General features: G+C 44.8%; 46 protein-coding genes and 1 tRNA gene (2 of these 47 cut by a window edge). 24 read left to right on the top strand and 23 right to left on the bottom strand.

The window, feature by feature from the left end; all coding sequences use genetic code 11:
- The 4 genes in view from AC1EK4_RS06340 to metK are tightly spaced (at most 22 nt apart) and all read right to left on the bottom strand, a layout consistent with a single transcriptional unit that may run on beyond the window.
- Positions 1–112: the beginning of a ribonuclease P protein component gene (locus AC1EK4_RS06340; RefSeq protein ID WP_036897700.1), read on the bottom strand. The gene continues 296 nt to the left of window position 1, outside the view; only the first 112 of its 408 coding nucleotides appear in the window; its start codon is at positions 110–112; the stop codon falls past the left edge of the window.
- A gap of 22 nt (positions 113–134) precedes the next feature.
- The gene (locus AC1EK4_RS06335) at positions 135–878 is read right to left on the bottom strand and encodes a uroporphyrinogen-III synthase (RefSeq protein ID WP_036897702.1); all 744 of its coding nucleotides are present in this window, start codon (positions 876–878) and stop codon (positions 135–137) included.
- 11 nt (positions 879–889) lie between these two features.
- A complete protein-coding gene (locus AC1EK4_RS06330) occupies positions 890–1,912 on the bottom strand; it encodes a DUF4271 domain-containing protein (RefSeq protein ID WP_036897705.1) in 1,023 nt (340 codons plus the stop codon).
- A gap of 12 nt (positions 1,913–1,924) precedes the next feature.
- On the bottom strand, positions 1,925–3,199 hold the full coding sequence (metK, locus tag AC1EK4_RS06325; protein WP_480357449.1) for a methionine adenosyltransferase: 1,275 nt from the start codon (positions 3,197–3,199) through the stop codon (positions 1,925–1,927).
- 356 nt (positions 3,200–3,555) lie between these two features.
- On the opposite strand from metK, the gene AC1EK4_RS06320 reads away from it, so the two are divergent.
- From AC1EK4_RS06320 to AC1EK4_RS06305, 4 genes are read left to right on the top strand one after another with little or no spacing between them, the layout of a single operon-like run.
- Positions 3,556–6,828, top strand: a complete 3,273-nt coding sequence (locus AC1EK4_RS06320) for a SusC/RagA family TonB-linked outer membrane protein (protein WP_480357447.1) — start codon at positions 3,556–3,558, stop codon at positions 6,826–6,828.
- Positions 6,829–6,843: 15 nt separating this feature from the next.
- On the top strand, positions 6,844–8,274 hold the full coding sequence (locus AC1EK4_RS06315; RefSeq protein WP_480357446.1) for a RagB/SusD family nutrient uptake outer membrane protein: 1,431 nt from the start codon (positions 6,844–6,846) through the stop codon (positions 8,272–8,274).
- 14 nt (positions 8,275–8,288) lie between these two features.
- Positions 8,289–9,209: a hypothetical protein gene (locus AC1EK4_RS06310; RefSeq protein WP_480357444.1), complete on the top strand. Its 921-nt coding sequence runs from the start codon at positions 8,289–8,291 to the stop codon at positions 9,207–9,209.
- 10 nt (positions 9,210–9,219) lie between these two features.
- Positions 9,220–11,712, top strand: coding sequence for a zinc-dependent metalloprotease (locus AC1EK4_RS06305; RefSeq protein WP_036897718.1), 2,493 nt, complete (start codon positions 9,220–9,222; stop codon positions 11,710–11,712).
- 95 nt (positions 11,713–11,807) lie between these two features.
- Here AC1EK4_RS06305 and cysS read toward each other — a convergent pair whose 3' ends face one another.
- Together cysS and AC1EK4_RS06295 are read right to left on the bottom strand one after the other, a co-directional pair.
- Positions 11,808–13,292: a cysteine--tRNA ligase gene (cysS, locus tag AC1EK4_RS06300; protein WP_036897721.1), complete on the bottom strand. Its 1,485-nt coding sequence runs from the start codon at positions 13,290–13,292 to the stop codon at positions 11,808–11,810.
- Between the two features lie 135 nt (positions 13,293–13,427).
- Positions 13,428–14,075, bottom strand: a complete 648-nt coding sequence (locus tag AC1EK4_RS06295) for a DUF4294 domain-containing protein (RefSeq protein WP_036897723.1) — start codon at positions 14,073–14,075, stop codon at positions 13,428–13,430.
- Positions 14,076–14,264: 189 nt separating this feature from the next.
- On the opposite strand from AC1EK4_RS06295, the gene AC1EK4_RS06290 reads away from it, so the two are divergent.
- The 3 genes from AC1EK4_RS06290 to AC1EK4_RS06280 all read left to right on the top strand — a co-directional run bounded on the left by AC1EK4_RS06290 (position 14,265) and on the right by AC1EK4_RS06280 (position 17,306).
- Positions 14,265–14,549: a hypothetical protein gene (locus AC1EK4_RS06290; protein ID WP_480357443.1), complete on the top strand. Its 285-nt coding sequence runs from the start codon at positions 14,265–14,267 to the stop codon at positions 14,547–14,549.
- On the top strand, positions 14,546–14,989 hold the full coding sequence (locus tag AC1EK4_RS06285) for an outer membrane beta-barrel protein (protein WP_480357441.1): 444 nt from the start codon (positions 14,546–14,548) through the stop codon (positions 14,987–14,989). Before AC1EK4_RS06290 ends, AC1EK4_RS06285 begins: the two co-directional genes overlap by 4 nt.
- A 376-nt stretch (positions 14,990–15,365) precedes the next feature.
- Entirely contained in the window at positions 15,366–17,306 is a 1,941-nt protein-coding gene (locus AC1EK4_RS06280) for an LTA synthase family protein (RefSeq protein WP_036897729.1), read from the top strand.
- Positions 17,307–17,378: 72 nt separating this feature from the next.
- On the opposite strand, the gene AC1EK4_RS06275 is transcribed toward AC1EK4_RS06280, so the two are convergent.
- The 3 genes from AC1EK4_RS06275 to AC1EK4_RS06265 all read right to left on the bottom strand — a co-directional run bounded on the left by AC1EK4_RS06275 (position 17,379) and on the right by AC1EK4_RS06265 (position 19,666).
- Positions 17,379–17,921 (bottom strand): RNA methyltransferase, encoded by a 543-nt coding sequence (locus tag AC1EK4_RS06275; protein ID WP_480357440.1) that lies wholly within the window; start codon positions 17,919–17,921, stop codon positions 17,379–17,381.
- Position 17,922: 1 nt separating this feature from the next.
- The gene (locus tag AC1EK4_RS06270; protein WP_062435230.1) at positions 17,923–18,351 is read right to left on the bottom strand and encodes a SufE family protein; all 429 of its coding nucleotides are present in this window, start codon (positions 18,349–18,351) and stop codon (positions 17,923–17,925) included.
- A 70-nt stretch (positions 18,352–18,421) separates the two neighbouring features.
- On the bottom strand, positions 18,422–19,666 hold the full coding sequence (locus AC1EK4_RS06265; RefSeq protein ID WP_480357439.1) for a peptidase U32 family protein: 1,245 nt from the start codon (positions 19,664–19,666) through the stop codon (positions 18,422–18,424).
- 214 nt (positions 19,667–19,880) lie between these two features.
- Between AC1EK4_RS06265 and AC1EK4_RS06260 the strand changes: the two genes are divergently transcribed.
- A complete protein-coding gene (locus tag AC1EK4_RS06260) occupies positions 19,881–20,195 on the top strand; it encodes a helix-turn-helix domain-containing protein (RefSeq protein WP_036897740.1) in 315 nt (104 codons plus the stop codon).
- Entirely contained in the window at positions 20,182–21,303 is a 1,122-nt protein-coding gene (locus tag AC1EK4_RS06255) for a type II toxin-antitoxin system HipA family toxin (RefSeq protein WP_480357437.1), read from the top strand. The genes AC1EK4_RS06260 and AC1EK4_RS06255 overlap by 14 nt, the downstream gene beginning before the upstream one ends.
- A 35-nt stretch (positions 21,304–21,338) precedes the next feature.
- Here the strand turns inward: AC1EK4_RS06255 and AC1EK4_RS06250 are convergent, their stop codons facing one another.
- Together AC1EK4_RS06250 and AC1EK4_RS06245 are read right to left on the bottom strand one after the other, a co-directional pair.
- Positions 21,339–22,775 carry a sensor histidine kinase gene (locus AC1EK4_RS06250; RefSeq protein ID WP_052052861.1) on the bottom strand — a complete coding sequence of 479 codons (1,437 nt, stop codon included), beginning with the start codon at positions 22,773–22,775 and terminating at the stop codon, positions 21,339–21,341.
- Between the two features lie 3 nt (positions 22,776–22,778).
- Entirely contained in the window at positions 22,779–23,462 is a 684-nt protein-coding gene (locus tag AC1EK4_RS06245; RefSeq protein WP_036897792.1) for a response regulator transcription factor, read from the bottom strand.
- A gap of 429 nt (positions 23,463–23,891) precedes the next feature.
- Here AC1EK4_RS06245 and AC1EK4_RS06240 point away from each other — a divergent pair, with 429 nt between their 5' ends.
- Positions 23,892–26,171, top strand: a complete 2,280-nt coding sequence (locus AC1EK4_RS06240) for an inorganic phosphate transporter (protein ID WP_480357435.1) — start codon at positions 23,892–23,894, stop codon at positions 26,169–26,171.
- Here AC1EK4_RS06240 and AC1EK4_RS06235 read toward each other — a convergent pair.
- A complete protein-coding gene (locus tag AC1EK4_RS06235) occupies positions 26,168–28,162 on the bottom strand; it encodes a helix-hairpin-helix domain-containing protein (protein WP_480357433.1) in 1,995 nt (664 codons plus the stop codon). The two genes, AC1EK4_RS06240 and AC1EK4_RS06235, sit on opposite strands and share 4 nt — an antisense overlap.
- 108 nt (positions 28,163–28,270) lie before the next feature.
- Positions 28,271–30,466, bottom strand: coding sequence for a ribonuclease R (rnr, locus tag AC1EK4_RS06230; protein ID WP_036897747.1), 2,196 nt, complete (start codon positions 30,464–30,466; stop codon positions 28,271–28,273).
- A gap of 613 nt (positions 30,467–31,079) precedes the next feature.
- Between rnr and xerA the strand changes: the two genes are divergently transcribed.
- Positions 31,080–32,003: a site-specific tyrosine recombinase/integron integrase gene (gene xerA, locus AC1EK4_RS06225; RefSeq protein ID WP_036897750.1), complete on the top strand. Its 924-nt coding sequence runs from the start codon at positions 31,080–31,082 to the stop codon at positions 32,001–32,003.
- A gap of 77 nt (positions 32,004–32,080) precedes the next feature.
- Here the strand turns inward: xerA and AC1EK4_RS06220 are convergent, their stop codons facing one another.
- Together AC1EK4_RS06220 and upp are read right to left on the bottom strand one after the other, a co-directional pair.
- The gene (locus AC1EK4_RS06220) at positions 32,081–32,356 is read right to left on the bottom strand and encodes an HU family DNA-binding protein (protein WP_036897752.1); all 276 of its coding nucleotides are present in this window, start codon (positions 32,354–32,356) and stop codon (positions 32,081–32,083) included.
- A gap of 206 nt (positions 32,357–32,562) precedes the next feature.
- Positions 32,563–33,222 (bottom strand): uracil phosphoribosyltransferase, encoded by a 660-nt coding sequence (gene upp / locus AC1EK4_RS06215; RefSeq protein ID WP_036897755.1) that lies wholly within the window; start codon positions 33,220–33,222, stop codon positions 32,563–32,565.
- A gap of 246 nt (positions 33,223–33,468) precedes the next feature.
- Here upp and pckA point away from each other — a divergent pair, with 246 nt between their 5' ends.
- The 10 genes from pckA to murI all read left to right on the top strand — a co-directional run bounded on the left by pckA (position 33,469) and on the right by murI (position 45,062).
- Complete coding sequence (pckA, locus tag AC1EK4_RS06210) at positions 33,469–35,082, top strand: phosphoenolpyruvate carboxykinase (ATP) (RefSeq protein WP_036897757.1); 1,614 nt, start codon at positions 33,469–33,471, stop codon at positions 35,080–35,082.
- Positions 35,083–35,146: 64 nt separating this feature from the next.
- On the top strand, positions 35,147–36,262 hold the full coding sequence (gene dinB, locus AC1EK4_RS06205) for a DNA polymerase IV (RefSeq protein WP_036897759.1): 1,116 nt from the start codon (positions 35,147–35,149) through the stop codon (positions 36,260–36,262).
- A 449-nt stretch (positions 36,263–36,711) separates the two neighbouring features.
- A complete protein-coding gene (locus AC1EK4_RS06200) occupies positions 36,712–38,145 on the top strand; it encodes a DUF6242 domain-containing protein (protein ID WP_480357430.1) in 1,434 nt (477 codons plus the stop codon).
- 59 nt (positions 38,146–38,204) lie between these two features.
- On the top strand, positions 38,205–38,882 hold the full coding sequence (porG, locus tag AC1EK4_RS06195) for a type IX secretion system protein PorG (protein ID WP_480357512.1): 678 nt from the start codon (positions 38,205–38,207) through the stop codon (positions 38,880–38,882).
- Positions 38,883–38,886: 4 nt separating this feature from the next.
- A complete protein-coding gene (locus AC1EK4_RS06190) occupies positions 38,887–39,621 on the top strand; it encodes an isoprenyl transferase (protein ID WP_480357429.1) in 735 nt (244 codons plus the stop codon).
- Positions 39,622–39,670: 49 nt separating this feature from the next.
- Entirely contained in the window at positions 39,671–42,283 is a 2,613-nt protein-coding gene (locus AC1EK4_RS06185) for a BamA/OMP85 family outer membrane protein (protein WP_480357511.1), read from the top strand.
- 17 nt (positions 42,284–42,300) lie between these two features.
- Positions 42,301–42,810, top strand: coding sequence for an OmpH/Skp family outer membrane protein (locus AC1EK4_RS06180; protein WP_480357427.1), 510 nt, complete (start codon positions 42,301–42,303; stop codon positions 42,808–42,810).
- 122 nt (positions 42,811–42,932) lie between these two features.
- A complete protein-coding gene (locus AC1EK4_RS06175; RefSeq protein ID WP_480357426.1) occupies positions 42,933–43,433 on the top strand; it encodes an OmpH/Skp family outer membrane protein in 501 nt (166 codons plus the stop codon).
- Positions 43,434–43,526: 93 nt separating this feature from the next.
- On the top strand, positions 43,527–44,033 hold the full coding sequence (locus AC1EK4_RS06170; RefSeq protein WP_036897772.1) for an OmpH/Skp family outer membrane protein: 507 nt from the start codon (positions 43,527–43,529) through the stop codon (positions 44,031–44,033).
- A gap of 177 nt (positions 44,034–44,210) precedes the next feature.
- The gene (gene murI, locus AC1EK4_RS06165) at positions 44,211–45,062 is read left to right on the top strand and encodes a glutamate racemase (RefSeq protein WP_062435202.1); all 852 of its coding nucleotides are present in this window, start codon (positions 44,211–44,213) and stop codon (positions 45,060–45,062) included.
- A gap of 17 nt (positions 45,063–45,079) precedes the next feature.
- On the opposite strand, the gene AC1EK4_RS06160 is transcribed toward murI, so the two are convergent.
- Complete coding sequence (locus tag AC1EK4_RS06160) at positions 45,080–46,066, bottom strand: phosphatase PAP2 family protein (RefSeq protein WP_198025883.1); 987 nt, start codon at positions 46,064–46,066, stop codon at positions 45,080–45,082.
- Entirely contained in the window at positions 46,067–47,062 is a 996-nt protein-coding gene (locus AC1EK4_RS06155; protein WP_036897778.1) for an NAD-dependent epimerase/dehydratase family protein, read from the bottom strand. It abuts the gene before it with no gap.
- Between the two features lie 207 nt (positions 47,063–47,269).
- On the opposite strand from AC1EK4_RS06155, the gene AC1EK4_RS06150 reads away from it, so the two are divergent.
- A complete protein-coding gene (locus tag AC1EK4_RS06150) occupies positions 47,270–47,815 on the top strand; it encodes an NAD(P)H-dependent oxidoreductase (RefSeq protein ID WP_036897780.1) in 546 nt (181 codons plus the stop codon).
- Positions 47,816–47,990: 175 nt separating this feature from the next.
- Positions 47,991–48,062: transfer RNA gene (locus AC1EK4_RS06145), tRNA-Arg, on the top strand.
- 73 nt (positions 48,063–48,135) lie between these two features.
- Here AC1EK4_RS06145 and secDF read toward each other — a convergent pair.
- The 6 genes from secDF to AC1EK4_RS06115 all read right to left on the bottom strand — a co-directional run bounded on the left by secDF (position 48,136) and on the right by AC1EK4_RS06115 (position 57,086).
- Complete coding sequence (secDF, locus tag AC1EK4_RS06140) at positions 48,136–51,099, bottom strand: protein translocase subunit SecDF (protein ID WP_480357423.1); 2,964 nt, start codon at positions 51,097–51,099, stop codon at positions 48,136–48,138.
- Positions 51,100–51,703: 604 nt separating this feature from the next.
- Complete coding sequence (locus AC1EK4_RS06135) at positions 51,704–52,657, bottom strand: hypothetical protein (RefSeq protein ID WP_156431101.1); 954 nt, start codon at positions 52,655–52,657, stop codon at positions 51,704–51,706.
- Positions 52,630–53,643: a metallophosphoesterase family protein gene (locus AC1EK4_RS06130; RefSeq protein WP_480357422.1), complete on the bottom strand. Its 1,014-nt coding sequence runs from the start codon at positions 53,641–53,643 to the stop codon at positions 52,630–52,632. Before AC1EK4_RS06130 ends, AC1EK4_RS06135 begins: the two co-directional genes overlap by 28 nt.
- 316 nt (positions 53,644–53,959) lie before the next feature.
- Positions 53,960–54,589, bottom strand: a complete 630-nt coding sequence (locus AC1EK4_RS06125; RefSeq protein WP_156431100.1) for an O-methyltransferase — start codon at positions 54,587–54,589, stop codon at positions 53,960–53,962.
- A gap of 2 nt (positions 54,590–54,591) precedes the next feature.
- Positions 54,592–55,020 carry a type II 3-dehydroquinate dehydratase gene (gene aroQ / locus AC1EK4_RS06120; RefSeq protein WP_036898167.1) on the bottom strand — a complete coding sequence of 143 codons (429 nt, stop codon included), beginning with the start codon at positions 55,018–55,020 and terminating at the stop codon, positions 54,592–54,594.
- A gap of 404 nt (positions 55,021–55,424) precedes the next feature.
- Positions 55,425–57,086 carry a nucleoside kinase gene (locus AC1EK4_RS06115; RefSeq protein ID WP_036898171.1) on the bottom strand — a complete coding sequence of 554 codons (1,662 nt, stop codon included), beginning with the start codon at positions 57,084–57,086 and terminating at the stop codon, positions 55,425–55,427.
- 87 nt (positions 57,087–57,173) lie between these two features.
- On the opposite strand from AC1EK4_RS06115, the gene AC1EK4_RS06110 reads away from it, so the two are divergent.
- A protein-coding gene (locus tag AC1EK4_RS06110) for a Na/Pi cotransporter family protein (protein ID WP_036898174.1) crosses the window boundary here: on the top strand, positions 57,174–57,671 show its beginning. The gene runs 1,218 nt beyond the window's last position; the window shows 498 of its 1,716 coding nt (coding positions 1–498); the start codon lies at positions 57,174–57,176; the stop codon falls past the right edge of the window.

Raw genomic sequence — 57,671 nt, 5'->3', positions numbered from 1 at the left:
GTGGGTAGGCCGACATAGAGCGGCTCTGCCCACCCAAAAAGAGCTTGTCTATCTGTTTTTTACTGGATAGTCGCTCTGCCTTCGTCAACGTCTGAGGACGGCATTCGGCCATAAGGGTAGGAATTTAATCCGGTTTATTTATTCTTTTTCAGGAATGCCTGAAGTGCACTAGTCATGGAAGGATACTCTTTTGACGGAGCCATGAAGTCAAGATTGTAGCCCTCTTCCTTCACTGCTGCAGCGGTAGCAGGACCGAACGCACCTACATGGATACCACGATTTTTGAAGTCGGGCATGCTAGTAGCGAGTGATTTCACGCCGGTAGGACTCACAAAGATGACCATACTGTAGTCGAAGTTCTTTACTTCTTCTTCGGTCAAGTCGTCGCTTACGGTGCGATACATTACACATTCAGTATGCTTGAGATTCTTTGCATCGAGCAATTTCTGTATCGTGTCGGTGTGTACATCGCTCATCGGAACGAGGTATTTCTCGTTTTTATGCTTCACCATCGTAGGGATGAGGTCGTCAATTTTGCCCGTAGAGCCGAAGAATATCTTGCGTTTGCGATACTGGGTGTACTTCTGTATGTAGAGTGCAATGGTCTCTGTGACGCAGAAATACTTCATTTCTTCGGGGATGGTAACACGGAGTTCTTTGGCCAATTGGAAATAATTGTCTATGGCATGACGTGATGTGAACACCACAGCAGTATAATCTAAGATGCTAATCTTTTGTTGACGGAACTCACGGCTGGATATTCCCTCGACCCTGACAAATGGACGGAACACGAGTTCTACGCCATATTCTTTCGCAATATCATAATAAGGAGACTTCTCGCTGGAAGGCTTGGGCTGAGAGATTAATATCTTCTTCATCGTTCTGTGTCCTAAAAATTAATTTTCAAATATCCATTCATTGTCACCAATGCTCCCCAGATGGCAAGCAGTGGTAGGATTTCAAGGGCACAAAAGTACAAAAAAAAATGCACAAAAACGGCTCTTTCTCTAAAAAAGATAATGTAGGACTTATAGAATAGTAACAATTTCAATAAAGCCAACACGACTATTATATAAATTGAAATTGTAGATACCGACAAGTTGAAGAATGCCAAGAGCATGATGGCAGGGAATAATAAGACTCCTTCCATGGCTCCGATGAAGAGGTAGGAATGTATCCATTGTATGTTTCGTCGGCGGTCGAAGAACACCCAATTGATAAATGAATAGAGGATGACTTTGAGCAGAAAGTATCCCGCTATAGAACCTGTGTAAATGCCTATGACTTGGTATTGCTCAATGACGAACGTGTCGTTGAGTTGCGCTTTGGAATAGAAGAAGTAGAGTAAGGATATGAGCAAGCAGGTCTGGAGGATGAGAAAGATTTGGAATCGCATCTCTCCACCGGTCTCGGTGAGAGCTGTCGGCCGGTCGCTATGCTGCACATAGAAGAAATTTCTGGTTTGTCTGAAGATGAAACGGCGCGATTGTGAGAACGCTAACATCGTCAAGATAAAACATCCAAGAAGGATGCTGGTAATGAGATTGTCGCCGGCTATGGTGTAAGGAACGGGGTCGCCAGCTACTCCGGGGCGCCCTCCTTGCAGTTCGGGATGGAACAATGAGTCTTTTGAAAAGAACGACTCCTTGTAATATTTTGGCAGACTTACATCGCGAAAACTTCGTCCAACAGGATGCCCCGGTAGATGTAAGGTGTCGGGTTCATTGCTCCAATGAATCTCAGAGGGTTTGATATGGGCTTGAATGGCAGAGTCTTGCTGTTCGGGTGTGGCGTTTTTTGGCAACCAACTCAACACCTGAGCCGGTGTGAGTTGTTTGTGCTGTCGCGCAGTGGTGGGTACCGACTGCGCTTCTTGTTCCACTAATGCGGTAGAATCTGCCTGTTGCCACATGACGAGATAGACTTAGAGATTGAACACGCGTTTGATGTCGGCCACGCGGTCGAGTTTCTCCCATGTGAAAAGTTCCACGTCGATGGTGCGTGTTTCGTGATAACGACTGCTGAAAGTCTTCTTTACCACCTCATTCTTGCGACCCATGTGGCCGTAAGCAGCGGTCTCCAAATACATGGGTTGGCGCAGTTTGAGATTGCGTTCAATGGCTTTCGGACGCAGGTCGAACAATTCCTCTATCTTCTTGGCAATCTCTCCGTCGCTCATGTTTACATGACTGCGACCGTAGGTGTTGACGTAGATGTTCACCGGCTTAGCCACACCGATGGCGTAACTTACCTGTACCAACATCTCATCGGCAACGCCTGCTGCCACCATGTTCTTCGCGATGTGGCGTACGGCATAGGCTGCCGAGCGGTCCACCTTGCTGGAATCCTTGCCAGAGAAAGCTCCACCGCCGTGTGCACCCTTGCCTCCGTAAGTGTCAACGATAATCTTTCGGCCGGTCAAGCCGGTGTCTCCGTGGGGACCACCGATAACGAATTTACCCGTAGGATTGACGAAATACTTGATGTTGTCATTGAATAATGCCAGTACTTTCTCGCCACAACGAGCCTTTACACGGGGTATAAGGATGTTCTTTACATCCTCTCGTATCTTGGCCAACATGGCTTCATCGTCGTCTGTTCCGTCGGCTTTCTTGATAAAATCGTCGTGTTGTGTGCTCACCACAATCGTGTCTATGCGCTGTGGGATGTTGTCGTCGCTGTACTCGATGGTCACTTGGCTCTTTGAGTCGGGGCGCAGATAGGTCATCAGCTTGCCTTCCTTGCGAATCTCGGCAAGCTCAATCATCAGCAAGTGAGCCAAGTCGAGCGATACAGGCATGTAGTTTTCGGTCTCGTTGACAGCATATCCGAACATCATACCTTGGTCGCCGGCACCCTGTTCTTCCTCGTTTTGGCGGTCGACACCACGGTTGATGTCGTCGCTCTGTTCGTGGATGGCCGAGAGAATACCGCAAGAATTGTAGTCGAACTGGTATTCGGCTTTGCTATAACCAATCTTCTCGATGGTTCGGCGTGTGATGGTTGGCAGATCGACATAAGCCTCTGAACGTACCTCGCCCATGATAACTACCTGACCAGTGGTGCAGAACGACTCGATGGCACAGCGTGCTTGAGGGTCGTAAGCCAAGAATTGGTCGAGCAGAGCATCGGATATTTGGTCGGACACCTTGTCAGGATGTCCCTCTGAAACTGATTCTGAAGAGAATAAATAAGACATGTTATAACTTCCTTTCTAAATATGCATACACCTGAAGTATGCGTTACATAACTTTGAATGTGCAAAGTTACGACAATTCGTTGACACGGACAAAGAATTTAAAAGAATCGTTGATGGGGAGGGAGGTCTCTTGTTGTTAATTCATAGCAAGTTTTATCGCTCTATAATTGTTAAATCTGTCAAAAAGAGACAGAATCGTATATATATGCATCGAAAAGTTTAAAATATCTTGTAAATGCTAGGAATAATGTTTATTTTTGCAAAATTGAATAAAGTAATCAAGGAGCCATCAGTGATTGATGACATGGTGTTTATCTATCACTCCGTGGACATATTTCTAAGATTGTATATATAATATGGTAAAAAGGAGACTTTTATTTAGTATGTTACTCATGTGCTTGATGTTGATTCAGGTGCATGCGGCCGACGTATTCGTCATTAAAGGTACGGTAGTTGATACAAGCAACGAGCCGTTACCGGGCGTTACGGTGAGTGTAGTGAATGGAACCAAGAAGGCATTGACCAATGTCGATGGTGAATTCTCGCTGCAAGTAAGTAAGAAACCTACCCAACTTCGCTTCACATATGTAGGTATGGAAGATTTGATAACGAAGTGGAGTGGGGAGAAGAATTTCAAGGTGACATTGAAGGAATCAGCATATTCTTTGGAGAATGTGGTGGTAACCGGTTATCAACAGATAGACAAGCGCAAGTTGTCGAGTGCCATCACCAGCATGAATATGAAAGAATTGGCAACTCCATCGACCAACTCTATCGACCAAATGTTGCAAGGACGCGTGGCCGGAGTATCGGTTATGAACAGTTCGGCAACCGTAGGTGTAGCACCTAAGATTCGTATTCGTGGTTCATCGTCTATTACCGGTAACCGTGAACCGGTATGGGTGGTTGACGGTATCGTGCTTGATGAGCCTGTCAACGTGACGACCGAAGAGTTGAACAATATTGATAATGTAAACTTCATCGGTAATGCTATTTCGGGATTGAACCCTGATGACATTGAGCGTATTGACATTTTGAAAGACGTAAGTGCTACGGCTATCTATGGTGTGAAAGCTGCTAACGGTGTCATCGTGGTGACTACGAAGCGCGGTAGAGGCGAACGTCCTACCATATCATATAAGACCAACTTCGGACTGACGCTGGCTCCGAGCTACAGTATCCTCAATCTGATGAATTCGAAAGAGCGCGTGGAGATGTCGGAAGAAATGGTGGCACGTGGCTTGGAGTTCTCTACTTTCCGTCCAACCAACATTGGTTACGAAGGCGAATTGCAGAAGCTTTGGAACAAGGAAATTGACTATGATACCTTCCGTAACAATGTGAAGGCGCTGAAAGAGTTGAATACCGATTGGATGGACATGCTTTTCCGCAACGCATTTTCGCAGCAGCACTCTATTTCTGTGTCGGGTTCGGGTAAGAAGATGGACTACTATGTGTCGTTGAGTTATCTGAATCAGCAAGGTACGAATAGTTATGAAAAGATGAATCGTCTCACAGGATTGGCCAAGTTCAACATCCAGTTGACTCATAATTTGGATGCTACGGTGAATTTCAATGCAAGTTCCAGCAATTCAGACTATCCACATAACAGTGTCTCACTGCTCGACTACGCCTACCGTACATCAAGAGCCATACCGGCATACAATGCCAATGGCGACTATCTGTACTATAACCAAGAGAAGACAAACTATGCCTCATTGCCCTTTAATATCTTCAATGAGTTGGAGACTACGGGACAGAACATCAAGAAGCATACCACCTCGCTGACTGCACAATTGGTATATCGTCCTTGGGAATGGTTGAAGTTGAGTTCTTTGGCAGGTATTAGTCACAACTCAAGCGACCAAGAGAATTGGGCTGACGAACATAGCTTCTATATCTCAAGATTCCGTTTAGTGCCATTTGGAACTATCATTAGGGGCAATGAAACCTATTATGATGATGCGATTATCCCATTAGGAGGAGAGTTGAAGTATACCAATACATCCTCTACTCGCTACACATTCCGTAACGAAGCCGCTTTTAATAAGACTTTTAATAAAGTTCATCAACTCTATGCTTTGGTTGGTAACGAAATCATTTCGGTGAAAAATAATAGTCATTCTGGACGTTATTTGGGTTACATGCCATTCCGTGGAAAGACTTTTGCTGATATAGATGTAACTACATATAAAGGATATGCTAAGGCTTTGCAAAACAATCCGATGACTATTATTGACAACACGAATAATGTGGTGTCTATGTATGGTGTGGCTACTTATACCTACGACAATCGTTATATCGCCAATTTCAATATACGTGCCGATGGCTCCAATCGTTTCGGACAGGACAAGAGCGTACGCTTCTTGCCAGTGTGGTCGGCTTCGGCTCGTTGGAATATGCACAACGAAAAGTTCTTAAAGAATCAGAATTTGTTGAATGAATTTGCCGTACGTGCTTCGTATGGTGTTCAAGGAAACGTGCATCCGAGTCAGACTCCCTACTTGATTGTAAGACAAGAAAACTACAATGGTACCCTCGGTGAATATGTGTCTACACTGAAACAGTTGCCTAACGACCATCTACATTGGGAGAAGACGGTTTCTTATAACCTTGGTCTCGATTTCTCATTCTTCGACTATCGCGTATCTGGTACGTTGGATATATACCGCAAGAAAGGTTACGACCAAATTGTGTTGCGCAATATTGCTCCCTCTAATGGAGCCAGTGCTGTGGCCATGAACGAGGGCGATATAGAGAACAAAGGATGGGAATTAGCTTTGAATGTGATTCCTGTTCGCACCAAAAATGTCACATGGAGTTTGTCGTTCAATACGGGTAAGAACTATAATAAGATTACGAATGAGGGCGACGTAGAACCAACTTGGCAAGATTATATCAATGGAACGTTGGTTAAGAATGGCTATGCCGTAAACAGTTTGTTCTCATATCGCTTCAAAGGATTGGATCCAAAAACAGGCTTACCCACCTTCTATGGTGAGTCGGAAGTTGATACAGATGGTAAACGAACCATCAATAGTCTACAGGAAGCATACGATGCTGCTTTCGTATATTCGGGTAAACGTGAGGCCGACTTGACCGGTGGATTCTCTTCTTCCATCCGTTATAAGAGCTTTACACTGAATGCTTTGTTCTCATTTGGATTCGGTAATAAGATTCGTCTCAACGATTTGTATGCTTCTAATGGTCAGGGTTTACCCTTCCCGCAGCAGAATATGTCGAAAGAATTCGTAGATCGCTGGCAGCAGGCGGGTGATGAAGCCAAGACGAATATACCTGTTTTGTCTGATAATCCAATGCGTTTTGCTCCTTACGAGCGTAAGTATTCTATAGCGGATAACCGTTGGGATATGTACAACAAGAGCGACATTCGTGTGGCTTCGGGTAGTTTCTTGCGCTGTCGTTCTATTAGCTTACGCTATGAGATTCCTACTAATATCCTCTCGCGCATCCATGTGAGGAGTGGAAACATTACATTCGAGACCAGCAACCTGTTCGTTATCAAGGATAGCAAGTTGAAAGGTCGTGACCCCGAACAGTTATCATTGACTTCAGGAACCATCCCTCCACGTACGGGATATTCTTGCCAGTTGAGTCTTACATTCTAATAAAAAGTACATACAATGAATATCAAACATATCATATATAGCACGGCTCTCCTCGTTTATGGAGCACTGATGTTGACCTCTTGTGATAAGTTGCTCGATGAAAAATCACAAGATTTATATATCCCTAAGACTGTTGGTGACTACCGTGAGTTTATTGCCGGTGAGGCATTGAACCAAGGTAAGAGCAATGGCGTGATGCTTGGGGAGTATTTGGATATGATGACCGACGACATAGGTGAGAAAGTTAATGTACGTCGCAAGGACACACAGGATACGCGTGAGCAGACTTGGGGCTACTATACATGGCAAGAAGATCCTGAGATAGACTTCAATAATACAATCAGAGATGATAATATGTGGAGTGTATGTTACCATCGTATCTTGATTACGAATATCGTGTTGGATCGCTTGAATGAGATGTCAGGCACGCAAAACGAAAAAGATGATTTGGAAGCTGAGGCTCGTTTTATCCGTGCGTGGTCGTATTATATGTTAGCAAACACCTATGCTAAGCCGTATGAAAGTGCTGAACAAGCAAGTAAGACTGCTGGTGTGCCAATCAATACTGCTATCAGTGTAGAGAATAAGAAACTGCAACGTGCCACTCTACAGGAGGTTTATGTCCTCATGAAAAGTGACTTGACTGAAGCCGTCAAGCTATTTAAGTCGTCGGGTATGTCTAAAACAATCTTCCGCCCCAACCTTAGTGCTGTCCAATTGCTGCTCTCTCGTGTATTATTATATGGTAAAGAATTTCAAGAAGTGGTTAATGTGACAAGTGACTTGATAGGAAAGAATGAGATAGAATTGCACGACCTAAGCACACTTACGGACAGGACTAAACGATTCTACGATGGTTCTAATAAAGAGATTTTCTTTTCATACGGTTCTCAGGCAGCTTATAAATTAGCCAATTATATTTCTGCCACTAATGGTACTCGTGGGACCTTCAAGGTTAACATGGAACTTCTTAACATGTATGATAAGAAGGATAAGCGTCGTATGAGTTTCTTTAGTAGCCCTACATCCAAAGATGTAAAGCCGTTCAAATACTATAATCTTGGTTCAAAGAATATTAATCCGGGCAACTTCCATCTCTCTGAAGTTTACTTGAATCGTGCTGAAGCTTATGCCGAATTGGGACAAGGAGCCAAAGCTATGGATGATGTGAATGCCGTACGAGCTAAGCGTATTGAAGGATATACGGCCGAAACCATAACCGAAAAAGACAAGGTAGTAGAGGCAGTTCGTACTGAACGTCGGAAAGAATTGTGCTTCGAGGGCTTGCGTTGGTTCGACCTTCGCCGTTGGGGATGCCCTGAATTGAAACATACATACTCTTCTAGCACCGTCTCAGGACAAAAAACAGAGTACGTATTAAAGCAAGGTGACGCACGCTACACATTGCCTGTACCACGTGCCGAACGCGAACTCAATAACATCTAAAACAATAGTAACGTATGAATACAAAATATATCTTATCGGCTCTTTGCGTCGCTTTGACTCTGGGAACGGTCTCTTGTTCTAACGACGACAATGTGACGGCCGAAATAGAAGAGCCTATCTACAATGTAGAAGATAACACTTCTGATCCTATTCAACACCGTAAGTTCGAGATGTATCGCGATTATAAGACGTATCTGATTACCAATCCTATTACTCGCGACTACAAATATAACTTCCAAAAGAAGAATAATCTGCTCATCACGGCTCCTGAACAAAGCCCCGAACTCATCAAGAAGGGTATCAAGATGCTTGATGATATGTTCTTGAATCACTATTCCGAGGAATTCAAGAAGAAGTATATGCCATTCTCGATCTTGCTGGCCGACAGCATATTCTTCCTTGGTCAAGAGACCGGCAGACCTTATTATCACTCCTATGTTGCCAATCGTTTCCTCGCATTAGGAGGTGTTCGCAAAGAAATGGGCAGCTATACAGAGGCTCAAAAGCGCGACATCGAGGGTGATATTAACTCTCGCTATTGGATGGATTACTTGTGGGAAGTGAAATCTGCATTCTCTATTCCGGAGGCATTCTCGGATGTAAACCGAGAATATTTTAAGAAAGAAGCAGGTGAATCAAAAGCCTTTGGTAAGGTTACAGAAGAGACACAGCCCGATGACTTGGACTATCATACATTGGGATTTATCAGCTATAACCATCGTACAACATTCTATGATAAAGAGTGGTCGTCGTGGTGGATAGAGCTTCCTGATGAAGATACCGATCGCAGACAGTGGGTAGCATTCATCTTCAGTACGCCCAAGGCAGAGCGAGATGCACTCATTGCCAAGTATTCCAAGATGAAAGAGAAGTATGACATCTTGAAAGAGGCATTCTTGAAATGCGATGGTTACGACATTGAAAAATTACCCTAAATAGAATAAAATGAATATTTTATGGAGAGGAGCAGGCATAGCATTGTGTGCAATGTTATGCGTGGCTCCTGCAAACAGTAAGAAGAAAACTAATAAGAAAGACGCTTCCGAGAAGCAAGAGATGACTTCTGTCAGCGGTTATAGCAAGGCTGTAGCCGGCTATAAAGCGCATCCCGGACTCATTACCGCCTATGAGAAAGAGGGTGAATATCTATTTGCCATTCCCAAATCGTTGTTGGGGAAAGACTTGTTGCTCACTTCGCGTGTATCGACGACAAGCAATAACTCTAGCACGGTGGCCGGAGAGATGCCTCATTCGCCTGTCCTCATTACGCTTTCTACCCAAGGCAAAAGACTCTATATCCATAAGAAGTCGTCTAAAAACATCTGCGATCCCAACTCATCTTTGCAAGCTTCGTTTGATAGGAACTTCATTGCGCCCATCTGGAAGTCGTATAAAATCAAGGAAACCAATGATTCTACTCTTCTAGTAGATATGGAATCGCTCTTTACTTCAAGCATAGAAGAACTCAATCCTTTTAAGACCGGAGTTCCTCAAGCCACACAGATGGGCAGTCCGATTAGCGACCTTTGCGTGATTATTGGGGCTAAATCGTTCCCCAAGAATTTGCAGGTGAAGTCGCAAATGGGCTACACTTCGCGCAACGAACCGTTCACTGTGACCATGACGCGCAACATTATTCTCTTACCAGAGAAGCCTATGCGCCCACGTTTGGCAGACCCTCGAATCGGTTATTTCGATGAGAAAAAGGAGTATTTCAGCGACCGTAACGATGGTGTTGTGCCTGTTTCGTATATCAAACGTTGGAACTTGGAACCTGTAGATAGTGCTGCTTTTGCTCAAGGAAAGCTCACCGAAGTCAAGAACCCCATCGTGTTTTACATCGATACAGCCATCCCTCGCAAGTGGGCACCCTATATTAAAGAAGGTGTATTGGAATGGAATAAGGCTTTCGAAAAGATTGGATACAAGAACGTGATGCAAGTACGTGACTATCCAAAAGACGATCCTAACTTCGATCCCGATGATATTCGATACAATTGTTATCGTATGATTACGACCAATGTTGAGAACTCTGTGGGGCCATGCGCATCCGATCCACGTTCCGGAGAGATTATTCAAGGAGACGTACTCTTTTACTTCAATAGTGTAAAACTGCTGCATAACTGGCGCTTTGTACAAACTGCTGCGGTCGATCCTAAGGTGAGAAAGCGTGTTCTCGACGACGAGTTGACAGGTAGTTCTCTACGGTATGTGGCTACTCATGAAGTGGGTCACACCCTTGGACTCTTGCACAATTTCCGAGCTTCTGCCACCATTCCGGTCGACTCTTTGCGCTCTGCTACATTCACACAGAAGTATGGTACCACCCCGTCTATCATGGATTATGCCCGCTATAATTATGTGGCGCAGCCCGGAGATAAGGGAGTCAACCTGCTGCCTCCGCCATTAGGAGTATACGATTCATATGCCATTGCATGGGGATATAAGCCTATTCCCGGTGCAGTGACGCCTGAAGACGAATTGCCAACACTGAATAAATGGATTAGAGAGAAGGAAAACAATCCGATGTATCTCTATGGTCAACAGTATTTCTTCAACTCTGTAGACCCCAGTTGTCAGTCAGAAGACTTGGGCGATGACGCTGTCAAGGCTGGTGAATATGGCATTAAGAATCTCAAGTATATCGTGAAACATCTTGCAGAATGGTGTGTAGAGGATGGCAAAGATTACAAGCGTTTGCAGGAAGCACACAACGAAGTGGCCGAACAACTACAACGCGAGATCTATCATGCAGTGATGTATGTGGGCAGTATCTATATGGATGAGCCTGTCGCAGGAGATGGTAAGCCCAACTTCCGTTTTACCGATCGCAACACACAGAAGCGTGCATTGCAATTTGTTTTGCGCAACATAGCCGACCTACCTAACTGGTATAACGACAAGAGTATTGTTGAAAAGACCGGTCGCATACAGTCGGTCAGCAACATGCAAGCCCGTTTCTTGAAGAGTTTGTTTGCCGGTCCGGTGGCCACAGCGCTCTCGCTGTTTGAGCAGATGGAGCCAACCAAGGCCTATACCTATCAAGAAATGATGGACGAAGTGTATCGTTTCGTGTGGGCTAAGAGCTTACGCAATGCTGTACCTAATCTCTACGAGCGTCAGTTGCAAATCGTTTATGTCAATAGTTTGCTGCGTGCACTCTCTGCCAAGCAAGAAAAGAAGTCGCTATCAGGTTCTGCTTTCTTTGCTTCTCAGCCCCATGTATGCGGTATACACGACAATCTCGACCGCGGTTCTAAGTCATTCTTCGAGTTCGATCCATTGGAAGACTTCCGCATGATTCGCACTCCGGTAACCCAAGGGCTTGCGCTCGACCTCAAGAAACTGCTGGGGCGTTTGCGTGTTTCAGCCTCTAGCAAGATGCTTCGTGCCCATTACGACGCCCTTTATAGCGATGTCAATGCAGCATTAAAATAAGATTTTATGAATGTAAAAAGCCCGACTCTTCATGGAGCCGGGCTTTTTTTATATTCTGATTGAATCTCATCCCCATTCGGAGGGATACATTCTTCTTACAACTTCCAAGTCACTCCGTCCTTGGTATCTTTTATTTCAAAGCCGGCAGCAGCAAGTGCATCGCGTATTTGGTCGCTTGTTGACCAGTCTTTATTGTCCTTAGCTTTCTTGCGAAGTTCCAATACCATGTCTACCACCTTGCCGAAAGCAGCCTCTCGTACATCGTTGTTAGAAGCGTGCTCATTCTTCAATCCTAGCAGTTCAAAGGCAAAGAGATTCATCGTGTCGGCCAATTCCGTAAGGTCTTTACCGCTGATTTGCGCTTTATGGTCGAGCAGAATGTTAATCAAATGACATGCTTCGAACAGATGACTGATAACCACTGGTGTCTGTAAATCGTCGTTCATGGCATCGTAGCACTGTTGGCGAAATCCTGCAACAAAGGCTTTTGTTGATGCATCACTCTCGTTTCCGGCCTGTACACGACTCAAATCTGCGATACCATTCATCAACTTATTGAGTCCTTTCTCACTGGCAATGAGCGCTTCGTTAGAGAAGTCTACCGTGCCACGATAGTGGGCTGAGAGGATGAAGAAGCGTATAGTCATGGGCGAGAAAGCCTTCTCCAGACTCTCATGATTGCCCGTGAAGAACTGTTCGAGCGTAATGAAGTTACCTAGACTCTTACCCATCTTCTGTCCATTGATGGTTATCATGTTGTTGTGCATCCAGTAATGTACCATTTGGTCGCCCTGACTAGCCACCGCTTGAGCAATCTCGCACTCGTGATGTGGGAATACCAAGTCCATTCCACCACCGTGAATATCGAAGTGTTCGCCTAGATATTTACGTCCCATAGCCGTACATTCGCAGTGCCAACCGGGGAAACCGTCGCCCCACGGACTCGGCCAACGCATGATATGTTCGGGTTGTGCTTTCTTCCACAAAGCAAAGTCCACCTGATTACGCTTCTCTCCCACGCCGTCAAGTTCGCGACTGTTGTTGATGACATCATCGAGGTTGCGCCCTGAAAGAATACCGTATTTATGGTCTTTGTTGTATTTCTCTATATCGAAATAGATAGAACCATTGCTTTCATAAGCATATCCATTGTTCAAAATCTCTTTTACCAGTTCTTCCTGTTCGATGATATGCCCGGTGGCATGCGGCTCGATACTGGGCGGAAGCACGTTGAGTGCATCCATCGCTTGGTGATAACGATTGGTATAATGCTGCGCTATCTCCATTGGTTCGAGCTGTTCCAGACGTGCTTTCTTCTCAATCTTGTCATCGCCTTCGTCGGCATCGTGTTCCAAGTGTCCCACATCGGTGATGTTACGCACGTAGCGTACCTTATAGCCGAGGTGCTTCAGATAGCGGAAAAGCAGGTCGAACGTGATGGCAGGACGAGCATGTCCCAAATGTGGGTCGCCATAAACGGTCGGTCCACACACATACATTCCCACGTTAGGAGCATGCAATGGCTTGAAAATCTCTTTCCTCCGAGAAAGAGTATTATAGATAAAAAACTTCTGTTCCATATTGTAATATTTAGCTTTTACAAAGGTAATGCAAATGAGCGCAATGAAAGTTCACTTTTAAATTGCCGAGTGTCGCTTAGCTTCTACAAAGGTAATGCAAACGCTAGAAATAGGAAAATAAAACACAAACGTTTTTCACAATTGTCCCGCCTCAACCTGTCTGACGATTCGTTCGGTCACTCTGTCCACGCCATCGCCATCGTATTGCTTCATCAGACTAGCACCGAAAGCCCACGCAAAAGCTTGCCAAAATCCGGCACGAATAGGACCGAGAAAGGCTTGGATAAGGTTGTACGACGAGCTGTTGCATTCGCGATAGACTAGTTTTATCAAGAGTTTACCCTGTGTATACGAGAGTTTCTTCATGCGTGGCCCGTACTCTTCCTTCAAACTTTTCTCTACTATCTTCATGTGCGCGTCGCGGGCACGCTTGTTAGGGAGTGTTTCCAGATAGTCGCCTGTTTCGATAATGATACGGTTCACTTCCTTGGCTATGGGCAAAACCTTTTTCACATTGGCCACCAAGCGGTTGTAAGCTACGCGTTGACGTGCATTTGTAAATACCGGCACAGGGTACACATAGATATTGTTCAACTCTACATACTGGATGGAATCACCATCTTTCATCACCTTACCCACTTTCACCATCGGCACGAAAGTGGGATTGTCCATATCCACCACTCGATCTTCGGGATTGACACGAACTGCTCCATCGTTCTGTGCCAACGCCGAAATGTGGCACAAACAGATGAATATGCACAGTATGTTGATACGTAGTTTCATCGCAAAGCAAAAGTAGTTATATTTTCGGAATCGGTGAAATTTAGCAGGCTAAATTTCCTTTTACGCGCCATACAGCCCGGTCCTACAGTTGCATTTTAGGGAAAATCCTCTGCCAAATAGGCTTTTCTCCCTGTTCACTTTGCCCATGATTACGTACATTTGCCTTAGAAACCAATCAATTAGAGACTTATGAAACATTACATTCTTTTATCATTATCGGCCCTCTTGTTATTGTGCACCATGCCGGTCAAGGCACAGTATTACCCTGACGGACGCCCCATTCCGCCACGTAAGCGTGCTGCTTATTATGCCAACAGGAACAGGCAGAACTACAGGACACGCCCCAACTACAACTCGTACAACAACAATATGTATTATGGTATGCGTTTGGGGCTGGGCATTGCCAACGTTAATTCCGATTCAAAGATACTGGATACCAATGAGTCTAAGACCGGACTGAATGTCGGTATGTGATAGGAACGCAGCTTACCAACCGCGCTCCACTCTTTTTCGAGACGGGTTTATATTATACAGAAAAAGGAGGAAAGAGTACATATAATGGTCAAAAGTTCACCTATGGGCTGAATTACGTTGAACTTCCTTTGCTCTTGAAGTACAAATACCACGTAGACCGCGACTTCTCTATCGAACCGTTTGTGGGTGGATATCTAGCTTGTGGTGTGGGAGGCAAGATTAAAGACTACGACAACCGTGCCGCTTATCCTAGCTTCAGTGAGGATTACAACGACAACTTCAATCGTTTCGATGGTGGTATCAAGGTAGGATGCGGACTTGGATTCCAAATGCTTTATTTAGAAGCGAGCTACGATGTCGGGTTAGCTAACGTCGGTAAAGACGACTTCGAAGATACGCATACCGGTACATTCAATCTTACCTTCGGTGTCAACTTCTAACGGTAAGCTTTTATTCTTACCTATTTCTTGTTTCCGGAAAGGAAGGGTGACTACACTAATTCATCACCTTTCCTTTCCATATACTCCTTCCTCTCCTTGGGAGAGGGGTGGGGTGAGGTTGCTGCAAGCTATTGGCAGCATTGCTGTCTGGGCTCAGCAATTTTGTTGCCACGTTGATGCAGCGATGCTGAAAAGACCTTGCAGTCGGTTAATAGACTGATAGATGGGTAAACAAGTAGACTTATTAGGAGTGAAGAATAGTGAGTTTTCAAGATTGATAGGAGCTTTTTAGGATTCTGACAGTCGTTTTTTCGTTGATAATGTGTACCTTCGTAGATTGTAAGTCGGTAAGACTTGTCAATCAAAAGAATCTATCATGTTCAGTAAAAATCGACAAACTAGTATTTCGCTCTTATATCTTGTTACGATACATGTGTTGGGATTGCTGTGTCTAAGTGCTTTCAGACTCATCGAGTTTTTGTTCTTACGCCATCTCTGTACGGGCGAAGCCAACCCGATGATAGCCTTTGTTCGCGGCCTATGGTTCGACAATGTCATCCTTTGTTATATCTCTTTGTTGCCTATTGTCTTCTTGTTGGGCAGTGCCATTGTGGGTTTTCGTCGTCGATGGACGTATCGGTCGGTCACCATTTGGTACGGTGTGTTGATGACATTGGCATTGGCTGTGTCAGCTGCCAATACTCCTTATTTCCAGTATTTCTCTAAGAATATCAACTCGTCTATTTTTGAATGGTTCTCTTATACGGGCACTACGGCCGGTATGTTGGTCGAAGAGAAGAGTTATCTCGTCCATATTGCGTTATTCTTTGTCGTTGCTGGTCTGTTTTGGTGGGCAGGGTTGAAGCTGGAGAAGTATTGGTATCAACGGTTACAAACTCTTCCTGTTTCGCGTATAGGCATCGTCTCATGCAGTTTACGTACCGTTGTGCTGCTGTTGGTCGGTGGACTTTGTGTTTTTGGCATACGTGGCCGGATAGGGTATAACCCTATTAAAATCAGTCAGGCTTATTACTGTAACGATGCTTTCCTCAATCAGTTGGGCATCAATCCGGCGTTTAATTTGCTTACAAGTGCACTGGACGACATGAGAAGTGAGAACCGAGAGTTGCATTTGATGCCTTATAATAAGGCCATTACGATAGCTCGTAACAGTTTGGGAATCGATGGTAAGGTGGATAGTACGCACGTTTTGCGTCGGTATGTCAAGGCTGATGGTGTTGTCAAGAAATACAATGTGGTTATTATTCTGATGGAGTCGATGTCGGCACCACTACTTGAATCGTTCGGTAACGGCCAACATCTCACACCCACGCTAGACTCGCTCTATCATCATTCGTTGACATTCAACCGCTTCTATAGTGCCGGAATCCACACGAACCACGGTATGACGGCAACGCTATATTCCTTTCCTGCGCTGATGTTTAGGAACCTGATGAAGGGTACGGTGACTCCCCGGCGCGACGGAATTCCCACGGTACTGAAGCGAGAGGGTTACCATAATATGTTTTTTATGACTCATGAGGCGCAGTACGACAACATGAAAGCCTTCTTCTCTACCAACGGATATGATGAAATTTATTCGCAAGAGAACTATCCGAAGAGCGAGGTGGTGAACAGTTTCGGCGTGTCCGACCACTATTTGTTCCAGTATGCGCTGCCCGTTATCAACCGTCAGGCGGCTACGGGCAAACCCTTTATGGCGACGCTTCTCACTATTAGCAACCATCCTCCTTATATTATTCCATCGTTCTTCAAGCCGCATACCAGCGAACCGGAGTCGCAAATAGTGGAGTATGCCGACTGGGCTGTTGGCGATTTCTTGCGTAAAGCGAGCCGGGAGGCATGGTATAAGAACACAATATTCGTCGTTTTGGCCGATCACGGTAAGATGGTTGGCATGGATAATAGTGAATTGCCAGAAAGCTACAACCATATTCCACTGATGATTTTCGGTGCGGACGTAAAGCCGCAAGTATATGATGGGCTAGGTATGCAAGTTGATGTAATGCCTACTTTGCTTGGTATGCTGAACATGAGTTATGCTTATGATGGCTTTGGTGTCAATCTTTTAAAGACGAAAAGAGACCATGTGTTCTATTCTGCCGATAACCAAATCGTGGGGAGAGATGCTTCGCGACGTTATGTCTATGCCCCGAAGATTCAGAAAAGTTTTTGTTATGACAGTCAGCAAAAGGCTGTGGCAAAGACCAAAGCCTATGAATCGCTCGAAGAATATGCCAAGGCTATGATTCAAACGGCGGAATATATCTACCGCCGAGGTGATGGTCGAAGATAACAAAAATCCCCCAATGCAGTGGGCAAAGGGGGATATGGGTGGAGCTTGATAGGCTTTCTTGTAAGTTGATGTCTATTTATTGGAATCCAAGATGAGGTGGCAGGCAAACTCCCAAACGACGATACCGGTAGTCACACTCACGTTGAGCGAATGCTTGGTACCAAACTGTGGAATCTCCAGACAGCTGTCGCAACGGTCGATAACAGCCTGAGCGACGCCCTTAACCTCGTTTCCGAAGACTACGGCATATTTGCCTTGACGGTCTAACGATAGGTCTTGTAATTTTACAGAACCCTCAACTTGCTCGATACCATATATATAATAGCCATCGCAGTGGAGGGCTTCGACGGCCTCAATCGCGCTAGGGAAGTATTTCCAATCCACACTGTCTTCACCGCCAAGAGCCGTTTTGTGAATCTCGGCATTGGGAGGTGTGGCCGTGATACCGCACAGATAGACTGCCTCTACACGGAAAGCGTCGCATGAACGAAACACACTTCCTACATTATACAGCGATCGTACGTCATCGAGAACCACTATCAGAGGCAGCTTTTCGGCCTCTTTGAACTCGTCGACCGTGAGTCGTTGCATCTCTATCGTCTTGAGCTTGCGCATTTTACTGCTGTTCCTCCTTAGTTTTATAAGCCAATGCGTACATGCGAATCTGCTTAATCATTGAGAGCAAACCATTGCTACGGGTGGGCGAGAGATGCTCACGCAGCCCGATACGGTCGATGAAATACAGGTCGGCATCGAGTATCTCGGTTGGTGTATGACTGCTTAATACGCGAATCAACAGGGCTATGATGCCTTTGACGATGAGCGCATCGCTGTCTGCTGTGAGCTTGATGAGCCCGTCTGTATAGTCGCATTGCACCCACACACGGCTTTGACAACCATTGATAAGGTTGCTTTCTGTTTTATATTGATTGTCTAATACTTCCAAATCATTGCCTAGGTCGATGAGCATTTGGTATCGATCCATCCAGTCGGTGAAGTCTTCAAACTCCGCAATGACTTCGTCTTGCAATTCGTTGATAGTCATATTTGTTTGCTAATATCCTTATTCTGTATATTTTATATGGCTCTTTTATGATGTTTTAGAGCATATAGAGTCACCCTTCTACCAGCTTAAACAGCTTGTCATTGGGGCGCACTTTGTCGGGTACGGGGATGGAAATACGCCATCCCTGTTCTGCTTTCTCTACGGGTTTCAGGTCATAACGTATCTCTGTAGCATCAAGATACATGGCTCCGGTAGTCGGTCCGGTGATGAGTAACTTGTCTCCTACGTTGAATGTAGTGGCTTCCACGGCAATCTCGGCTACCCCTATCTTTGCGAAGTGCTTGGTTACTTTGCCTACAAGTATTTTCTTCTGTGTGGCCTTGTTACCGTAATTCTTGGTCCATTCACCCATTGTCTGGCCTTTATAATAGCCATCCCAGAAGCCGCGGTTGAACACGGTTGCGAGTCGTTTGTCCCATTCGTCCTTCTTCTCTTCGGTGAAAGTGCCATCAAGAACGCTCTGTATGGCCTCTTTATAGCATTTTACTACGGTGTACACATATTCGGGGCCACGCGCACGTCCTTCGATTTTGAACACCCGAACACCCGCATCCATCATCTTATCTACGAAGCGTACGGTTTTCAAGTCCTTTGGACTCATGATGTATTTATTGTCTATCTCTAGCTGTTTTCCCGTTTCGTTGTCGGTTACAGTATACGAACGGCGGCATATTTGTACGCATTGGCCGCGGTTGGCTGAGCGATTTGCATCGTGAAGACTCATGTAACATTTGCCCGAAACAGCCATACATAGTGCACCATGACAGAACATTTCGATACGAACGGGCTTGCCTAGCGGACCGTAAATATTCTGTTCGACTATTTGTTCGTGGATGTATTTCACCTGTTCCATTTTCAGTTCGCGAGCCAATACCGATACGTCTGCAAACCGAGCATAGAACTTTAAAGCCTCCGTATTCGATATATTGAGTTGAGTAGACAGGTGAACTTCCTCGCCAATTTCATTACAATAGGCCATTACTGCTACGTCTGAAGCGATAACAGCCGATATTCCGGCCTCTTTGGCAGCGTCTATTATCTCGTGCATTGTGGCTATATCCTCGTCGTAGATGACTGTGTTTACCGTGAGATAGGTTTTGATACCGTGCTCATTACACGTTGCTGCAATCTCTCGTAAGTCGTCTATGGTGAAGTGATTGGCCGAATGTGAGCGCATGTTCAGCTGTCCGATGCCGAAGTAAACGGAGTCTGTACCGGCCTGAATAGCTGCTGCGAGCGATTCTCGCGAGCCCACCGGAGCCATTATTTCATAATCTGATATATTCTTATCCATGCTGCAAAGGTACTGTAAATCAATGATAAATGAGCATTAATTTGCAGATAGTTGACTGTAAGAGGGGCTTGTAAAATCACATATAGAGATTGTATCTAGAAATAAGAAGAAATATTTGACTCTTATAAGTCTTTTGTGTATATTTGTAATAACTAATATATAAGTTATAAAATAAGAATATTAGGTATAGTAACTAATATATAAATTGTAATATATGTATATCTTTGAACCGATTTCAAGTGACGATATTCAGCGAAGACTATCAGAGTGTTGCAGGCTACGTAGGCTGGAAAAGAATATGTCACAAAAGGCTTTGTCCGACCTTAGTGGTGTACCTTTGTCTACCATACAGCGTTTTGAACATACCGGTGAGATCTCTTTGGGCAGTTTTGTAAAGATAGGTCGTGCCTTAGGGTATGCTCAGGAACTGATGGAAGTCATGTCTAAGCCCAAGTATAATAGCCTTGATGAGATGGTAAAGATCAACAAAAATAAAAGTAGAAAGAGAGGAACCGATGAGAAAGGTTGAATCTTTGAAAGTCATGTACCATCATATTCTTGTGGGAAGAATGACTATGGGGACGAATGGGACATGTTTGTTCCAATATGATAGAGAATGGCTTGACACCGGATTTTCCATCTCTCCCTTGAAACTTCCGCTTATACCAGAGTTGTTTGAAGCCGAACTTACACCGTTTGGTGGTAACTTTGGCGTGTTTGAGGATAGCATACCCGGTGGCTATGGAGAGTATATGTTGACCAAAGAGCTAAGAAAGCATGGTGTCAACTACATGGAACTAGATCCATTACAGAAACTAAGTATCGTCGGTTCGTCCGGTATGGGAGCATTGTGCTATGTTCCTGACAATAAAATATCAATACCGGAAGACAGCATAGACCTTGACAAGATACAGCATGAGGCGCTAGAGGCGCTTTCTGAAAAGAGCGATAAGAATGCCGGAAGATTATATATGGCTAGTGGAAACTCCGGTGGTGTTCGCCCCAAAGTGTTGTTAAATGCAGACGGAATAAGTTGGATCGTGAAGTTTCGCCAAACATATGACCCTCTTGATGCGGGACTTATAGAATACATGTATAACAAAGCTGCGCAGAAAGCAGGAATCATTGTCCCACAATTTAGGTTATTCAATGGTCGCTACTTTGGTGAAGAACGTTTCGATATAGCCCCCAATGGAGATAGAATCCATATGGTTACGGCCAGTGGGCTTCTGAACGAGGGTATCAATCTGCCTAAAATGGATTACAATACACTCCTTGCTTTAACGGGATATATTACGCAGGATCATGTAGAAGTGGAACAACAATTCAGAAGGATGGTATTCAATTACTATTCAGAAAACTTCGATGACCATGTACGAAACTTCTCTTTCCTATATATAGATGGCAAATGGAAGCTATCACCTGCTTACGATATGACTCATGATAGTTCTTTGGGGACGCATGCAACAACGGTTGGTTATACCGATAGTCCTACCGATGAAGATTTAATCAATGCAGGAATGAGAATTCAAATACCTCAAAAAGTGTGTGAATCAATTATTGATGAGGTTAGACCCATTGGCAGAGAATTGGTAAAACGAATTAAGAATAAGGATTATGAGTTTCCTTTTCCGTAATTCGGACTATTGTTGTTGAAAGCAGTTCTAGCTTCTCAACCTCGCGAAAGGGTGAACTTAAACGCCACGCCTCCCTCTTCTAGGTTCTCTACGGTGATGGTTCCACCATGTATCATCACTGCATTTTTGACGATGGCGAGTCCCAATCCGGTGCCGCCGAGCTTTCTGCTGCGACCTTTATCCACCCTGTAGAATCGTTCAAAGATGCGAGATAGATGTTGCGGAGGGATGCCTACACCGTCGTCTTTGAATGTAAACGCATACTCATCCGGAGTTACTTCCACATGAAGCGTGATGCATTTACCCTCTCCGGCGTACGCAATGGCGTTGTCGGTGAGGTTTCGGAAGATGCTGTAGACAAGTGATTGGTCGCCACGGAAAGGCAGTTGTTGCGGTAGTTGGTTGTGGAACAGCATGTTCTTTTCCTGTCTTTCGAGTGCTGTCTCGTCTACAATGCCGCGTACTATTGTCGCAATGTCGAAGTCAACTGGCTGTTGTGGCCTGTTGTCTACATTGTCCATCTTGTTGAGCGTAGATATATCTACGAGCAAACTACCTAACCGTTGACTCTGCGCATAGCTTCGTTCGATGAACTGTTGTTTTATTTTTGCATCCATATCGGGGTTGGCTATGATGGTCTCCAAGTACCCTTGGATGGTGGCAGCAGGTGTTTTAAGTTCGTGCGCAATGTTCTGTGTGAGTTCCTTTCTCATGTTGGCTTGCTCCTCTTTACTACGCTGTAGCCGTTTATAAAGCTTGATGATGTACTCTGATATTTCCCCTAATTCGTCGTTGGAGAATTGTACCAAGTCTTCACTATCAAGACTTTCGTTGCGGTCGGCACGGCTTGCGAAGAGGCGTAACTTCGTCACATTGCGGCTCAATCGGTGGATAAAGCGATAGAGTACAAGCGTGATGACGATGAGTGCACAGAGCGATAGCCATAGATAGAGCATGTTATCGTCCAGTCCATCAAGCATGTTGTTGTCGTAAGGCAGTGCCGAACGAATGACAAGAGAGTCGCTTGGATAATATGTAGCCGAATAGAAATACTTGTGACCCAGCGTCTGGCTGTTGCGATTGATGTCGAAACCGCTTCCTTGGCGTAATGCTGTGGCCACCTCTCGACGATTCTTATGGTTGGGAATATGGGCATAGTCTTTCACCTCGTTGTCGAAGACTATGCGTCCCGATGGGCGTATCAATGTTACGCGCATGCCATTGATGCGGTGCGTATTGACGTATTTGGCAATGGCTGCCTCATTATTTTTCCCCGTCAACTCCAGTACTTCGTACATGCGGTCGTTGTAGTCTTGCAGTCGTAGGTTGATGAGTTCGGCTTTATGCCGGTTCTCTCCCACATGGTTCATGGATAATAAGAGCGCCACAACGAGCACAAAGACTGTGAGCACAAGTACAAACATGCGCTGCCCGATGGTTGTTCCTGTTGGTTTGTCTATGGATGGTTGCATCTTTTAATCTTCAAAACAATAACCGAATCCCTGCCGAGTGACGATGTGTTTGGCATAGATTCCAATCTTTTTACGAATACGTGTGATGTTCACATCCACCGTTCTGTCGAGCACCAATACGTCACTCGGCCATATCTTTGTGATGAGTTCTTGTCGGCTGAACACCCGTCCACGGTGCTTGAGAAGTAGGCTGAGCACGCCTAACTCGGTCTTAGTGAAAGGTATTTCCATACCGTCCAACTCCACTTTTTTGGCAGATAGATTGATGCGAAGGGTGTGATAGCTGATCAATTCGTCGGTGGGAGTCGCGGTAACGGCTGTTCGTCGTAGTACGGCTTTGACTCGAAGAATCATCTCGCGTACCGAAAAAGGTTTCGTGATGTAGTCGTCGGCACCGATGGTAAGTCCGGTTACGGCATCGTTCTCCGTGTCTTTGGCAGTGACGAAGATTATGGGTATGCGCCTCGTATCACTGTTTTGTTTGAGTCGTTTAGCCAGTGAGAAGCCCGAAATCTCTCCCATCATTACGTCTAGCATCATGAGGTCGTAGTCTGCAAGCGACTCTTTGGCCAGCACTTCTTCGGCCGAATAGGCTACATCTACGTTGAATCCCTCATTCTCAAGGTTGAATTGAAGGATTTTACATAGGTCGCGCTCGTCGTCGACCACAAGAATTCTCTGCTTCATCGTATCCATATTATATTGTATATATACCGGTTAGGAGAGGCTTGTTAGCCACTTTGCCATTTTTATTTCTTTTGTTTGTCCCCTCAATCAGCTCTACTTGTCTACCCGTTTACTTGTCTATTACTCGGCTGCAAAGCCTCTGCAACTTTGCTGCCTCGCCTTTTCAGCATTGCTGTCTGGCTTTTGCAGCGATGCTGCTGTGGCCTTGCAATAACCTCACCTCGGCTTTCTCTCAAGGAGCGGAAGATTATATTGAGTCGGCAACTTAATAAGTTGTTAGCCCAACGATGTTGCAAATATATCGAAAAATAACTGAATATGCCTTTTCTGCCGTGCTATTTATCATTTGTAACATGATTGTAATAAGGTTGCAAAGAATTGGAAACATGGGGCTACTACTTTTGCATCAAGAAATTATAAAATCGACTTATGGAATTGATTTATCTGATTATTATTGTCTTTCTGTTTTTGTTGGCATCCTTTGATTTATGGGTGGGTGTCAGCAACGATGCTGTAAACTTTCTCAATTCGGCCGTCGGTGCACGTGTGGCTCGCTATCGTACCATCATGATAGTAGCCTCGGTGGGTGTGCTGGCAGGTGCTTTGTTGAGCAATGGCATGATGGATATTGCCCGACACGGCATCATGAATCCGTCTAACTTCACCTTTCACGAGGTTATGACCATCTTATTAGCCGTGATGGTGACTGATGTTGTGATTCTCGACATGTTCAATAGTCTGGGCTTGCCCACCTCTACCACTGTGTCGATGGTGTTTGAATTGCTTGGTGGTACGTTTGTTATGGCTATCTTGAAGATGGCACATGGCAGTGAATTGCAGATATTCGACCTGTTGAATACCGAGAAAGCGCTGACCGTTATCATCGCTATCTTCGTGTCGGTGGCTGTCGCTTTTGTCTTCGGTTACATTGTTCAGTGGGTTTCGCGTTTGATATTCACCTTTAAATATCAAGAGAATCTGCGTTACACGGTGGCTATCTTTGGTGGCATTGCCGTTACGGCATTGTCGTATTTCGTGTTTGCAAAAGGATTGGGAGGGGCTTGGTTCATCGACCAACGTGTGGTGACTTTCATCGATACCCATATTCATACGCTTCTGATAGTGGTGTTTCTGGGGAGTATGGTGGTAATGGAGATATTGCATTTGTGCAAGGTCAACATCTTCAAATTCATCATCTTGGCCGGTACATTCGCGTTGGCCATGGCCTTTGCAGGCAACGACTTGGTGAACTTTATCGGTGTTCCGTTGGCTGGTCTCAGTTCGTTTCAAGACTATATGATGCATGGTGGTGGTGCCAACGACAGTTTTTTGATGGCGTCGTTACAGGGTTCGGCAAAGACTCCGATGCTCTATCTCGCAATAGCGGCGTTCATCATGATATTTTCGATGGTTACCTCGAAAAAGGCACGCAATGTGATTAAGACCAGTGTAGACCTTTCGAGACAGGACGAGGGCGATGAGATGTTCGGCACATCACGTGCTGCTCGCAGCATAGCTCGCTTGACACAGAACTATTCGGAGAACGTGGAACGCGTGATACCGCAGTCGGTCCGTCGATGGATAGATGGCAGATTTGACAATCAAGGTGTGGTGTTGGCTCCCGGAGTAGCCTTTGACGAGGTGCGTGCATCGGTAAATTTGGTGTTGGCGGCATTGCTTATCATCATCGGAACCAATCTGAAGCTACCCTTGTCTACCACTTATGTGACCTTTATGGTGGCTATGAGCTCGTCTTTGGCCGACCGTGCATGGGGACGGGAGAGTGCTGTGTTCCGTATCACGGGTATGCTTTCGGTGATTGGCGGATGGTTTGTGACGGCGGGAGTGGCCTTCCTTGGCTGTATGTTGGTGACGCTTGTGATGTTCTATGGAAGCATCGGTGCGATGATAGCCTTTATGGGATTGGTCATCTATCTGCTTATTAGAAGCAGCAAGAAGTTTAGCGACAGCGAGAAAGAGAATAAGGAAGACGAGTTGTTCAAGCTGATGATGCGCAGCAAAGACCCGGAGATAGTGTGGGATTTACTGGTGAAACATGTGAGTAGGATGCAAGCCGGTATGACCAACTTTGCCTTGGAGCAGTACACGCATATCTTTGATGGGTTGTCAAAACAAAAGATGAGCGAGCTAAGGAGTAGTCAAAGTGCACTTAAGAAAGAACAGGAAATGTTGAAAAAGTATCGAAAGAAGGAGATATTAGTGATGCATCTGGTGCCGCAGGAGTTGGCTTTGGAGCGCAATACGTGGTTCTATCTAGGTATCAATAGTGCACAGCAATACATCTATTGTCTGAAGCGTATGCTCGAACCAGTAAAGGAACATGTGGACAACAATTTCAATCCGTTGCCCCAAAGTTATATTGATGAGTTCCAACCTGTATTGAACAGCATTCATCAACTGATGAAACAAACGGCCGGTTTTATCAGTACGGGTCGATATTATGGGTATCGCGACGTGATGGAAGAGGCCGACCGATGCAAGAACGAACTCTCCGTGTTGCGCCATAAGCACATAGACCGCATGCAGAAAGATAGGAATTCAAAGAATCTGCAAATCTCTATCGTCTACCTGAATCTTATCCAAGAGACACAGGAATTGCTAAGTGTGATGCGCCATCAGTTGAGAGCGACACGCAAATTCATCGGTGCGCCCGGCACGTCTTACGCTCAAAACGAGCAAATGGATTAGAATTTCCATCGCATTTGCACGTCGATATCGGTCTGTGAGTGGCTGTCTATCTGCTGCAATCCGCTAGAAATGTGGTCTCGATCGGAATAGTTGGTGTGCCCGGCTTGGGCTATCAGCTGTAGACGAGAGGTGACATTGGCTTGCACATGAGCTACATAGCGCATGCCATGTCCATAGAATGAAGGGAAAGAAAAGGTGTAGAGAAGTCCCGGTTCGTAGGTATATACGCGGCTGATATAGCCGTCGGTGTGGAACCAAGCGACTTGTATGCCAGCCTTGAAGACTCCTAATTGGTAGTTAAAGTTATCTGTCAGCATCCAACCTTTGGCTGTTTGCTGATTTTTTATATATGTAAAATCGGTCTGGATTCTATTCCTCCAATGGGTGGAAGTATAGGTGGCTGATAGTCGGGCACGGTGTTCGGTTTGGGGAATGAGCCTCGTTTTGTCCGCATTATCATATTGCTTGCGGTGCCAACGATAGCGGGCGTTGAGGCTAAGAGAGTGATAAAGATAGGTGGCTTGCACGAGATGGTCCCACGCGTAAGATGATTTAGAAACCCGATAGCGAGCCCATGGCATGGAAACATAGTCGCTATACCACATCAAACTGAGGTTTCTAAGGGGTGTCCAAGAGGCTCCGATGTAGTATCCACTCTCGTTTTGAACGTTGCCGGTCTCGCTAAAACTTGTTGCAAAGAGATTATGATAACGGTAGGAATAGAAACGTTGCAAGGCGATAAGAGTGAGGTTATCGCGGAGCTGATAGCTTATGGTATTGAGGGTAGCAAGGGCATGACAGTCGCCTGTAGCAGTTTCTCCGCTAATCATGAGTCGATGGTTTTGATAACCATAGTCTATGCCTAAATTGTAAAAACGGCGTCCGCGCGGTCGCCAACGTCGATATGTTTGGACGGTATCGGGTCGCAGTTGATGGTTGAAAGAGGTGTAGACACCCGATAATCCCATGTGGAATCCCTTATCACTCCAATACAAGCGTGCGCCCAAAGTGGCTTGCATGGCATTCCGACGACGGTTCATCTCGCTCTGGGTGCGATGATATCCGGTTTCAAGAATAGTGGCAATGGTGACGCTATCCTTGTTCATGGTAGCGTCGATGGGGCGATATGAGGCGAAAGCTGTCGCATAGGTATGCTTTGTAAGAGCCAGTCTGACGGCTGTTCCTTGCAGATAATTAGCCTCAAGGCGTGATGCATGGCCACTGATATGATCGGTGTTGCGGCCTAATGTAGCCAAAGTTCCCAGTTTACCGAAGCTGAAATCGTTGTTCATTACAAGTCCCATGCCGAATCGCAGACGGTATCTGCCCACGACAAGAGTAGTGAGTAACCCCTTTGTTCTAACGAGAGCGTAGGCCGAATAGAAGTCGTAGCCACTGCTATTATGCCCTTTGAAGAAAGGTTCACCGGCATCTTTGGCGCCTATCAATCCTACCTTGAAGTACTGACCGTAGTTGAATGTGTAGCGCATCCAGTGTTTGAGAGGGTCGCCTAGATACCCTTTGTCATCGCCTTTGCGTTTGTATAGTGGGATGCGGGCATATCCTACGAGTTCGTGTTTACCATATTTGAGGATATTACGGAGGGTTGGGAAGCTGGTTTGCTCGATGGGTTTGACTTCTACGAAGCACTGGAGAAGTCGGCGACGGGGCGCATCCAGTGATTCAATCATGGCCAGTTCGTCCACGCTTTGCAATGGTGCGTACTGGTAAATATACGCCACTATCTCTTCAATCTGCTGTGCCGAGAGGAATGGGATGCGTTCTAAATCTTGTTGAGTAGCTGTGTTGAGGTTTATTTTGTGGGTTGCCAACTCGTTCAACACGTCGTAAGCCTCTTCCCACGAGCCCATTTCTACATCTTCTAAGGTGCCGATTTCATCGTAATAAGTCTTCCAATCATCGGCCATTTGTGCCTGTCCGGTAAGGAAATGAAGAGACAGGCATGCCATTAGAATGCCTTGTTTCCACATAGATATGAAGGTATTAGATAGTGAATATTCTGTTCTAAATATGCATGGGTGATTATTTCTGCATTCAAGTTAGAATTATCTATGAGCATCCATTCGTCTACAATGAGGTTATTCTGCTAACGTAAAGTCCAATTGTTTTTTCTCTATATTGGCCTTAGCTACCTGTATTTTGATGGCATCACCGAGTTGATACTTATGGTGACGACGCCGTCCTACGAGGCAGAAGTTGCGTTCATCGAAGTCATAGAAGTCGTCACCGAGGTCGCGCATAGGCACCATACCCTCGCAATGGTTCTCGTCTATCTCGGCATAAATGCCGTAACTGGTGATTCCACTGATATGTGCGTCGTACACATTACCCAACTTATCGGCCATAAATTCGACCATCTTGTACTTGATGGAGTCGCGCTCAGCATTCTGGGCTATCTGTTCCATGTCCGAACAGTGCTCGCAGAACTCCTCATAATGTTTCTCGTTGGCACTTCGTCCGCCTTCGGCATAGCGCGTCAAGAGGCGATGTACCATCGTATCGGGATAACGACGGATAGGCGAAGTGAAGTGTGTGTAGTAGTCGAATGCCAATCCGAAGTGCCCGATATTGTGCACGCTGTACTTCGCTTTCATCATGGCGCGTAGAGCAACGGTCTGTATGAGCTTGCCTTCGGGTTTGCTTTCTACCTCGTCCATGAGCTTGTTTAGGCTGCGGGCAGCAGCTCCTTTGGTGCTACTACTCTTGAGACGATAGCCGAATTTTACGATAAATTCGCGCAATACCTCCAACTTCTGTGGGTCGGGATTGTCGTGGATACGATAGGGGAGCGTCTTGGCTTTGGCTCCTTTCTTTACCTTTCCGATGCTTTCGGCCACCGTCCTGTTGGCTAATAACATAAATTCTTCGATGAGTTTGTTGGCATCGTGCGAGCGTTTGAAGTAACATTTCGTAGGTGTACCCTTCTCGTCGATGTCGAAATGCAACTCCTCTCGGTCGAATTTCACGGCTCCGTTTTTGAAGCGGGCAGCCCTTAACTTCTTGGCCAATCGGTCTAACATGATGAGATTGTCGGCATTTTCGCCCTTGTATCCTCCCTTAGGTGCTTTCGGAGCAGGCTCCCCTGTGCCGTCGACCACGCCGTTGGCTTCCAGCAATTCCTGCACCTCTTCGTAGGCGTAGCGGCGATTGCTGCGGATGATGGTGTGTACTACGCGATGCGTTTTCACGTCGCCTTCCTCGTCCATATTAAAGATAACGCTGTAAGCCAACTTGTCTTCATCGGGTCGAAGCGAACAGATGAAGTTGCACAGGCGTTCCGGCAACATGGGGATTGTGCGGTCTACGAGATACACGGAAGTCGCTCTCTTGTAGGCTTCCTTATCGATAATGGAGCCTTCGGTGACGTAGTGAGACACGTCGGCAATGTGTACACCTACCTGCCAAAGCCCCTTGTCTAGCTTTTTGATGCTTAGTGCGTCGTCGAAATCCTTTGCATCCTTGGGGTCAATGGTGCATGTGAATACGTCGCGGAAGTCTTCCCGCTCTCGTTCATCTTGCTCCGTTATCTCGCCGCTAATCTTCTCTGCTGCCTCTTCCACGGCTTTCGGATACTTATAGGGTAGGCCGTATTGCGAGAGAATGGTATTCATCTCCGTGTCGTTATCGCCTGATTGGCCGAGCACATCAATCACTTCGCCCACTAGATTCTTATGTTCTGCGTCGGGCCACTGTTTGATTTTAACGATGGCTTTGTCGTTGGTTTTGCCCCCTTTGAGTTTGCGTTTGGGGATGATAATATCTCGAACGAAGAGGTTTTCCTGCGTTATGAGGAAAGCCAAATCTTTCTCTACGCGCAGTTTACCCACCACGGTATCTTTCTTACGACTGATGATTTCAATCACCTGTGCTTCTTTGATGTGGTTTGCCCGACGTGCCATGATAGACACTTTTACGCGGTCTCCGTTGAGTGCCGACATGGAATTGCGCTCCGAAACAAAGATGGGGAGCGAGCCGTCATCGGGGATAAACGAGTTCTTACCATTCGATTTGCGCACGAACGTACCCTCTTGAACCTGTCCTTTGAGATTGAGTTTGTATGAATTATCCGATACACGCGTCAGATAATCTTCCCATGCCAAACTCTCCAAAATATCTATAGCAAGCATCTTCAGTGGGTGGGTATCCAACCGCAGGATGCGAAATATCTCTTTAAAACTTAATGTCTTCTCAGGCTGAGAAGAAAACAGACCTATCAACTTTTCCGATAGTTGATTTTTTGTCATGCGTTTACCGCCTTTTTTACCTTTTCCCATATCGTGATGAGTTTTATGTTCTGATGGTAAAGTTATAAAATATTTTCGACACGGTATCGTAATATCGATGAATTAATTATGAAAAGATGAAAACACCGGGATTATCGGTTGGTATAGTGATGGTTGCTATATTGGCTTTACAAAGACGATGTGTACATCGCTTTCCATGATTGATTTGCTAATAATTTGTGCTTATTTTGCTTGTGAGATGGAAGACTTTTCGTCTCTACTGTTCTTCTCTTTTCACTCCTAACTCATCACTTCTCACTCTAAATTTGTCTACTTGTCCACTCGTTAACTCGTCTACCATCAAATTGCAAAGCCCCCGCAGCACTGCTGCCTAGGTCTTTCAGCATTGTTGTTTAGGCTTTGCAGTATCGCTGCTAAGCCATTGCAGTGGATTAAGGGTGAATAGTGAGGAATATGGAATGGTATATTTCTGAATCAATTATACCATCGAATAAGGTTCTTTGCGCGTATATTTTGTTATCTTTGTAAGTGGCTTTGTTGCCGGAAAGTGTGTTTGGTATTGAGCCAAAGACGGTTTGTAAGGCAGTGTATATACAGTCTCTACATTCCGGCATATAATAAATAGATACTTAATGACCGAAATATGGCAGGGAAAAAAGTTGCTGTGGATATTGTAAAGGCGTATGTGCGCTATCTGAAACTGGAGCGAGGGTATTCGGGAAATACCATCGCGGCTTATCAGCACGACCTTCAATGGTTGATAGACTATGCACGGGCGGAGGATTTACAATTGACGGAAATGAAGTTGGAGAATTTGGAAAACTTCACGGCTTTCCTGCACGACCGAGCCATTTCGGCCAAGTCGCAGGCGCGAATCCTTAGCGGTATCCGTTCTTTCTATCGTTTTTTGGTGCTGGACGATTATATAGATGCCGACCCTACGGAATTGTTAGAGTCACCACAGATAGGTAAACATCTGCCCGAAGTGTTGTCTACGGAAGAGGTGGATATGCTGGAAGGCAGCATCGACCTGTCGAAACTGGAAGGGCAACGCAACAAGGCTATCATCGAAGTGTTGTTCTCTTGTGGGCTGCGTGTATCGGAACTCGTCACATTGAAGTTGTCGCAACTCTACTTGGAAGAAGGGTATGTGCGCGTATTAGGTAAAGGGAATAAGGAAAGACTGGTGCCCATATCGGGTAAAGCCGTCAAAGAACTGCAGCTATGGTTTTACGACCGCAACCTGATGACGATAAAACCGGGTGAAGAAGACTATGTGTTCTTGAATCGACGAGGCGCCCATCTTACGCGAACGATGATTCTTATCATGATCAAGCGGCAAGCCGATGAGGCCGGAATTAAGAAAACCATCTCGCCACATACGCTTCGTCATAGTTTTGCCACGGCACTTTTAAAGGGTGGAGCCGACCTGCGTGCCATCCAAGCCATGCTGGGGCATGAGGATATTGGTACTACGGAGATTTACACCCATATCGATACTACCACGCTACGCGAGGAAATCTTGCATCATCATCCGCGCAATATGAAGTATCATGAAGAGTCATGAAAGAGGAATAAGACAGTAAAAGGGCAACCATCATGAAGATGATTGCCCTTCTTATTTCTTGATGAAATCTGCTGAGATTACTTGTTTACAGCATCAGCGAGTTCAGCACCAGCCTTGAACTTAGCAACTTTCTTAGCTGCGATAGTAATGTTCTGCTTGGTAGCTGGGTTGATACCCTGACGAGCAGGACGCTCGTTAACACTAAATGTACCAAAACCTACGAGCTGAATTTTATCACCTGCAACGAGTGCACCCTTGATAGTTTCTACAGTAGCTTCCAATGCTTTCTTCGCATCAACCTTTGTCAAACCAGCTTTAGCTGCAATCTGATCGATCAATTCTGTCTTATTCATAATTCAGTTTTTTATTAAATGATAATTTATAAATATTCCGTTTATACATGGCAAATATAGGAGAAACCTTTCATAAATCAAACAAAAAGGCGAAAAATATTTCGCTTTTTTTGAAAAATTGTGTAAAAAGGCCTGTTAATAGGCCTTTTCGATAATCTTTTATCCTATTTTTTACTTGTAAAGTCCACTGTTGTGAAAAGGCCGAATTACAGTTTATCTCCGTAGCAGAGGTCGCCTGCATCACCGAATCCGGGTACTATATACTTATATTCGTTCAAGCCCGGATCGATGGCTGCGCACCAAATGGTGGTTTTGTCTTCGGGGAATGTGTTGCGGATGTGCTCAATGCCTTCGGGGGTAGCTATGACACAAGCCACATGAATGCGCTTCGGTGTACCCTTGGTGAGGAATGCTTTGTAGCCCAATTCCATGCTACCACCGGTGGCAAGCATCGGGTCGGCGATGATAAGGCACTTCTCGTCGATGCTGGGAGTTGCTAGATATTCTACGTGGATGCCCACTTGTTTGTGCTCGCTGTCGGTATATTCGCGATAAGCACTGACGAAAGCATTGCCCGCATGGTCGAAGATGTTGAGGAAACCATTGTGGAACGGCAAGCCTGCACGGAATATAGTGGCCAGTACGATCTTGTCGGTGGGGACGTTGATACGTGAAATGCCGAGGGGAGTGGCAATGTCTTTAGCCTCGTAGTTCAATGTCTTGGAGATTTCAAAAGCTTCAAATTCTCCGATACGCATGATGTTGTTGCGGAAGAGCAGACGATTTTTCTGATATTCAACATCGCGAATCTCGGCCATGTACTGGTTGATGATACTGTTTTTGTCTGAAAAGTTAATAATTTCCATAAGGCTTGTGTTTTTGCTTGCAAAATTATGAAAAATCACCCGATTATGTCACGTCGGAATAGCAAAAGTAAACAGTAGGCAAAGGATTTTAGTATCTTTAACCAAATCGGCAAAAGCGGTTGACGATTTTTTGTGGCTGCAAATTGCTGTATTGGTGTTTTTTTTGTTATCTTTGCGCACGGTATTTAAGATAATTGCCACATCTGAATGCAGATATTTTTTTCAACTTAAAATACATTTTATATAATGGCAAAGTTTGACAAGAGCGTACTTGAAAAGTACGGTATTACAGGTACAACGGAAGTTGTTTACAATCCTTCTTACGAAACATTGTTCGAAGAAGAGACAAAAGAAGGTCTCGTAGGTTTTGAAAAAGGTCAGGAAACAGAGCTTGGCGCGGTTAACGTGATGACAGGTATCTATACTGGTCGCTCTCCTAAGGATAAGTTTATCGTAGATGATGAAAACTCTCACGACACTGTATGGTGGACATCTGAGGAGTACAAGAACGACAACCACCCTGCTACAAAAGAAGCATGGGCTGTGGTAAAGGAACTTGCTAAGAAAGAACTTTCTAACAAGCGTCTGTTCGTTGTAGACGGTTTCTGCGGTGCTAACAAGGATACTCGCATGAAGGTTCGTTTCATTGTTGAGGTTGCTTGGCAGGCTCACTTTGTAACAAACATGTTCATCCGTCCTGTAAATCAGGAAGAGTTGGATCAGGAACCAGACTTCATCGTTTATAACGCTTCTAAGGCTAAGGTTGAAAACTACAAGGAATTGGGTCTGAACTCAGAGACTGCTGTTGTCTTCAACGTAACAAGCAAGGAGCAGGTTATTTTGAATACATGGTACGGTGGTGAAATGAAGAAGGGTATGTTCTCTATGATGAACTACTTCTTGCCATTGAAGGGTATGGCTTCTATGCACTGCTCTGCTAACACAGATATGAACGGTGAGAACACAGCAATCTTCTTCGGTCTGTCTGGTACAGGTAAGACTACATTGTCTACCGATCCGAAGCGTCTCCTTATCGGTGATGACGAGCACGGATGGGATGACAACGGTGTATTCAACTTTGAAGGTGGTTGCTACGCTAAGGTTATCAACCTTGATAAGGAAAGCGAACCCGATATCTTCAACGCTATCCGTCGTAACGCATTGTTGGAGAACGTAACAGTAGACGCTAACGGTAAGATTGACTTCGCAGATAAGAGCACTACCGAGAATACTCGTGTATCTTATCCTATCAATCACATCAATAACATCGTTCGTCCTGTATCTTCTGCTCCTGCAGCTAAGCAAGTTATCTTCTTGTCAGCAGATGCATTCGGTGTATTGCCTCCAGTATCTATCTTGACTCCTGAGCAGACACAGTACTACTTCTTGTCTGGTTTCACAGCTAAGTTGGCAGGTACAGAGCGTGGTATCACAGAGCCTACTCCTACATTCTCTGCTTGCTTCGGTCAGGCTTTCTTGGAGTTGCATCCTACAAAGTATGCTGAAGAGTTGGTTAAGAAGATGGAGAAGAACGGTGCTAAGGCTTACCTCGTTAACACAGGTTGGAACGGTACCGGCAAGCGTATCTCTATCCGCGATACACGTGGTATCATCGATGGAATCTTGAGTGGTGCTATCAATGAGGCTCCTACAAAGCAGATTCCTTTCTTCGACTTCACTGTTCCTACACAGCTCGAAGGTGTTGACACCGGTATCCTCGATCCTCGCGATACTTACGCTGACGCAGCTCAGTGGGAAGAGAAAGCTAAGGATTTGGCTGCTCGTTTCATTAAGAACTTCAAGAAGTACGAAGGCAACGAGGCTGGTAAGGCTTTGGTTGCTGCTGGTCCTCAGCTGTAATTTCGTAATTCACGATTATAAAGAGGCGCTCTCCTGCACAGGGAGAGTGCCTCTTTCCGTAAATATGACTGCCGACCGAAACCTACGTAAAATCATCCACGTAGACATGGATGCCTTCTATGCCTCTGTGGAGCAACGCGACGACCCCTCGTTGCGTGGGAAGCCTATTGCCGTAGGATTTGATGGTGAGCGCAGTGTGTTGACTACGGCCAGTTATGAGGCTCGCCAGTTTGGCGTACATTCGGCCATGCCTACTTCTAAGGCTAAACGACTATGTCCTGAATTGATACTTGTACCAGTAAACTTTGAGAAGTATCGTGCCGTGTCGAGTAAGGTTCATGCTATTTTGCAGGATTACACAGACGTCATAGAGCCCCTTTCGCTTGATGAAGCTTTCTTGGATGTCTCTAATAATAAAATAGGTGTAGAGTTCGCTGTTGACATCGCACGTGAGATACGTCGGCGTATCAAAGAAGAACTGCATTTGACCGCTTCTGCCGGAGTTTCTTACAATAAACTGCTGGCCAAGATAGCATCCGATTATCGAAAACCCGACGGATTGACCGTGATTCATCCCAGTCGTGCACTCGATTTCTTGTCGCGTCTGCCTGTGGAAGACTTTTGGGGAGTCGGAGCTAAGACGGCTGAAAAGATGCATGGTCTCGGTATATTCACAGGTTTGCAACTACGACAATGTTCACAAGAGATGTTGATACGCCATTTTGGAAAGATGGGTGGCATCTTTTACCAGTTTACGCGGGGTGTAGATGACCGTCCGGTGGAAGCTCATTACATCAGGAAATCACTAGGCTGCGAACGTACTTTTCTAAAGGATTTGTCGCAACATTCATCGTTTGTCATTGAACTTTATCATTTGACGGAAGAATTGGTAGGCCGTATTGCGAAGGAAAATTTTAGGGGAACGACCCTAACCTTGAAGGCAAAGTATAGTGATTTTACGCAGGTAACACGCAGTGTGACGCGTCGGAAGCCTTTTATATCTAAAGATGAGATACTACCAGTGGCCAAACAGCTCATCGCACAGATAGAAGCCGAAAATCATGAAATACGTTTGTTGGGGCTGTCGGTGTCGCATTCGCATTTGGAAGATGATATGGGAAAGGCAGAATGGACAGAACTTGACATTCCATTTCCGGAGTGGATGAATGAAAAAAGATGAGTATGTAGATTTCGAGATTGATGTAAATCAAGGAAAATGGATTGAGGTTGAAGAAATATAGACAAAAATTCGAGGATGAAGAATGAGCCTTATACCTTTGCGACTTCTTTTGTAAAAGGATATTATTACGCAAAAAATAATTAGATAAGGCAGTGGATTGGTTGTCTAAAATAGGAGTAGTATTCATGGATATGGAAACGGTATCGTTGCTTGGTGGCGTGCTGTTTTTAACGATTCTCAGTGTTATTGCACTGAGACATACGAATGTACACTAGTAAATTATAAATAATTGTTACAGCGAAGATTGTATTTTATCTCTTGATATTAAACACTAAACAAACTTTAAAATAATGGACTTATTCATTATTTTACATAATAAAGAGTATAAAAGTTGGCCTAATTAAGGATTTCTACTTAAATTTGCAGCTAAAATAATATTTTCAATTTGAATGAAGGGGAAGTTATTATCCACTGCAGTGCTGTTGTTGTCGGCAATAAGTCTGCTTACTTCTTGTCTGGGCAATAATGACGAGAAAACAACTTACTATGGGGAAACGGCCATTACGTCCTTCAAGCTTGGGACATTAAAGAGAACCATACATACTAAGAATTCTGCTGGAAAAGATAGCGTTTACACTACAACGATAGATTGTAGTGGCTATTCTTTCTATATAGATCAAATCAATAATCGGATTTATAACCCGGATTCGTTGCCAAAAGGTGTCGATGTGGGTAAGGTGATATGTACGATTGCTGCGAAGAACGGTGGTGTAATTCTCTTGAAAGATAATGATTCTGACAGTTTGTTTTATTACAATACCTCGGATTCCATCAATTTTAAGCAGGCTCGTGAATTCCGTGTGATGTCTGCCGTGAACAGTTCTGAGACAGCTACACGTTCTTATCTCATTGACGTGAATGTGCATAAGGAAGTGGCTGATTCTTTCTCTTGGAACAATCCAGCAACCAATAATCCTCAGATCGCCGCATTGACAGCCATGCGCGGTTATGCGCTTGGAGGCTTCGTTTATGTGGTTGGAAACAAGGGAGCAGGCGTAGAGGTGTATCGTACAGCTGAAAGCGATGGCGCCACATGGTCTGCCGTAACACCTAATATTGCATTGTCTACTGAGGCATATAAGAATATTGCCATTCAAGATGGTACGGCTTATCTGCTCAACGATGGTGCTATCTATACATCGTCTGATTTCAAGACATGGCAGAAAGGTGCTTCGGCAGCTACAATCAAGCAATTATTGGGTTCTGGTACCAAGAAACTCTATGCGCTAACAACGACCAGTGTTTTGGCTGCGTCTGTAGATAAAGGCGCCACTTGGATTGTTGAGAAGTTGGATAATGATGCAGCGTTATTACCGACAGAAGGTGTTAGCTTTGTTTGTCGACATGGGTCTGCAGGCGATGCTGTCGATTATTTGACGATTATTGGCAATCGTGCGGATTCTTATTCGAAAGATTCTACAGCGATGGTATGGGGTAAAGTAGAGGAACTCTCTGCCGGTGGCAAGACGCAGGCATGGACTTATTATCCTATAGCCCGCTCGGATAGATATAAAGCACAGCGCTTGACTAATTTGCAGGCAGTGCTCTATGGAAATGGTATGAGAGCCATTGGAGGTTCCGGTCGTGGAGCTAGTAAGGGCAAGGCTTTTGCCCAAGTGTATACAAGTGAGGACGGTGGATTGCATTGGCCTAAGGATACTGTTGTCACAATGCCTACGGGATTCTCTTCCAGCGAAACCTCGTTTGCGTTGGTGACAGACTCTCAACACCGCTTATGGATTATCTGTGGCGGTACAGGACAGGTGTGGAAGGGGTTGCTCTCCGGCTTGGCTTGGAAGAAGGAAGATACAATCTTTCAATAAAAATAAGAGCATTGCCCGTGAATAAAGGCTTTGGTGTGAATAGAAAGGTAGGTAATAGTGTGCGAATAGGATTGTTGGCATGCTTATTAGTCTTTACTGTCACACCGCTACATGCCCAAGATGATGACGAGTATCGTATGGAAATCGGTGCCGGATTAGGGCTTGATGGCTATCTTGGTGATTTCAATGGAAATCTGACGAAAGATTTACGGCCGATGATGGCGGTGATATTGCGACGCAATTTGAATCCTTATATGGGTTTACGATTGTCGGGTATGTTTGGAAAGTTAAAAGGTTCGTCGGCCGATGTAGACACCTATTATCCTGCTTATGCCAGTATTCCCCATCAATTTAGTCGTTCTTTGGTAGATATAGGCCTCACTTATGAATATAATTTCTGGTCGTATGGCACTGGGCGCGATTACCGTGGAGCCAAAAGATTGACCCCCTATGTGGGTATAGGTGTTGGCGGTACGTTCGTGTCGGGTAATGGTAACGATTTTGCTTTCAATTTCCCGATAGGGCTAGGTCTTAAATATAAGGTGGCCGACCGATTGAATTTGGGGTTGGAATGGATGATGCATTTCGGTACGAGCGATATGTTGGATGGGGTGAAAGACCCTTATGCGATAGCTAGTTCCGGCTTGTTTAAGAATACTGATAGCTATTCGACGTGCATGTTGACACTGGCTTATAGTTTTATGCCGAAGTGCAAGACGTGTAATAAAGATTATTGACGATATGACAGAGCAATTAGATATGAATCGCATTCCGCAACACGTGGCTATCATCATGGATGGTAACGGGCGTTGGGCTGCAGAGCGTGGCAAGGAACGCAGCTTTGGTCATCAGGCTGGGGTGGATACGGTACGTCGTATTACATCAGAGTGTGTGCGCCTAGGTGTGAAATATTTGACGCTATATACATTCTCTACAGAAAACTGGAATCGACCTACTGATGAGATTTCTGCCTTGATGGGCTTGGTGTTGTCTTCGTTGGAAGATGAAATTTTCATGAAGAACAATGTTAGATTCCAAGTTATTGGCGATATAGAACGTCTTCCAGAGGTGGTACACGAAAAGCTGAGAGAGACCGAAAGTCATACCTCTGATAATGATGCCATGACCATGGTGGTGGCTTTGAGTTACTCTTCGCGTTGGGAAATCACAAAAGCTTTGCGTGATATGATAAGCGAAGGTGTTAAACCGGAAGATGTGACAGAGGCGTTTGTCACTGCTCATTTGGAGACGAAAGATATGCCTGATCCCGAATTACTCATCCGTACTGGCGGTGAATTGCGCATCTCTAATTATCTGCTTTGGCAGATTGCTTATTCTGAACTCTATTTCTGTGATACCTATTGGCCCGATTTCGGTGAAGAAGATCTACGACGTGCCATTCTCAGTTATCAGAGTAGACAGCGCAGATTCGGTAAGACAGAGGAGCAAGTAGAAAACGAACAGAATTCAAAATAAGAATATCTATACACCACAGAATATAAAGACGAAAGAAATTTTCCGAATGATGAATTATATAAATAAGGTGTTGATAGCCTTGGCGGTGTTTACATACAGCCTCGGTATAGAAGCGCAAGATAAAATAGTAAATCCTGATATCTCGTATGCAGGCAATCCTCGTACGTGTATTCTGGGGGGTATCAATGTCTCAGGAGTGGAGAACTATGAAGATTATATGCTGACAGGTATCTCCGGATTGAGCGTTGGACAAGAGATAAGTGTGCCGGGAAGCGAAATCACAGAGGCTGTGAAGCGTTACTGGAAACATGGTCTTTTCTCTGATGTAAAGGTGGCTGCCGACTCTATCGTTGGTCGTAAGGTGTACTTGCACTTCTATCTAAAGACTCGTCCTCGTGTTTCTACCATCAATTACTCTGGCTTGAAGAAGAGTGAGCGTGAGGATATGGAACAGAAACTCGGCTTATTGAAGGGGTCGCAGATTACACCGAATATGATTGACCGTGCCAAGATATTGGCCAAGAAATACTTTGATGATAAAGGCTTTAAGAACGCGGAGATAGAGATAAATCAGCGCGAAGACGTGGCAAACAAGAATCAAGTGATTCTTGATGTCAATGTTGATAAGAAAGAGAAGATGAAGGTTCGTAGGATTATCATCGATGGAAACGAGAAACTTTCAGACTCTAAGATAAAAGGTGGATTCCTTAAGAAAGGTGCTTTTTCGAAGATTCATGAGGCTGGAACACTTGGTGGATTTTTGAAAGCAAAGAAGTTTACGCCAGAGCGTTATGCTGAAGACAAGAAGAAGCTTATTGAGAAATATAACGAACTGGGTTATCGTGATGCCACTATTGTGAAGGATAGCGTATGGAATAATGACGATAAACATGTCAATGTATATATAAAGGTAGACGAAGGACAGAAGTATTATCTGCGCAATATCACATGGGCTGGTAACACTGTTTACTCTACTGACTATCTGAGTGCGTTGCTTGGTATGCAGAAAGGGGATGTTTACAACCAAAAGCAATTGAGCAAACGCTTGTCTGAAGATGAGGATGCTGTGGGCAATAGCTACTGGAATAATGGTTATTTGTTCTACAATTTGAATCCTACAGAGGTTAATATTGTTGGCGACTCCATTGATTTGGAGATGCGTATTGTGGAAGGACCGCAGGCTCATATCGATCATGTGCGAATCAATGGTAACGACCGTTTATATGAAAATGTAGTTCGTCGTGAGTTGCGTACCAAACCCGGAGACCTATTCTCTAAGGAAGCTTTGCAGCGTTCAGCACGTGAATTGGGCTCTATGGGACACTTCGACCCGGAAAAAGTGAATCCGGATGTGAAGCCAAACTATGAGAATGGAACGGTAGACATTAACTGGAACTTGGCTCAGAAGAGTAATGACCAGATTGAATTCTCACTCGGTTATGGACAAACGGGTGTCATTGGGCGAGTTGGATTGAAGTTGAATAACTTCTCTATAGCCAACTTATTCAATAAGAATAGAGAGCATCGTGGTATTATGCCTATCGGTGATGGTGAGACATTGTCATTGGGTGCACAGACCAATGGTACTTACTATCAATCGTATAATGCCAGTTATTCAACCAACTGGTTGGGTGGAAAGCGCCCCATTCAGTTCTCTGTGAGTGCTTATTACAGTAAGCAGACTGACGTATCAAGCAGTTATTATAATAGTGGATATATGAACAACTATTATAATTCCATCTATGGTATGGGTAACAGCTATTATAACAACTATGAGAACTACTATGATCCAGACAAGTATGTGAAGTTGTTAGGTGTCAGTGTAGGGTGGGGTAAACGTCTACGTTGGCCCGATGACTATTTCATGTTGTCTATGCAGTTGTCTTACCAGCGCTATATTTTGAAGAATTGGAATTACTTCTTGATGACGAATGGCTCTGCTAATAATATCAACTTGAACCTTTCGTTGAGTCGAGTATCTACCGATAACCAACTCTTCCCACGTCGTGGTTCTGAGTTTATGGCCTCTGTTACTTTGACTCCGCCTTGGAGTGCATGGGATGGTAAGGACTATAAGAACCTTGCAACAGATAGACAATCGGCCACTTACTCACAAGAACAACAAGAGAAGTTCCACTGGATAGAGTATCATAAGTGGAAGTTTAAGGCTAAGACCTATACGGCTCTTTCAGGTGGTCAGAAGTGTTTTGTGTTGATGACCCGTGTAGAAATGGGTATCTTAGGTAGCTATAACAAGTATAAGAAGAGTCCGTTCGAGACCTATTATATGGGTGGTGACGGTATGAGTGGATATTCTACCGGCTATGCGGAAGAGACTATTGGATTGCGTGGTTATGAGAATGGCTCGCTCACATCGCAAGGTGAGGGTTATGCTTACGACCGTTTCTCGCTGGAACTTCGCTATCCATTCCTCCTTGGTAATACTACAATCTACGGTCTTACCTTCGTAGAAGCAGGTAATGCTTGGACATCTGTGAAGAATTTCAACCCATTCGACATGAAGCGTAGTGCCGGTGTTGGTGTTCGCCTCTTCTTGCCTATGGTTGGTCTGATGGGTATTGACTGGGCTTACGGATTTGATAAGGTGTTTGGAACAAAGGGTGGAAGCCAGTTCCACTTCATCTTAGGACAAGAGTTCTAGAATTAAATGATAATGAAATGAAGAAATTGTTGATGATATGCCTGATGGCTCTAGTGGGGCTTACGGCAAATGCGCAGAAGTTTGCGTTGATGGATATGGAATATGTGTTGAAGCATATTCCGGCCTATGAGCGTGCTAATGAGCAACTCAATCAAGTGAGCAAGAAGTGGCAGGCAGAAGTAGAAGCCCTGAATACGGAAGCCAGCACGATGTATAAGAATTATCAGAACGAGGTGGTCTTCCTCTCTAAGGAGCAGAAGAAAGCCAAGCAAGATCAGATCATGCAGAAAGAGAAAGCAGCTGCTGACCTCAAGAAGAAATATTTCGGACCGGAAGGTGAACTCTTTAAGAAGCGTGAAAGTTTGATGACACCTATCCAAGATGAAATCTATGCAGCTGTGAAGGAGATCTCAGAATTGCGTGGTTACAGTCTTGTCTTGGATCGTGCTAGCGATACATCCATCATCTTTGGTAGTCCACGTATTGACATTTCTACCGAGATACTACAAAAACTGGGATATGAATAGAGTGAAGAGTTTGGAGTGAGAAGTGATGAATTATGGGCATTTTGCTTAACTCTATCACTCCAATTTACTCCTTAACTCCCATGATAGAAATAGAATTAATAATTAAATAAACTTTAGAAACGATGAAGAAGATTATTTTGATGTTGATGCTTTTTGCACCATTGTCAATGTTTGCACAGAAGTTTGGCCACCTGAATGCTCAGGAAGTAATGGCTAGCATGCCTGAGTTTATCAAGGCTCGTGGTGAGATGGAAGCTACTGCAAAGCAGTACGAGAACGACTTGAAGGCTATGCAGGACGAGTTGACTCGCAAGTCTCAGGACTATGACAAGAATAAGAGTACGATGAATGCTACCAAACAACAGGAGACAGAGACCGAATTACAGACTATGTATCAGAAGATACAGCAGACTTATCAGGACAATCAACAGGCTCTTCAGAAAGCTCAGCAAGAGAAAATGACTCCTATCACAACCAAACTTGTCAACGCTATCAAAGCAGTTGGTAAGACCGGTGGCTATGTTTACATCATGGATGTGAGCACAGGTATCCCTTATATCAGCGATACATTGAGCAAGGATGTTACTTCAGAGGTAAAGGCTCAGCTCTCTAAGACTAAGTAATACAAGTTGTTTATATCATATAGGTGGGGGCAGGGGAGATTCCTTGCCCCCATTTTGTTCTTTCTTAATATCCACAACTAATCTTAACGACTTATGAAAAAATATTTCCTTTTTTTAGTGCTATGCTTCGTTATGCTATCGGCTTCGGCTCAAGATATGCAGAAGTTTGGCTATTTCAGTTTCGACACGGTGCTCAAATCGATGCCGGAATATACCATTGCACAGCGCAATATGGAAAGCTTGCGCGGTAAATATGCGGCTGAAACCAAGCGAGTGGAGGATGAGTTTAATAAGAAATATGAGGAATTCCTCGAAGGACAACGTGAGTTTGAACCAACTATTTTGCAAAAGCGTCAGGCAGAATTGCAAGAGATGATGGAGAAGAATGTTGCCTTTAAAGCCAATGCCGAACGTCTTTTGAAGCAGGCTGAGGCCGATGCTTATGGACCGGTACGCGAGAAGTTGAGGACAACGGTTCGTCGTATTGGTATGGAGCGCGGTTATATGTTCGTCTTGAACACCGATAACGATGCTGTTCCCTACATCAATAGCATGATGGGAGAAGACATCAATACCTTGTTACTGGATGCAGTGAAGTAATGGAAACCTCACCCCTAACCCCTCTCCCAAGGCGAGGGGAATAAAGATAGAGTTTTATAAATGATGGTCAATAGGCTTTTAGCTTCACTCCATCACTGCTTCACTCCCCCTAACTCCTTACCTCATCTCCCCTCTCCTTGGGAGAGGGGGTGGGAGAGAGGTAAATTAATTGCATTTATGAATCTTCCCCAAAATCCCGGCCCTATAGGCGTATTCGATTCCGGTTATGGCGGATTGACCATCTTACATGGTATTCGTCAGTTGCTACCGCAGTACGATTATGTCTATTTAGGTGATAATGCACGTGCGCCATACGGTACACGCTCTTTCGATATAGTGTATAAATTTACACGTCAAGCAGTCTTAAAATTGTTCTCAATGGGCTGCCATCTCGTGATATTGGGCTGTAATACCGCTTCGGCCAAAGCTCTACGCTCCATTCAGCGTCGCGATATTCCGATGTGGGATTCTGGTCGGCGTGTGCTGGGAGTAATTCGTCCTACAGCCGAGATTATTGGTAATATCACACAATCTCGCCATGTAGGTTTGCTGGCGACCGAAGGAACGGTCAAGAGTAGAAGCTATGACATGGAGATAGGTAAGCTTTGGCCTGATATCAAAGTGTCGGGTGTGGCTTGTCCTTTTTGGGTTCCTTTGGTCGAATATAATGAAGCTGATAGTCCCGGAGCCGATTATTTCGTCAAGAAGCGTGTGGATGAGTTGATGCGGAAGGATGCAAATATTGATACCATTATCTTAGGATGCACCCATTATCCCATCCTAATGCCGAAGATAGTGAAGTATGTTCCCTCCGGTGTGAGGGTCTTGCCACAAGGCGAGTACGTAGCCGATAGTCTGCAAACTTATCTAGGTGAGCATCCGGCTATTGAGAAGAAGTGTACCCAAGGTGGCAGTTGTTACTACTACACGACGGAGAATGCCGATAAATTTAAAGAGTCGGCACGTATTTTCCTGCACGAAGACGTACAGGTAACACATATTGATCTCGACGATCGTAAGTTTTTCTAATGGAGCATGGACAGTGGTTATCGTCTTTTTCGACCACTGTCCATGTTTTTTGTTAATGCCATTGTCCCAAAGAAAAATAGGATGGCCGTCACGAAACCGGCTATTGCGTCAATGGCATAATGGGCTTGGATATAGACCGTTGCCATACATAGTAATAGATAGAAAGGCAACATCAATACTAGTAATTTATAATTTCGTGCATACAGCACAAGCAGCATGCAGATGGTCGATATACCTACATGGCTGCTAGGGAAAGCTGCCGTAGGGCGTTCTCCAGCAGCTTTGGCGTCTTCTACCAATTGATAGAATATGCCGTGTGTGTATCCCGGACTAGGCAGGCAATCCGTATGCGTATTGAAATAGTCGTGTACTTGTGGAAAGATTCCTTTTACCACGTATTCCATTCCTATCGCTTTGTAATAGAATGTTGGCCCGGTTACGGGTAGGAATACATAAATTACGTAATAAGCAAAGAACGAAACCAATACAACGGTTGCAGCTCGTTCAAACTCCTGATAGCGGCATACGAAGAAGTAAAGTATGGTCAATACTATCATAGGATAATAGGAAGCATACCCCATATCCATGAGTTCGCTTACGATATGCGAAGGGAATTTGGCAGCAAAGAGCAAGGCTGGTTGACAACCAAACATCATCTGTTCCCAGCGAGCAAATAAGTGGTCGAGGTTGGGAAAGATACGATTGAGTTCGTAAGTGTCGGGATACCACCACGCCAGTAGGCCGAGTTGAGCTCCCACTCTTATAAAGCGTGTCAGCCGGCAAGGCACCAGTCTATAGACAGCCCATAGTGCTATGGTGATGGCTCCAATGCGTACACGTCCCCATATCATCGCATGGGGACTCTCCATCTTTGTGTATGTAAAGAGTATAACGAGCAGTGTTAGTAGCATATAGCCCAGCACTGCCCATTCCAATACCATGAGTCCGCGATGCGGTTTCTTCTCGATGGTAACCAAGTCTTTCAGAAATTTCATTGTTTTCATTTATAGCCAACTGTTTTCTCGATACCATTGAATCGTGAGGTCTACACCTTTCTTCAAGTCGTAAAGTGCGTGGTATCCCAGTTCATCCATTGTTGGCTCTATGTTACAACGCCAGTTGCGTTGTTTCAATATATGATATTTATCGTTGTTGAGTGCCGAAGGTTGTTTGCCGGTTCTACCTACGTATTCGCCTATCCATGTGATGATGCGGAGTAGTGCTATCGGGGCTGTGAGGCGTATCCACCAAGGGCGCCCCAATGCTTCGTGTATGTAGTTGCTGAATGCGCTCGATTGATAGACATTACCATCACTCAAGAAGTATTTTCTCCCGTTCATGCCATGGTCGAAAGCAAGGAATACAGCCTGTACCACATCCTGTACATATACGAATGTAATGTCTTGTCGTGTGAATCCTACAGCAAAGTCTACATGGTTCTTAATACTCTTTGCCATGAGGAAGTAGTCGTGCTCACGTGGCCCATAGACTCCTGTGGGGCGCAGAATGATATAAGGGAAGTCGTTGCCTATGCTGTCGAGGAATTGTTCTGCTTGCAGTTTGCTCTGCCCATAAGCCGTATTCGGGCGGGGCGTATCTTCTTCGCAAATCTCTGCATAGGGCTTTTGTTCGCGTATAGCTCCATACACGCTGAGGCTGCTTAGGTAGACAAAGCGGCGTATCGGCATCTGTAATTCGAGCAAAGCATTGACTAAATTTTTTGTTCCTTCGGTATTGACGCGGAAGAAATCGTTCTTGTTCCGACATTTGGTCACGCCTGCGGCATGTACCACATAGTCGAAAGTATGGTCGCGGAGTTGTTCTTTCAACTCCTGCTTGTCATTCAGATTGAGTTCGATGAAGTGGATACGTGGGTCGGTGAGATACTGTCGAGAACTGCTCTTTCGCACAGCTGCCCACACTTCAAACCCTTTGTTCAAGGCTTCTTCTACGATAAAACTTCCGATGAATCCACTGGCACCGGTAATGAGAACGTTCATTTAAAGATACTAATAACTATTCGATACAAAAATAGTGATATTTTCTGAAATACGAGAATTCTCACAACATTTACTTCTCATTAGCCGGTGTCTTGCCTTTTTGTTTTTCTTACATCGTCTTATTTGTTCCTATAAAAATTGTCGATAAGCAGAATATATCGTATCTTCACGACCGTATTTATAGACAAATTAATTGAAAGTATTTTTATGAGTAATGTATTATTAGTAAGCGGACATCCAGATTTAAATATATCGAATGCCAATGCGACGGTTATCAGTAAGTTGAAAGAGTTGATTCCTACTATGGAAGTAAGTGATCTTGGGGCACTATATCCCAATCGCAAGATTGATGTAGCTGCCGAGCAAGCTAAGTTAGTGAAGGCAGATACCATTATTTGGCAGTTTCCTCTCTATTGGTTTGCTACTCCCGGTATCTTTAAGCAGTGGATGGATGATGTATTGCTCTATGGCTTTGCTTATGGTTCTACAGGTGATAAACTCCATGGTAAGAAGGTCATCGTATCTGTAACTGCGGGTGCGGGCATCGAGAACTATAGCGACAAAGGTCGTACGATAGAAGATTTAATGGCTCCTATCATTCGTAGTATAGATTTCTGCGGTATGGAGTTTGTTGGCTGTGTCACTGAAGCCGGGATGCTTTATATGCCGGGTGTGATGCCCGAAGAGGTGTTGGCGGGCGTAAAGACCAAGGCTGTTGCGCAAGCTGAGCGTGTGGCTGCGCTGGTAAAATAAGCCTATTGAGTTTTGCTTGTTCGCAATGATAAACGCCTGAAAATACTAGTTTGGCAAGAGGAATTTGCTATTTTGTAAATTTATAGGTAGTTATCATTCGTAGAACTCGCGTTTAATTATTACCTTTGCATACAACATAGGCCGATGTTCTGTTGCCTTGTTGTATGCTTTTGTTGGTTCCATAGTTTAATGGATAGAACGGAGGTTTCCTAAACCTTTGATCCGAGTTCGATTCTCGGTGGAATCACAATTCAAGTTAAAAGCCGCGACTCTAGGAAAAATCCTTGAGCCGCGGCTTTTATTATATAAGAGGTATTGTTCTATGCTACCTTCTCTTCAATCTTCTTACCCATTGTCAAGTAAGCAATAGGAGATGCGATGAAGATAGACGACAGTGTACCGAATACTACACCAAGTGCCATAGCAAATGCGAATGGCTGGATACTCTCTCCACCGAGGAATAGGATACACAACAATACGAGCAATGTTGTAGACGAGGTGTTGATGGTACGAGCCAATGTTTGGTTGATACTATCGTTGAATACTGTCTGATAATCCTGCTTTGGATGCAACTTCAAATTCTCACGTATACGGTCGAATACCACCACCTTATCGTTGATAGAGTAACCGATAACGGTCAAGATAGCGCCGATGAAGGTTTGGTCTATTTCAAGAGAGAATGGTACCACGCCCTGTAATAGCGAGAACAAACCGATGACTACCAAGGCATCGAATGCCAAAGCTATAGTTGAACCTACAGAGAATGCCACATTGCGGAAACGAATTAAGATATATACGAAGATGGCAATCAGGGCGAAGAGCACACTGATGATGGCACCGTATGTAATATCTTTAGCTACAGAAGGACCTACCTTGGTACTGCTGATGATAGAACCTCCTTGGCGGATGTCCGGATTCTTGAAGTCGGAAACGCTCTTCTGACTTACCAGTCCGTCGGCTTTCAATGCGTTGTAAAGCATGGTTTCTGCCTCGTCGTCTACTGTTGGGCTGTTGCTCTCAATCTTGTAGTTGGTCGACATACGGATGGTGCGGTTGTCGGTACCCAGTGCCAAAGCACTTGTTGTACAACCAGGGAAGGTTTTAGCCAATACACCACGCACTTCTTCAGGCTGAACAGGGTTCTCAAATTGTACTACGTAGTTACGTCCACCGGTGAAGTCGATGCTCTTACCAATACCACGAACGAAGAAGCTGGCGATGAATACAATTGTCATAATAACGACGATGCCAAAGCTGGTCTTGTAAACTCCCATGAATGGGAAGTGCACATTCTGCATCAAGTTCTCTGACAATGGAGTATGGAACTTCAACTTTGTCCAACGATCCTTGTTCAACTGATATTCATAAACGAGACGTGTGAGGAACACAGCTGTAAAGAATGAGCAGACGATACCGATAATCAAAGTGGTAGCGAAACCACGGATAGGACCTGTACCGAATACGTAGAGGATGACACCAGTGATGATAGAAGTCAAGTTAGAGTCGAAGATAGCCGAGAAAGCATTGTCGTAACCGGCTTTCAGAGCTTGTTTCATACCGAGTCCGGCACGCAACTCTTCTTTGATACGTTCATAGATAAGCACGTTGGCATCGACGGCCGTACCGAGCGATAGCACCATACCGGCAATACCTGACATGGTAAGTGCGGCTTGGAACGAGGTCAGAATACCGAGTGTAAAGAATAGGTTGACAATCAAAGCGATGTTAGCCATCATACCGGGAATGAGGTTGTACATCATAACCATGTACACCATCAACAGCACGAAAGCGATAGCAAATGATACAACGCCCTGTTCGATAGACTGTGCACCCAGTGTAGGACCTACCACTTCTTCCTGTACGATGCGTGCAGGAGCTGGCATACGACCCGACTTCAAGGTGTTGGCCAAGTCCTTGGTATCCTCAATGGTGAAGTTACCTGAGATAGAAGACTGGCCACCATCAATCTCTCCGTTTACACGAGGAGCAGAGTAAACCACGCCATCCAATACAATAGCGATAGCTTTACCAACGTTGGCTTTGGTCAATGCAGCCCAACGACGTGCACCTTCTGAGTTCATGCTCATGCTAACCTCAGGTGAACCGGTGAGGTTGTTGAACTGGTCTTTGGCGTCGGTCACTACATCGCCTTCCAGCGGAGCGCGTCCACTAGCCGATGTAACCTTCAATGCGTGCAGCTCATAGATGTTTTTGCCCTTTACCAAGTCGCTAGGCTTAGCACTCCAAAGGAGTTTCAAGTCAGAAGGCAACACCTGTTTTGCAAGTGCACTATAGATAATCTTATTGATGGCAGCGGTATCGCGAACACTGGCAAAAGCCACAAGGCTTAGCGAATTCTGACCCGATGTCTGAAGCATAGCGAGCAATGGATGCTGCTTCTTGGCTGCCTCCATCTGTGCTTCTGTATTTTCTTTTATAGTTTTGTCTGCCTTATTGTTAAGCTTAAACTTAGGCTGCTCTGCTGTTTTGGCAGCAACTTGTGCTGTATCTGCCTTTACTTGTGTGGTGTCGGCACCACCGTTTGCCAAGCGAGTATCCAATTGGCTGAGGTAAGGAATGATTTCCTCGGAATTGTAAGTCTCCCAGAATTCGAGGTTGGCACTTCCCTGCAGCAGCTTACGCATACGCTCCGGTTCGCGGATACCCGGCATTTCTACCATGATACGACCGTCTTGGCCTTCCAGTTTCTGAATGTTAGGCTGTACGACACCGAACTTGTCGATACGTGTACGAACTACGTTGAAAGAGTTGTCGATGGCGCTCTTTACTTCGGCACGTAGTACTTTCTCTACTTCTGAGTCGCTGCTTTGTGGGTTTACTTTGCCCTGTAACTGCTGAGTAGCGAAAATTTCTGCGAGGCGATGCCCCGGTGCGTTCTTCTTATAAGCCTTGATGAAGAGAGAGATGAAGTCACTCTGACTGTGCTCTTCCTCTACGCGAGCCTCTTTGATAGACTTGGTGAAACCTGCGTCTGTCTTGTGGTCGGCGAGCATTTCCACTACATCGGGTACAGAAATCTCCAAGATGACGTTCATACCGCCCTTGAGGTCAAGACCTAGACCGATTTGAGTCTCCAGACATTTCTGATAAGAGTAGATACCCAGATACTTCACCGAGTCCTTGTAGTCTTGCTGCGCAATAGGGTCTTTCAACTTGGCTGCCTCTGTGTCATAGTGGTGTGTAGCCACAGAGAACGACAAGTAGAAAATGCTTGCAAGCGTCAAGAGGACGGCTGTACAAATTACAATTCCTTTGTTTTGCATTTTATTGTGTTATTATTGATTATTGTTTTTCGACAATATTAACTATCCTACACCTACTATATATTAGGTGTATATAGGCTGCAAAGATAAGGTTTTTTTAGCATTTCGGAAAATTTATAGCCGTTAAATGTGCAAAAAAGCGACTATAAAGTGGGTTTCTTACTGCTCATTTGGCTACCTCTCAACTCTTAATTCCTCACTTCTCACTCCTAAATTCATAAGCTTGTTTACTCGTCCATTTGTCTATTAGAAAATTGCAAAGCTCTTTCAGCATTGTTGCCTCAACTCTTCAGCGTTTCTGAATAGGCTAGGCAGCGATGTTGCGGAGGCGCTGCAACAGCCCCACCTCAGTCCTTTACAGCCCCACCCCGCCCCTCCCCAAAAGGGAAGGGAGATGGCTTCGAGTTGATAAGTCCTTTAGTTGTGGGACGGAAAAGGTCTATTCTTTACTCCCTCTCCTTTTGGAGAGGGATGGGGAGAGGCTGCTTAAGTCCCAATCTGTTCTTCCCAAAAGGGGAAAAAGGCTATGATGAACCATCAGTACCAAAGGCTTTGAAACAAAATCTTATGATAGAACGTCGAAGGAATGCACCATGAACACACCTTATTTCGGCAGATATAGCTGAGAAGCAAAGCGTTTTCTAAGCACCGCAATGAGCCTTTCCTCGGTTAGGTCGCTCTCTTTGACCGTTAGATAATACCTCCAAGGTAAGTGCTTGAAAGTATCATCTGTAAACATATCGTCTGCTTTGACCGTCATGTCGATATGTCCGTTTAAATCAATAACAGATGTATGGAGAAACAACCATCGGCTTACAGTAAGGAACAACTTCCCATATTTATTCTTAATGGCATCAGGCGACTCCTTGGTTTGAGGAAATACGAGATAGATGTTGTTATTCCTATTATGCAAATTCACACCTCCAAGCGAATTTTCAGAAGCGCATATTTGTTCCTCATCGGGTATCAATGATTTAAAATAATAGGTAAGTGAATCTATTTGTTCCCTCTGTTGGTGAATGGCAGAAGAATTTTGTTGTTTCACAGCATGCCAAACGTTATCCATGAGAGTAGTTAGAAGCGCTGCTATACTATGCGCTTGAGGCGTCCAAATCGTCGTACCCTTTTCACACTCAAAAAAGAAATATTGTACACCGTCAAGCCCCAATCGGCCCGATAGAGGGTATTGGGCCGTATGCACGGCATACTCCATAAGCGCGGCCAATCGGAGATAAACGGTCGTGTCGCACTGCATCTTATAAGTTTGTTCTTTATCTTTCGCTTCCAAAATGTAGGACGCTCTTCCCTCCATAGGATAACGAAGATACAAAGCGTAAGGCGGGGTAAACGACGGTTTTACGATATACTGATACCAAGCACCTTCGTTGTAATATCGGTCAAATATATTCTGCCAAATTCTGTAATGCCCCCTATCGCACGGCTCCAACCTATTTTGAGCGAGCATGGGAAGGCAAACCGATAACAGTAATATGATGAGTGTAACTGGCTTATTGAGCATCTCGACATTGTTTACTGTTCTACCGGTCGTTTCTGCCAATCGTCTTTGACGTAGCTGTCAGGGTAAGTGGTACGGTCGATGACGTCGCCCTTACGCAGGCGGATATAAGTGTCGAAACTGCGTTTTCCCTCTTTAAGTACGATGATACGGGCACCATTGCTCAGATGATTGTACTCTGTGTTGCCCCCGGAGAAGCGACCGTAGGCCAGCAAAATGTTCTTATACATCACAGAATAATCGTTGTCGTGGTCGTGACCACAGAAGATTCCCATTACATCGCCACCCAAACGCATGGCTGAGAACATGCCGGTATTGATGGTCGGAGGGCATGCCGGCTCCATACGTGTGCCATAGAGAGTGGCATCTTCGATGGTTGCCGCCATTCTATATTCAATCAATGGGATGTGGAAGAAAGCCAATGCAGGCATCGGTTTACCACCATTGAGGGCTGTAAACTGTGCATTCTGCATGCGATACCAGTCTATTTGGTCGTGCGTAAACCACGCATATCCGCCAATGGTAGAGTCTTGTGCCATGCTATGGGAGTCCATACAATAAAGTACGGCAGCATCACGATTACCCTTATGCGACTTGATTCGCAGCGTGTAATCGGGTGATAGGCCACCTTTGCGGTCGGGCATGATGTTGTTTTTCACACTGCGTGCGATGTCGTAAAGTTCTTCGTTGGTCATACCAAATTGCAGGTCGTGGTTGCCGAAGAGATAGACAAAAGGAATATTATACGAAGAAATCTTGTCCAAGACCACCCGTAATGTCTTGTCGGCTGGCGATGAATAGATCACGTCACCGGTCAATACAATCAGGTCGGGATGCTCTTTGGTCAGCACTTCGTCGATACATTTCAGCGCAATTGCCGCATGTGGATTGTTGATTTGGTAGTGTACGTCGGTGAACTGTACGATTTTAAACTCGCCATTGCTATTGAATTTCAAAGTCAGAGCATTGCTCATGGTGTAGAAACCCAACAACAATGCGAACATCAAAGTAAACTTTCTTTTCATCATTTTTCTATTAAGGAATTTAAATCACTCATGGATATGATTATTATCTAACACCGTGGACTCTATGAAGTGCCCAGTGTCTTTCGTCCACAAAATTATATGAAACGGCCATAATTCACAAATAGCAATCCAAAAACATTGATTTTATAGCCTGTTTTTCGTTAATGACAGCCAAAAACAAGATAAACTATCAACTAAAACAGATGAAGAGGTATTGTGGTGCAATGACGTTCTAGCTATGGTAGTGTCTATTGCTGCCTATACTTTACAAAAAGCGGCAACAAAGAAAAACTTTGTTGCCGCATAAAAACCTTGACGGTTATTTCTTACGAATGAGTGTCAGCCCGTCGCGTAGAGTTAAGATGACTTTCTCTACTCGCTCATCGGCAGCCACATGGTCGTTGAACGAGCGAATGCCGATGGTCTGATGGTCGTGGTCGTAGGCCGAGTCTACCACATGACCATCCCACAATGTATTGTCGGCCAAGATGTAACCACCCGGCTTGAGTAGCTTCATCACCATCTCGTAGGTCTCTATATACGTGCGTTTATCGCCATCCACAAACGCCATGTCGAACTCAATACCCAGCTTGGGAGCCTCTATGTTGGCATCGCCAATGATAAATTCGATGCGATTGGATACTGGACTTTGTTCTATCCAAGGCCGTGTGAAGTCTTCCATCTCATCGTTGATCTCGAACGTCCATACCTTTCCACCCTCTTCCAAGCCCATCGCCATGGCAATGGCTGAGTATCCGCTGAATGTTCCTACTTCCAGAATGTTACGCGGACGAAGCATTTGTACGAGCATTTTTAGTAATTGTCCCTGTACCCGACCGCTTGCCATGCGACCGTGTATGGTATATATATTGGTGGCACGGTACAACCGATAGAGGTATTCGTGTTCTTTTTCGCTATGTTCTACTACGTAGTCGTCTAAAGAAATCATGCTCACTTCTTTTCTTCTACAAGTGCCATGACGGCAAATTCGTATGATCGCAAGCCGAACCCGGCTATTACTCCTAGACACCCAGAAGAAATCATAGAATGATGGCGGAACTCCTCTCGGCTATGTACATTACTGATATGCACTTCTATCACCGGGCATTTGAGTGAGCGGATGCAGTCGAGCAAAGCCACGGAAGTGTGCGTATAGGCACCAGCATTCAGCACGATACCATCGTAACTGAATCCTACTTCCTGCATCTTGTTGATGAGCTCACCTTCAATATTACTTTGGTAATAGGATATTTCCGCCTCCGGGAATCTATTCTGTAAACTTGGTAGATAGCTATCAAACGAATTGTTGCCATAGATACCGGGCTCGCGGACGCCCAACAGATTCAGGTTGGGACCATTCATGATCAATATTTTCTTCATCTCTTTGCTATGATATATGGGCAAAGATAGTAAATTGTGGTGGGATTCAAGCAATAATAAAAGAGAATTATCCCGTGGTTTTAAGTAATGTTAGCTATGCTTTGCTATCTAAAGACAAGTTTTCTAGCCTCTATTTATATAACGTTTTCTACATCTTAGCCATCGGCTAGTTGCACTTTAGTTGGTATCATGGATAGTCATGCGATAAAACAATATAAGGTAAGAAGTCGCTTCGATGTTTGGAAACGATTTCTTACCTTTATATTTATTTCTCCACTTATATTTTCGTAAAGCAACTAAAGGAGTTTTTGGGAACCATATTAGAGGATTCTTTTTCCTCTATTTTCTATGGGAGGAGCTGCTATTCTCGCAATATATACTCGTTGAAGAGAGGTGAGATGGGCTTAATATTTAAAAGAACTACCCCCAAGGAACTCGCGAAGAAGGCTGGTGGGCGGGATGTCTCGGTTGCTAATAGGTTGGAAATAGCGCAGGAATTTCTTTAGACGATAGGCTTCGCTGTACTCCTCGCAGTCTTCTGGTACTTGCTCAAGTAATGGTTCGGCCTGTGTCTTGAGCACAGCCAGCTCGAAAAGCATGGCTGTGTTGAACATGGCATCGGCGTTCTCTTGATACGGGAATATCCATTTATTCTCGCCCGCTCTGACCGATGGCCATCGGTGGATGGTCTCCTGTGCGGTGACACCGCGGTATTTGAAGTCGCGTACAATGCGTCGTAAGAGTCGGTTATCGGTCGTGGGGATGTAGTTATGGTCGTCGAGTAAGATAGTGGTCAAGGCCGACGCGTAGACGCGGAACTTCTGTTCTTCAGGTATTTGAGCCGTCAGTTCGGGGTTGAGGGCGTGAATGCCTTCCACTATGAGTACATTATTCTCATTCATGCGTAGCTTCTTTCCCTTCATCTCACTGCGTCCTGTCTGGAAGTTATACGTTGGTAATTCTACCTCTTCTCCATAGAATAGGGCGTTGAATTGGTGGTTGATGAGTGGTAAGTTGAGGGCATAGATACTTTCATAGTCGTATTCTCCATTGGCGTCTTTGGGTGTTTGCTCGCGGTCGATAAAGTAGTCGTCGAGCGAAATTTGCAACGGTTTGATACCATTGGTCATGAGTTGGATGGACAATCGCTTGCAGGTGGTGGTCTTACCCGATGACGATGGCCCGGCGAGTAGCACGAGTTTCACCCCTTTACGGTTTGCAATCTCTTCGGCTATTTGTGCAATCTTCTTTTCTTGTAAGGCTTCCGAGACGTTGATGAGTTCCGTTGTCTTACCTTCTTTTACGGCTTCGTTGATGTCGCCTACGGTGCGAATGCCCATAATGTCTTGCCATTGGTGGTGCTCACGGAATATCTCGAACATCTTATCTTGGTCGGTCATCTCGGATAATACTGCCGGATTGTCTTGCGAAGGTATGCGCAACAGAAGCCCTTGATTGAAGAGTTCGAGGCCGAAAAGATAGAGGCCGGCCGTGTTAGTGAGTAGTGAACCGTAGAAATAATCCACGAAATCGTCGAGCTGATAATATGTGGTATAGAGACGCCCCGCACTCTTGAGTAGTTTTACTTTGGCCTCGTCGCCCTTGATTCGGAACATTTCGATGGCCTCTTCGGTAGGTACTTCGAAGCGGCGGAAGGGTATATGGGTGTCGATAATCTGTTGCATGCGTGTGCGAATACGGTCTACGTCGTCTGTCGTGATGTCTCGTCCTATTTGCAAATTCACGTAATAACCTTTGGAAACAGGAATGTCTATCACTACCTCGGCACCCGAATAGAGATCGTGGATGGCTTTACAACATACCATGAAAAGGCTTCGTGTGTAGCATCGCGAGGCCGAATTGCTGTGCATGTCCAGATATTCGATGTCCTTGTTGTGAAAGAGTCGGAAGTTCATTCCCTCCACCTTATTGTTCACTTTGGCGTTGATGGGGCCGTAAGGTAGATGCAAATTTAATTCATTAAAAACGTCAGAAAGTGTGCTTCCGATTGCGACCTTTAGAGTTTTTTTATTATTTTTGCAACGTATTTGTAATGTTTGTTTCATTCGTAAAGTCATTATAGATTGATGAGCGTAAAGGTAACAAAAAGCAGTATAAGTTCCAAATAGACAGTATGACAAAAAAATAAAAATATGGGAACAAGTGATTATGTGTTGATTTTCTTTAAGATTGTTGGTTCATTAGCATTGTTGATTTATGGTATGAAGGTGATGAGTGAGGCCTTACAGAAGATGGCCGGTTCGCAATTACGCCACATTTTAGGTGCCATGACGACCAACCGATTCACCGGAATGCTTACCGGTACATTTATCACTTGTGCAGTGCAATCGTCTTCGGCGACCACAGTTATGACTGTTTCGTTTGTTAATGCCGGCCTGTTGACTTTGGCTCAAGCTATATCGGTGATTATGGGAGCCAACATTGGTACTACGCTTACCGCTTGGATTATGTCGTTTGGCTATTCAGTTGACCTCACAGAATTTGTCTTCCCGGCTTTCCTTGTTGGTATTGTTCTCATTTATACACGCCGATTCCGTTATGCAGGCGATTTCCTCTTCGGTATCTCATTCTTATTTTTCAGTCTTGTGCTACTCAGCGGGGCAGGAAAAGACCTTGATTTAGAGCACAAC

It is taken from the genome of Prevotella sp. C0026C3 (assembly GCF_056590795.1).
The sequence above is the reverse complement of the archived record's forward strand: the minus strand, read 5'-3'. Positions and strand labels throughout refer to the sequence as shown.

Excerpts from the sequence above, each read along its gene's own strand:
- AC1EK4_RS06335 (WP_036897702.1), bottom strand. The coding sequence starts at position 878 with ATGAAGAAGATATTAATCTCTCAGCCCAAGCCTTCCAGCGAGAAGTCT.
- AC1EK4_RS06330 (WP_036897705.1), bottom strand. The coding sequence starts at position 1,912 with ATGTGGCAACAGGCAGATTCTACCGCATTAGTGGAACAAGAAGCGCAG.
- metK (WP_480357449.1), bottom strand. The coding sequence starts at position 3,199 with ATGTCTTATTTATTCTCTTCAGAATCAGTTTCAGAGGGACATCCTGAC.
- AC1EK4_RS06320 (WP_480357447.1), top strand. The coding sequence starts at position 3,556 with ATGGTAAAAAGGAGACTTTTATTTAGTATGTTACTCATGTGCTTGATG.
- AC1EK4_RS06315 (WP_480357446.1), top strand. The coding sequence starts at position 6,844 with ATGAATATCAAACATATCATATATAGCACGGCTCTCCTCGTTTATGGA.
- AC1EK4_RS06310 (WP_480357444.1), top strand. The coding sequence starts at position 8,289 with ATGAATACAAAATATATCTTATCGGCTCTTTGCGTCGCTTTGACTCTG.
- AC1EK4_RS06305 (WP_036897718.1), top strand. The coding sequence starts at position 9,220 with ATGAATATTTTATGGAGAGGAGCAGGCATAGCATTGTGTGCAATGTTA.
- cysS (WP_036897721.1), bottom strand. The coding sequence starts at position 13,292 with ATGGAACAGAAGTTTTTTATCTATAATACTCTTTCTCGGAGGAAAGAG.
- AC1EK4_RS06295 (WP_036897723.1), bottom strand. The coding sequence starts at position 14,075 with ATGAAACTACGTATCAACATACTGTGCATATTCATCTGTTTGTGCCAC.
- AC1EK4_RS06290 (WP_480357443.1), top strand. The coding sequence starts at position 14,265 with ATGAAACATTACATTCTTTTATCATTATCGGCCCTCTTGTTATTGTGC.
- AC1EK4_RS06280 (WP_036897729.1), top strand. The coding sequence starts at position 15,366 with ATGTTCAGTAAAAATCGACAAACTAGTATTTCGCTCTTATATCTTGTT.
- AC1EK4_RS06275 (WP_480357440.1), bottom strand. The coding sequence starts at position 17,921 with ATGCGCAAGCTCAAGACGATAGAGATGCAACGACTCACGGTCGACGAG.
- AC1EK4_RS06270 (WP_062435230.1), bottom strand. The coding sequence starts at position 18,351 with ATGACTATCAACGAATTGCAAGACGAAGTCATTGCGGAGTTTGAAGAC.
- AC1EK4_RS06265 (WP_480357439.1), bottom strand. The coding sequence starts at position 19,666 with ATGGATAAGAATATATCAGATTATGAAATAATGGCTCCGGTGGGCTCG.
- AC1EK4_RS06260 (WP_036897740.1), top strand. The coding sequence starts at position 19,881 with ATGTATATCTTTGAACCGATTTCAAGTGACGATATTCAGCGAAGACTA.
- AC1EK4_RS06255 (WP_480357437.1), top strand. The coding sequence starts at position 20,182 with ATGAGAAAGGTTGAATCTTTGAAAGTCATGTACCATCATATTCTTGTG.
- AC1EK4_RS06250 (WP_052052861.1), bottom strand. The coding sequence starts at position 22,775 with ATGCAACCATCCATAGACAAACCAACAGGAACAACCATCGGGCAGCGC.
- AC1EK4_RS06245 (WP_036897792.1), bottom strand. The coding sequence starts at position 23,462 with ATGAAGCAGAGAATTCTTGTGGTCGACGACGAGCGCGACCTATGTAAA.
- AC1EK4_RS06240 (WP_480357435.1), top strand. The coding sequence starts at position 23,892 with ATGGAATTGATTTATCTGATTATTATTGTCTTTCTGTTTTTGTTGGCA.
- AC1EK4_RS06235 (WP_480357433.1), bottom strand. The coding sequence starts at position 28,162 with ATGTGGAAACAAGGCATTCTAATGGCATGCCTGTCTCTTCATTTCCTT.
- rnr (WP_036897747.1), bottom strand. The coding sequence starts at position 30,466 with ATGGGAAAAGGTAAAAAAGGCGGTAAACGCATGACAAAAAATCAACTA.
- xerA (WP_036897750.1), top strand. The coding sequence starts at position 31,080 with ATGGCAGGGAAAAAAGTTGCTGTGGATATTGTAAAGGCGTATGTGCGC.
- AC1EK4_RS06220 (WP_036897752.1), bottom strand. The coding sequence starts at position 32,356 with ATGAATAAGACAGAATTGATCGATCAGATTGCAGCTAAAGCTGGTTTG.
- upp (WP_036897755.1), bottom strand. The coding sequence starts at position 33,222 with ATGGAAATTATTAACTTTTCAGACAAAAACAGTATCATCAACCAGTAC.
- pckA (WP_036897757.1), top strand. The coding sequence starts at position 33,469 with ATGGCAAAGTTTGACAAGAGCGTACTTGAAAAGTACGGTATTACAGGT.
- dinB (WP_036897759.1), top strand. The coding sequence starts at position 35,147 with ATGACTGCCGACCGAAACCTACGTAAAATCATCCACGTAGACATGGAT.
- AC1EK4_RS06200 (WP_480357430.1), top strand. The coding sequence starts at position 36,712 with ATGAAGGGGAAGTTATTATCCACTGCAGTGCTGTTGTTGTCGGCAATA.
- AC1EK4_RS06190 (WP_480357429.1), top strand. The coding sequence starts at position 38,887 with ATGACAGAGCAATTAGATATGAATCGCATTCCGCAACACGTGGCTATC.
- AC1EK4_RS06185 (WP_480357511.1), top strand. The coding sequence starts at position 39,671 with ATGAATTATATAAATAAGGTGTTGATAGCCTTGGCGGTGTTTACATAC.
- AC1EK4_RS06180 (WP_480357427.1), top strand. The coding sequence starts at position 42,301 with ATGAAGAAATTGTTGATGATATGCCTGATGGCTCTAGTGGGGCTTACG.
- AC1EK4_RS06175 (WP_480357426.1), top strand. The coding sequence starts at position 42,933 with ATGAAGAAGATTATTTTGATGTTGATGCTTTTTGCACCATTGTCAATG.
- AC1EK4_RS06170 (WP_036897772.1), top strand. The coding sequence starts at position 43,527 with ATGAAAAAATATTTCCTTTTTTTAGTGCTATGCTTCGTTATGCTATCG.
- murI (WP_062435202.1), top strand. The coding sequence starts at position 44,211 with ATGAATCTTCCCCAAAATCCCGGCCCTATAGGCGTATTCGATTCCGGT.
- AC1EK4_RS06160 (WP_198025883.1), bottom strand. The coding sequence starts at position 46,066 with ATGAAAACAATGAAATTTCTGAAAGACTTGGTTACCATCGAGAAGAAA.
- AC1EK4_RS06155 (WP_036897778.1), bottom strand. The coding sequence starts at position 47,062 with ATGAACGTTCTCATTACCGGTGCCAGTGGATTCATCGGAAGTTTTATC.
- AC1EK4_RS06150 (WP_036897780.1), top strand. The coding sequence starts at position 47,270 with ATGAGTAATGTATTATTAGTAAGCGGACATCCAGATTTAAATATATCG.
- secDF (WP_480357423.1), bottom strand. The coding sequence starts at position 51,099 with ATGCAAAACAAAGGAATTGTAATTTGTACAGCCGTCCTCTTGACGCTT.
- AC1EK4_RS06130 (WP_480357422.1), bottom strand. The coding sequence starts at position 53,643 with ATGATGAAAAGAAAGTTTACTTTGATGTTCGCATTGTTGTTGGGTTTC.
- AC1EK4_RS06125 (WP_156431100.1), bottom strand. The coding sequence starts at position 54,589 with ATGATTTCTTTAGACGACTACGTAGTAGAACATAGCGAAAAAGAACAC.
- aroQ (WP_036898167.1), bottom strand. The coding sequence starts at position 55,020 with ATGAAGAAAATATTGATCATGAATGGTCCCAACCTGAATCTGTTGGGC.
- AC1EK4_RS06115 (WP_036898171.1), bottom strand. The coding sequence starts at position 57,086 with ATGAAACAAACATTACAAATACGTTGCAAAAATAATAAAAAAACTCTA.